A 47,678-nucleotide genomic window follows, 5' to 3' on the forward strand; every position below is an offset into this window, starting at 1 on the left:
AGGGTGGTGATAGCGCTCGTATTCAAGTGCGCTAATGTCGGCTTCGCTGAACTCTAGTTGAATCATGACCGCGGTGTCTTTTGGGTGGGCTAACTCAATTTCACCATGACTATAGAATTAGTTCAAGCCCGAACCGGCTAGAGTATAAGCAAACTTGATAGCGCGTTTGACCTCAGCAAACGTCTTGAGCTTGATTTTCGAAGCAAATATCCTTTCAAACCTTGGATTTGGCCAGAGATGCCAGAACTTTCCACTTCTCATGTGGAAGAAGGGTTTAGAAATGTCAGGATTGTGGGTAGGAGAGCCAAAGTAGACCCAGTACTTCAGGAAGGTCTGAATCAGCGCGGGTGTTAGAAAAATTCGGTTTTCGCTGATAATCCCTTTCTGAATATGCTCAATGACCGATAGCAGCAGAATTGGCTTATGCGGAGCTACGCCATGCGCTCGGTCAACTCTGATCTTTTGAAACTTCTGGCCGTAATAGCATAGAAGCTCAGCCTTTGCTAGTTCCATTGACTGCCGCGCCTTAACCTGAATCTTTCATCAGCCAGAATGCTAGCATCGGAAATCCACCTATAATCCTCAATCTTACTGAGCCAACCAGCCGCATTCGGCCCCCCTAGCGAATAAACGCCGTCAGCCCCCTGGCCACCGCCGCCATGGACGTGCTGGAGAAAAAGCCGACAGCTCGGTCATACCGGATGGCTCGCTCCAGGCAGGGGAGGTAGAAATCCTGGATGAGGTGAGCGCGATCGCTCCGATATTCCGCCCGCAGCGGCAGCTCTGCTAAACCCAACGCCCTGACCCCCAGCTAGCTGTCTTGACTGATCCAATTGACTACCGTTATCCCATCAATGAAGTTGAAGTGCCTATCGAAAGTAGCCAGAGTCCAATGATTTTCGATGGTTTGTGCCCCAATCCACAAATCATTCTCGGGGATTGGCTTCCCCTTGCGCTTCAAACTCAGCCGCATCTGCGAATAGTGCCGGGCCGTCTCTAGCCCCATCGGCACAACCTTACAGGTATCGATAAACTTCAGGTACTGAGACAGATTATGCAGGGTTCGACCTGAGTTCTCAGCCCCAAAGAGCAATTCCCCCACTACTGGCAGGGGTAAAATCACCATCGATAGCGCTTTCACCCGTTCTGCAATCGCTTCATTGCCATTTAGAAACTGAATCGCGACTGAAGTGTCTAGCGCTACTTCACCAGGCATTCAGGTCAACCTGCTCAAACTCTTCAGCGACCATGGCCTGAATGTCTTCAGCCTCCTCGTCGCTCAAAATTCCTGAAAACTGAGCAAAGGGACTTTCCGCTCTAGATTCAGTGCGTCCTTGCTTTAGAGAGCGCAGAAAATCGAGCACCGTCCTCAAAGTTGCTTCCGGCACCTGCTCCAGCTCCTGCAAAATCAGCTCTTTTGTCGTCATCGTTTAGTCCTCCCAGCTCTGCTTATACCCTTACGATAGCGCCTAACCCCCTTTACTTCATATTGAAGAGCCTGCTTTGGGCAGGGAATGTATAAGTCCTGAATTTAGAGGGTCGCGATCGCGCCGATATTCCGCCCGCAGCGGCAGCTCCGCTAAACCCAACGCTCTGACCCCTAGCTCGCTTGGTCTTCAAATTGGTGCAGAGTGCTCAGAACCGCTGGCAGCGGATTCGAGGCTTCAAACATCTCGGCAATGTGATGGAAGGCGTTCAGTTCAAAAATCATGTCGGCTTGCTAAGGATTGAACTATTTTCGGGTTGGCTGTCAATTACTGATTTCACAGTATTTTCAAGCAGCTCAATGCGCTTAAGTAAGTCGTCACGATTCACCTTTAGGTCATCCGTTTCAATCAGGTCATAACGCATTTGTACAGCAAATGGATTAAGCTCCAGTAATTCCCAAAATTCAGTCACCTCACACTCATAGTTTTCCAACCTTTGCAATAAGACACCCAAATCATGGGTCTGAGGATACACATCTCCTAATGTCGCAAGCCATGCTTTCAGCGCTTTTTCTGCAGACTGCTGGGCATGAAATCCAAAAACCTCATCTGCAAAAACGCTAGCATCTATCATTCCTCTGAGCGCTCTCAGGTCGCGCTGAGCAACCAATAGTAGCATTCTAGCCTGCTTTAGGTCGCTCATATAGCAACTGCCCTTCCTTTAACGCCTTTGAAATCACATGATTCGGGCTTTTACTCCATTCTCTTACTTCCTCAGTGCTATATACCAGCACATCAGTAGGCACACCAAATTTTGCCAAAGTCCGCCAAACCCTTATAGCTTCTTGGCGTCGGCTGTGCTGAGGGCCAAACCCCTCAGCTTTTATCACTAAAAAATCAACATCTGAATCTGAGCGAGCGCTACCTTTTGCCCGTGAACCAAACAAAATGATCTGTGTGGGATCTACAGCCTTTACCACGGACTGAACCATCTCATTCAGCAGCTCACTATCTACTATTGGAATCTCAAACCTTGAAGAACTCATGTCAGTATTCTAATTCGAACTCAGCGAACTGCAACTACTTCAGTCCACTCAAACTCATCTACACTGTGCCCCACCAGCGCATAGACCTCACCGCTCAGCCGAATATTGTCCTGCTCGCAATCTCATCTCCACGCTGCCCGTCTGATTCTGCTAGAGCCTTTCAAAATGCGCCGCCTTCTGCGCTCAGCGCCAAAGCCAGACTCCGGCTCAGCGCTTCGCCGACGATCGCGTCTCGCCTGCTCAGGCCCTGCTCAATCGTGGTTACGTCCTCTGCTGACAGGCAGGGCGAGGCCACCAGCCGCATTCGACCGCCTGAGCGAATAAAGACTTCCAGCCCCCGGACCACGGCGGCCATCGAAGTGCTAGCGAAAAAGCCCACGGCTCGGTCATACCGGGTGGCCCGATCCAGGCAGGGAAGGTAGAAATCCTGGATTGAGTGAGCGCGATCTCGCCGATATTTCGCCCGCAGCGGCAGCTCCGCTAAACCCAACGCTCTGACCTCACAGCTCGCTCTTTTCTTTCAGTTAGACGGGTTCTATCAATCCTGTCTGTGATGACATTGGCCTACTCGACACTGATTTACTCATTCTAAAAAGACTGACCGCAGGTCTCGGTATCCACTAAGAACGCGAAGAATCGTAATAGCTTCATCTGTAACCTGGTAAAAAATAATATAGCCTTGTAACGGCATCCCTCTAAGCTCTGGCATAATCTCCGTATAGCTACGGCCTGTATGCGGAAACTGTGCTAATTGTTGGCACTTTCGATTGAAGCTCTGGATAAATCGATCGCCAGCATCAACGTTACGACTTAGAAAATAGTCGATGATATCATCTAGATCTTGGCTTGCTGCACGAGCGATCGTGCAGCGTCTCATCCTTCCGTATCCTGTGCTTTTATCACTCTTGCCCGCAGGCGTTCCGTCACGGCTTCTAGATCAAGCACCTCCCCCGCTTGCGCTTGTGCTGCGCCGACCTCGACCTTTTGACGAGTTTCTGCTAGCCATTGCTCATATTCCTGTTCCCATTCTTGCAGCAGCTTCAGAGCACGACTAACGACCTCATTAGGGTTAGCATAGCGACCGCGAGTAACCTGCGTCTGAATAAACTTAGCTTGCTCAGGTTTTAGCGTGATTTCCATAATTCTGGACGGTAATGGTCTGATTCTATTTTAGATAGAATAGCAGTGGTTGAGAAGAAGCCTACGGCCCGGTCGTATTGGGTAGCCTGCTCCAGACAGGGGAGGTAGAAATCCTGGAGCAGGTGAGCGCGATCGCGCCGATGTTCCGCCCACAGCGGCAGCTCTGCTAAACTTATAGCTTACCCGATAGCTGCTGCTTGCTTTGCAACGCTCTCTAAGCATAGGAACTTGCCATAATAGAAATGAGTCTAGCTGCGGAGCAGTACTAACAATGGAAAATCTTCAGCAAGCGACTATTGATACTGTCAAGAAGCTTACTCCTGAGCAAATGCAGGCGCTATTACTCTTGATAGAGTCGTGGCAAAATCATAGAGCGCAGGCGGCGATAGGGTCATCTGAGGCAGAAGCTATCGTCAACGGGTGGCTGCTTGATAACTTGCCCGATCGCTTCACAGCAGGTACGGCTCAACCGATTACGTCGCGTCACATTTGGTACGTGCCTATTGAGCTTACGTATCCCACTACAGGCAGCATAGGAAAAGTTGGCGAAGCGCTAGTCAGCGCATTCTCCGGCGTTCTGCTATCAGTATCACAGGTCGAAGATTTGCAACGGACTGCTGCTGAGCTGTATAACACCCGGCCGAATGAGCTCCAAGCCCCAGTTTTATAAGCAGGCCACGTCCTATTCCTGTGTGCCCGCCTGCTTGCGAATGGTGTTGGCTGGTTTGGGTCTCAGCTTAAGCGAGGCAGAGCTTAGAGACCGTTGCGACTGTACGGTTTTTGGTACAGAAGCCCTGAAGGCTGTCGATGCAGTGCGGCAGCTTGGCTTTGAACGCTCTCAGAAAGTCAATTTATCGTTGAGCGAGCTGACGACTTTGGTCAGATCTGATGTCTACCCTATCGTCTACGTGAACTTAAAACCGATTGACAACATTCAATGTAGCCATGCGGTTGTGGTCGTCAGCATAGCGGATGAGAGCTGTGGCGTATATGATCCAATGCAAGGAGAAAGATGTTTGCCTCTAGCCCTATTTGAAGCAAGCTGGCGGTTAATGAATGGCTTGGCCATCGTAGTGCATTAGCGTTTCATGCTTCCATTGCCTGAATGCCCTCGGCCTCCTCGTCACTCAAAATTCCTGCAAACTGAGCAAAGGGACTTTCCGCGCTAGACTCCTTGTGTCCTCGCTTAAGCGATCGCAAAAAATCAAGCACCGCCTTTAAAGTAGCTTCGGGCATCTGCTCCAGCTCTTGCAAAATCAGCTCTTTTGTCGTCATCGCTCAGACCTTCCCAACTCAGCTTATACCCTTTTATACCCTTACAATAGCGCCCAAACTCCCTTTACGTCATATTGAAGAGCCTGTTCCAGGCAGGGAAGGTAGAAATCCTGGATGAGGTGAGCGCGATCGCGCCGATATTCCGCCCGCAGCGGCAGCTCCGCAAGAGCAAGCTCTACAGTCCCCTAATTCTGGGGGCAGCCGGACTCAAAGCCCCCAAAAACGCTGGGTCTTTCTTTCCTCAGTCCAAAACGTTAGCTTAAAAAATTGTCGGGAAGGGGGTTCTTTCCGGAATGTAGCTAAAGCTACGGTAATCCTCATTTTGAATGTATACATTATTCATGAAAGCCAATATTCCGTAGAGTCATACCTATGGTTAAACGCACGCTCTTGGGGATGCTTACCCCCTCATCAAACACGGTTCTAGAGCCGGTCACGAGCGCCATGGTTGCCGGGCTGCCCGATGTCTCAGCCCACTTTGGACGCTTTCGGGTGACTGAAATTTCGCTGCGGCAGCAGGCGCTGGAGCAGTTTGACCTGTCTCCGCTGCTCCAAGCAGCAGAGCTGCTAGCCGACGCCCAGGTGGATGTGATTGCCTGGAACGGCACCTCCTCTGGATGGTTGGGATTTGAGGCCGATATTCAGCTTTGTGAGGCAATTACTCAGGCGACGGGAATTCCGGCAACGACTTCAGTGCTGGCCCTGCTGGAGATTTTTCGCGATCGCAATCTCTCCCAAATAGGTCTAGTGACTCCTTATCTCACTGCTGTTCAAGAACGGATTATCAATAATTTTGCCAACGCGGGTATCCGCTGCATTGCGGAGCAGCATCTCGGCCTATCGGTCAACTTTGACTTTTCTGAAGTGGGACCTGACCAGCTGGCTGAGATGGTTCATACGGTGGCAGCTAGCGAACCTGAAGCGATCATGACCTTCTGCACCAACTTACGCACGGCGCCGCTGGTCAATCAGCTGGAGCAGCAGACCCAAATACCGATTTTTGACACGATATCGGTGGTCGTCTGGAAATCGCTCATGCTAGCCGGGGCCGATCCCTCTCGCGTTCAAGGCTGGGGCAGGCTGTTCTCGGAACCCCAGATGGCCGTTCAGCTAAGCGGGTGAAATGGGCTGAATGGGGATATCTCCCCGCTGCATCCGCTGCTGCCAGTGCCGGGCAATCTGATCGCGCCGAGCCACCCAAACCGGGTCATGCTGCTGAACGTGGTCAAGAAAATCTCTGAGCGCCGGTATTCGCCCCGGTCGGCCAATGATGCGGGGATGCAGACCTACCGTCATCATCCGAGGACAAGCCGCGCCCTCTTCCCAAAGCCAGTCGAAGCTGTTGATCAAGTAAGTCGAAAAGTCTGAGGCTAGGCGAAAGGTCTCCGCGCCTGTAAACCGCATATCGTTGGTGTCAAAGCTATAGGGTAAAACAATGTGAGACTGACCTAGAACTTCCACGGTGTAAGGCAATTCGTCGTTATAGGCATCGGAATCGTAAAGAAAATTTTGCGCTACTAAGATACTGCGGGTTCTGGGACTGCTCGGTGCGCGAGTATGCCAGCCCACTGGCCTCACCCCAGTCGTTTTTTCAATAATCTCTACCGTTCGTGTAATCGTTTGTCTTTCTTCCGCTTCTGTCATATTTGCCAGATGCTCCCACCGATAGCCATGACAGCCTACCTCATGCCCGCGCTGAATAATTTCAGTTCCAATCCAAGGAGACAGCTCAAGCACCCTGGCGCAAATGCTGACGGTGATTTTGAGGTTATACCACTCAAACAGGTCCAAGATGCGCCATAGTCCCACCCGGCTTTCGTACTCAAAATGAGACTCCATCGACAGGTCGGGAACGCCCTTAATCTCTTGAACAATCTCATAGACGCTCTCATTTCGCTCATCCGCCATGGAAACTGACAGCTCGGCCCCAGCCTCAATATTCAGCACAAAGGAGACGGCTAGCCGCGCCTGGTCTGGCCAGTCTGGATCGGGGGGAGTCGAACCATAGCCATAGAAGTCCCGATGATATTGCAACGCCATAAATTCTCCAAGAATATGGACCGCGACCATCTTACCGTTTTGGCCTAGCCCTGATCGCAATGCTTTCTAGCCCAGCGCTTACCGCCACCCAGGCCCTCCATAAAATAGACCAGGGATTTGCTATTCAGTCCCTGCTGCAAGACTGTTTGGCCCAAATTTCCGCCCGTGAACCGGTGGTTAAAGCCTGGCAATGTTTGAATTCAGCGGCGGCTCAGCAGAAAGCAGAGCGTTTAGACTGTCAGGAAAATTACCGGGGTGTGCTGGGCGGAATTCCGGTGAGCGTGAAGGATATTATTGCCACCGCAGACCTGCCAACCGAGTGGGGTACGCCGATCTATCGCGATCGCAATCTGGGCTACGATGCCGCAGTCGTCGAGCGGCTGCGGCAGGCGGGCGCAATCATTTTGGGTAAGACAACGACAACCGAATATGCGTCTGGGCAACCGACGCAGACGACCAATCCCCATAATCCCAACCATACCCCTGGCGCTAGCTCAAGCGGCTCCGCTGCGGCAGTGGCGGCAGGGATGGTGCCGCTCGCTATCGGTACGCAGTCCGTCGGGTCAGTGCTGCGCCCGGCAGCCTACTGCGGCGTTTTGGGCTTTAAGCCGAGCTTTGGCACCATTTCCCGGTTTGGCGTTATGCCGGTCAGTCGCGAGATCGATCAGGTGGGCTGCTTTGCTCGCAGCGTTGACGATCTAGCCCTGCTTTGCTCGGTGCTCATGGGTTCCGACCGGCGCGACCCGGACTGTTGGACACAGCCGTTTTCCTTTGAGGTACAGCGGCTGATACAACCGCCGACCATTGGGCTGCTGCGGGGGCCGTTTTGGGCACAGGTTGAGAATGAGGGTCAGGCGGCTCTGATGGGTCAGGCAGAGAGCCTTGCCGCCGCTGGCGCAGAGCTGACTGAGGTAGCGCTATCGGCTGACTTTACAGCCTATTTTTCCCATATTGAAACCCTGATGATGAGCGGGCTGGCTGTTAACCATGGGAAAGATTTGGCCCAGCATCCTGACCAGGTTTCGCCTAAGCTGCGGGGGCTGATTGAGCAGGCGCGATCTCTGCCCCCGCTTGCCTATGGCCGGGCTCGCCAGGCCGTCGTTCACTATCACCGCTATCTGAACTCGCTATTCGGTCGAGTAGACGCCATCCTCACGCCGGTGACAACAGGTCCCGCTCCTATAGGGCTAGAAAATACCGGTTCTCCCCTATTCTGTGCGCTATGGACACTGTGCGGTCTACCGGCAATCAGTATCCCCGCCGGGACTGCTGCAAATGGATTGCCTTTAGCGGTTCAATTAGTCGCGCCACCCAGAGCGGATGCCCGGCTCCTAGGCATTGCCGACTGGCTCATCCAGTCTTCTAAGTTTGCTATGAACTGATTTTTATCACTGTTTCATCTAATTTCTAATCAACTGAGATGCCACTATGGGCGAGCCTACAGTTTTTCACATGTCATGCTGGGCTTTCGCTGTTCAACTTTTATTAACGCAAACAATGGCTGCAATTTCTACAGGACTGATTGTGCTGACTGGCGCCGTCTCGATTTTAGGTGATCGGCTAGTAGGACTTCGACGGTTAGCCTCGATGTAAAAAGGCAGGAAACCAAAAAGCTAACAGAGTAAGCATTATGCAAAATCATTCCCGACGGCTTTTTATCGCTCAAATGGCCACGCTAAGTCTGGGTAGCGCTGCTCTTTCCGTACTGGGAGGGCAAAAGGCGGGTTCGGCAAAGTCCTTAAAGGTCGGGATGCTGATTCCCGGCCAGATTGACGACGGCGGCTTTATGGAGGCGGGCTATCAGGGCTTGCTCAAGATTGAGCAGGAGCTAGACGCAGAGACGCTCTACATCGACCAGATTGCGCCTGAAATGGACCCGCTTACCAACGCCTTAAGAGAGCTTTCAGCAGCCGAGCCGGACCTGATTTTTGCCCATGGGGGACAGAACGCCCAGGCAGTAGAGCAGGTTGCGCCCGAATATCCCGACCAGACCTTTGTGATTGTTCAAGGCAACATCACTGGCCCCAATTTCACCAGCTATGAGGTGCTTCAGGAACAGTCCGCCTGGCTAGCTGGGGCGGCAGCGGGTCTGCTGACTCAAACACAGACTGTCGGCCATATTTCCGGTATCCGCGTGCGACCGGGGCTGAAGGGACGAGCAGCCTTTGCCGACGGTCTCCGCCACACCAATCCTGAGGCTGAATTTCTGACGATCTTCTGTGGCGATCAGGACGATGCTGAACTGGCTAAGGCCGTTGCTCTAGCTGAAATTGAAGCCGGAGCCGATATTATCTTTACCATGCTGAACGCGGGTCGCGTCGGCGCCATCGAAGCCTGCCAAGAAACGGGAACCTACCAGATCGGCAATGTGCGAGACTGGTACCCGGTGGCGCCAGAAGTGTTTATTGCCTCCGCGATCGCGGATGTCAGCCTGGCCAGCTTCCTAGCCACGCAGGACTATCTCAGCGGCTCCTTTGATCTGTCTACTCAGCATAAGATTGGGCTAGAAGTGCCGGAGGCCGTGCGCCTGGCCATGGCCCCGACGGTGCCGCTCTTCGTCCAGGCGGCGGTTAGGGGGCTATCGGCTAAGATTGTCTCTGGCGAGATCGAGGTCGCAGACGAATATGACGGTGAAGAGTTTGAACTGGAAGGGCTGGTGTGATTCACCAACTTTCCGCGGTTGAGCTGGTAGCAGCGATTCGAACCGGGCAGGTCAAGGCCGTCGATGCGGTGGCGGCCTGTTTTGAGCAGATTGAGCGGCATAATCAGAAGCTCAAGGCTTTGATTACGGTCTGTCGCGATCGCGCCGTCGCTGAAGCCCAGCAGGCGGATATCGCGATCGCGGAAAATTCGCCCGTCGGTCCCCTCCACGGCGTTCCCTTTACGGCCAAGGATTTAACGGCGACAGCGGGGGTTCGCACTACTTATGGTTCTCTGATTTACCAAGATCATGTCCCTACTCAGGATGAGCTATGCTTGGCTCGCCTGCACGCTGCGGGCGGCATCCTGATTGGCAAGAGCAATACGCCCGAGTTTGGCCTGGGCGCACACTGTAACAACGCGCTCTATGGGCCTACTGCCAATCCGTATGACCCGCTCAAAACCTCGGGCGGATCTAGCGGTGGGGCCGCCGCTGCCGTTGCTACTGGGATGTGCTTTCTAGCCCAGGGCACCGATATGGGCGGCTCAGTCCGCACGCCCGCTAGCTTTTGCGGCGTGGTTGGCCTACGTCCCTCGGCGGGCCGGATTCCGCGCCGACGCAAGCCGCTGCTGCGAGACTGGCTAGATACTGATGGCGCGATCGCGCGTACGGTCGAAGATGCCGCCCTGATGCTCTCGGTGATGGCAGGCGAAGACTGGCGCGACCCGCTCTCGGTTGGGCGAAGCTGGGAGCTGCCAGAATTTTCTGAGGCGCAGCGGCTGCGAGGCCAGGTTCGGGTCGGCTTCAGCCCGGACCTGGGGATTGCCACGGTCGCGGCGGAAACGGTTCAGGCCTTTGAGCAGGCCATTGAGCGAATAGCGCCCCTCTGTCAAACGATGACAGCCGACCATCCAGACTGCTCCCTGGCCCAGTCTGCCTTTGAAACCCTGCGCGCGGCTACCCTACGGCATAAGCAGGCCGGGCATTTGAAGAAATATCCTGAGCTGCTGTCGGAGAGCGTTCGCTGGAATATTCAGCGAGGTGAGGGGATTTCAGCAGCGGAGTTATTGCAGGCCGAGGCAGATTGCGATCGCGTTTACCTCAATTTCCTAACGTTCTTCGAGCGCTACGACATTTTGATCACGCCAAGCGCTAGCCTGCCTTCATTTCCCCATACCCAGTCCGAGGTTCTAACAATAGACGGTGTTAAGTTGCGGAATATCATCGATTACCTCACTATCACCTACACGATTTCTCTAACTGGGCTGCCCGCAATCTCCCTTCCCTATGGTTTATCGTCTTCAAAACTACCGATGGGGATACAGCTAGTTGGAAAGCCGGGCGGTGAAAAAGCACTGCTACTATTTGCCTATCTGCTGCAAGAGAACTTGGAAAAATGATCAAATGTTGGAAGGAAATGCCGTGACCTGGCGAGTTTGGTCACCGGCTCCATGAGGAAGGCAGCATGGTTGGCAGTCGCGCGATCGCGGGCAGCGTTGGCCCCGAGCTGGCAGACTATCGCACCGCCATCGACCTTCCTCTGTCCGCAGCTCTAGCGCGGACAGGCGGAGACTGGTCGGCTCATTACCCAAGTCTGTGACGACCTCGCCCTGAGCCATCACAGTATGCCGAGCCGGGCCATCCACGATGCCCAAGAAATTGGCCGAATCACCGACATGGGCATGATTTTTGTCCCCAGTCGGGGCGGTGTCAGTCATGCAGAGATTGAATACACCAGCCCTGAGCAATGCGCCCAGGGGGCAGCAGTCCTATTGCAGACGCTGATATGTTTAGATGAGCAATTATAGCTGAACCATTTGGCTTAATCGGATGCGCTGGGCTTCGACCCATCTTTAACTGGCAGCGGGCTGATGAACTTCTTTGACAAACTGAGCAAAGCAATCTCCCAAAATCAGAGTCTGCTCTATGTCGGGCTGGATCCGAGTCCCGAAGTTTGGCCAGAGTGCTATGCCGCGCTAGCCAAACCTCAGGCGGAGTATTCTCTGGAAAGGGCACTGCATGACCACCCGCAGCTAGGCAAACTCAGGGCCTGGCTCCAGAGCTTAATTGCTGACACAGCGGATTCGGTCTGCGCGTTCAAACTCAACCCGGAATTTTACCGGCTCCTGGGGGTGGCAGGGATAGAGCTGATGCATGAGACGCTCAGCTGCATCCCTGACGCTATCCCGATTATCCTGGATGCGAATCACAGCGACCTCAATAGCAATACGATTTTTGCCCAAACTATTTTTCGAGCCTGGCAGGTCGATGCGGTTACGCTCAATGCCTATTCAGGGCAGGACCTGGCCGCTCCATTTCTGCTTTACCCTGACCTGGGAATCTTTGTGCTTTGCACCACGAGCAATCCGACCGCTCAAACCCTACAAGCCTATCCCTCCGCAGATACCCCGTTCTATCTCCATTTGGGCAACGAAGCTAGAACCTGGGGGCTGCCCAAACAGGTTGGGCTGGAAGTCGGTGCGCCTAGCCCTGATGTCCTGGCCCGCATCCGCGCCACTGCGCCAGAACGTTGCATTCTGGCTCGGAGCGTTTGGACGGAGGGCAGCGATCTGCAAAAGCTCTTAGAAGCGGGGCTCAATGCTGACGGAGACGGGCTGTTGATTCCTGTTCCGACGGAGGTCTTGATACCTGCCGCTGGCGAGAAGACTTATCTTGAAACTGTGAAAGCCTTGAAAGCTCAGGTCAATCAGGTCCGAGAAGCCGTCGCCCAGCAGCATCCTTCCTGCTCAGTTTGGGTTTCCGATATCTGTCTATTAAAGCCGCTACCCCATGAAGATCTAATCTTGCAGCTGTACGACATTGGCTGCCTTCAGTTTGGTAACTTTGTTCAGGCTTCAGGTGAGACATTCTCCTACTATGTTGACCTGCGAACGATTATTTCCAATCCGCAGGTGTTCGACAAGGTGATTGGGGCCTATGCCACCATCCTCAAAACGCTGAGGTTTGAGCGGATTGCGGGCATTCCCTACGGTGCCCTACCCACCGCGACTGGTTTAGCCCTGCGCCTCGATCGCCCTATGATTTTTCCGCGTAAAGAAGTTAAAGCCCACGGTGCCCGGCGACTGGTTGAAGGCCAATATCACGAGGGAGAAACGGCTGTGGTGGTCGATGACATTCTGATTTCAGGACGGAGCGCCATGGCGGGGGCTGCTAAACTCCAGTCGGTTGGCTTGAATGTGAAAGACATCGTGGTGTTTATTGACCACGAAAAAGGGGTGATGGATCGGCTGAAACAGAACGGCTATCAGGGCCATGCTGTGATGACGATTTCTGAAATTGCTGAAACTTTACTGGAAGCCGGTCGCCTCACTGAGACCCAATTTCAAACCCTGACCGAGTAAGCGCAGTCCTAGTGCGGCGGGAGCCCTCGCAGCGAAGAACACCTTTCCCATGGGTCCCTCGCTGCCAATTTCGGCCTGCTGTCGCCTAGAGCGCTCTAGCTTATGGGGCGGACAGTCGCTCAGGTCGGGGCGATGACCTTCGCGGGTATGGATAATGGTCACGGGTGTTCGACGCAGCCCGGCCAGCAGGGTTTGCAATGGCCCGATCGGCTGCTGGGTGTAGCGAACGCCTAAGCCCATGCGATCGGCCCAGCCGCCCTCGGTACAAAAGTCATTTTGCATATCGATCACCAGCAGCGCCGTGCGCTCCAGGGTCAGCGTCAGCAGGTATGGCTGAGCCGGAACAGAGATTTGGGGAGTCATGGGTTCTATCCTTATTCAATGCGGGTAAAGCGCTCAATCGGCAGCGGCTGGGCCATTGCCTTTTGGTAGGTGGCCTCGATGGCGGGCATCAGCCGTTCGGCATGATGATACATTTCTGCTCGCTCTGTCTCATACTCGCCGTAGGTCGCCCACGGGCAATGGTGCAGGGGTTTATTGACGGAGTCAGCCACAGCTTCAATTCGAGCGGCGACCTCCATAATTCGATCATCCTCGACTAAGACGTCCGCTTTCTGAACAGTCAGATCTAACTCCCCGCTGGGCTGATGGGTGAAGGGCAGAACTGTCGCATTTCGAATGAGCTGTCGAGGCATATACGTTTAGCTAGCAGCATTGACTGAATGACGCTCCTTGACGCCGATTTGTAGGAGGTTAGCAGTCAATCGACTGACAGCGCTGAATCTCAGGTTTGAGACGCTACCGGTTAGCAGACATCCTGTATTCTCCAGTCTTCATCATATCTCCATTTTGTTTTGTTCTAATGGCTTTGTCCATTTAGACAACTACATCTTGTAAATTCATGACTACCGTTCTCCAACGTCCAGATTTATCCCCGTGGGATAGATTCTGTAATTGGGTCACAAGTACTGAAAATCGGCTCTATGTGGGCTGGTTTGGCGTCTTGATGATTCCCCTGCTCGGCGTCTCCATAACCGTTTTTGTCACTGCCTTTATCGGAGCGCCGCCCGTCGATATTGACGGCATTCGCGAACCGCTTTCGGGTTCGTTGCTCTACGGCAATAACATTATCACGGCGGCTGTCGTTCCCACATCCAACGCCGTTGGCCTCCATTTTTATCCAATTTGGGAGGCTGCTACCCTAGATGAATGGCTTTACAACGGCGGTCCCTACCAGATGATCGCTTTCCACTATATTCCCGCTTTGCTCTGCTATATGGGGCGAGAGTGGGAGCTGAGCTATCGTTTGGGCATGCGTCCCTGGATTTGTGTGGCCTACTCTGCCCCTGTCGCAGCGACGACTTCCGTATTTCTGATTTATCCCATCGGTCAGGGCAGCTTTTCTGATGGCTTGCCCATGGGGATTAGCGGCACCTTCAACTTTATGTTCGTCTTCCAGGCAGAGCATAATATTTTGATGCATCCGTTTCACATGTTAGGGGTTGCAGGGGTGCTAGGTGGCTCGCTGTTCTCGGCGATGCACGGATCTTTGGTGACCTCCAGCCTGGTGCGTGAAACTACCGATGCCGAATCTCAAAACTATGGTTACAAGTTCGGTCAGGAAGCAGAAACCTACAACATCCTCGCTGCCCACGGTTATTTTGGCCGCCTGATCTTTCAATATGCCAGCTTCAATAACTCGCGCTGGCTGCACTTTTTCCTAGCGGCCTGGCCGGTGGTGTGCATCTGGCTAGTTGCCTTGGGCATCAGCACGATGGCGTTTAACCTCAACGGCTTTAACTTCAATCACTCCGTTCTAGATTCGCAAGGTCGGGTGTTGCCAAGCTGGGCTGACGTCCTCAACCGAGCTAGCCTAGGTTTTGAAGTGCTGCATGAGCGCAATGCCCACAATTTTCCCCTGGATTTAGCCAGCGGTGAGCCAACGCCAGTGGCGCTACGGGCTCCTGAAATCCAGGCTTAATGCTTAGCTGAAGCATCTAAGGCTAAGAGCGCCTTCCAAAGAAGGCGCTTTTCTGATCAGCTGATTAAGCTAGCCAAGTCCCCGCTCACAGAATAAGTACCTGAGCATTGAAATTTACATAGGATCGAGAATTAAATAACTTGACCATTTGTGCATGTCTCGCGGCCCTCACCCCGGCCCTCTCCCCGGGGGAGAGGGAGCTAGATCCGGCCCCCTTCTCCCCCGGGAGAAGGGTTGGGGATGAGGGCTCGGGAGTTGTGCATCTTATTAAATCCTTGATCCATAAAAGGATTTGTCATTCCGAGCAAGCGAGGAATCTCTCGAATGCTGATGCTTCAGGGTGAGATGCCTCGACCAGCTCGGCATGACATCAGACTTCGCTCTGCAAAAAGCATGTAATTAATTTTGGCTGACTACTTAGGCTGCCGCATATACACAGCTTCTGAAAGGTTAGCCGTGCGTAGCCCTCATCCTAAATCCTTCTCCCAAATCTGGGAGAAGGGGCTGGGGGATGTAGAGCTTGCTCTTCCCGAAGGGTGGGCCATCTGCAATACTCTGCCATGCTCCGATTTGTGTATACACAGTAGCCCAGAACGGGAGAAGGATTAAGGCTTGTACAGCCTCAATTCTTCTTGCAGTAGAGCCAAAATATCGGGATGTCAGAAAAAAAGGCCCTCTCTCAAAGAGGGCCTGACTGTCACAGCATGACAACTTCATGACAACGTTATGAGCTCCAGCGCTGCACCACGACCCGGATGGAGCCGTCCTTTTGCTGCTGCTGCGCCGTGACTTCAAAGCCCTGCCGAGCCGTCTCATTGACGATTTTCTGATAGGCATAGCGCTGGACGACCTGACTCAAGAATCCCTCTACCGATAGGGGCTGTTTCCAGAACTGGAGGTCGGCCACCAGGGCATATTCTTCACCGTTCCAAGCAAAGCCGATATCGTGGCCGTTGGGCTGCTCAATCACGACATTGGCGGTGCAGGTTTGGCCCTGATAGCCCTTGACCTGTCTAGGACCGGGTTTCCATTCAATCTCCAGGTCGGTGAGAGCCGCCTGAAGTTCTTCTAAATCGCGAATGCGAGTTTTGATATAGCTAAAATGTGACATGGCGGTACAGCTCTTCTAGTGGGATTGACTGCGATGTGGGATCGGAGGCATTATTCCTGATCGGCGGGGTAAGCCTTGTAAGAAAGCAGGACAAAGGCGACGCAGCCAATCACTAATCCCGCTATTCCCAAAAAAACTCCGCTGGCGGTAGCGCCAAACTGGCCTTCGCCGTAGGCTAAATAAAACAGGTAGGGCATGGTTCAACTTCCTCGCATGGTGATCTTAAAGGATAAAAGAGAGCGGCGAGAGCCAGCAGTCTAGCCGATGTCGGGAGGGTCAAAAAGAGGTAAAAACCGGATTTTCTCGATTTACATTGACGCCTTCTAGCATGATCGAGCCGTTGTAGATCTGCAAGATGATCAGCATAAAGATCAGCAGCAAAACCAGCAGCACAGCCATGATTGGGGTGGTGCCCCAGCCCGGCGAAACGCGACCGGCTTCCGAATTTAGCTTTCTCAGCGCGTACTGAATCGGCGCTTTATTTTTTGAGACATATTTTTGCTGCATGGGTGACCTTTTGTTTGGTAGAGGACAAGAACTGAAAAACATTCATGTAGAGATACTCGGTTGTGTACCTCTACATGAATGCAGCGATCGTTAAGAGGTAGATCAGTCTATGAAATGGTCGTCGTTTGCCGGGTGGTGGGGTCGCCTACTTTTTGGAAATAGCCCCACTCTACCTGTTCGATATTCAGCGCCGGATCGACCCCCGAGAAGACATCTTGGAAGAGGGCCCGCAGACCGTGCCAGATATGGCCAAAGAACCAGACCAGGGCAAAGCAGGCGTGGAAGAAAGCAAAGAAGCCGCGATTGCTGGTTCTAAAGGCCCCGTCGGAGTCGTAGACCGTACGGTCAAACTCAAAGGGCTGGCCCAGCTGGGCTTTGCGGGCATACTTTTTCACCTCCTGAGGGTCAGTGAAGGTCTGGCCGTCGAGGGCGCCGCCGTAGAAGCTGACGCTCAGGCCCGTCTGCTCGAAGCTATATTGTGAATCGGCCTGGCGGAAGGGGATATCTGCCCGAACAATGCCCTGCCGGTCGGTCAGCACAACGGGAAAGTTTTCAAAGAAGTTGGGCATGCGGCGGACGGTCAGCTCTCGATCGGCTTGGTCTTTGAAGACGGGGTGACCGAGCCAGCCGGTCGGCAGGCCGTCGCCGTCTACCATCCGACCGACGCGGAAGAGGCCGCCCTTGGCGGGACTGTTGCCGACATAGTCGTAGAAGGCCAGCTTAGCGGGAATCGCCGACCAGGCTTCGGATGGGCTCTTGCCCTGCTCCAGTCCATTCTGAACCCGGCGGCTGATCTCTTTTTGAAAATAGGCCTGGTCCCACTGGTAGCGGGTCGGCCCCCAGAGCTCAATCGGGTTGGTTGCCGTACCGTACCACATGGTACCGGAGGCAATGAAACCAGCCGCGAAGAAGACGGCTAGGCTGCTGGCGAGGGCACCCTCAATGTTGCCCATCCTCAGCGCCTGGTAGAGGTACTGGGGAGGCCGCACAAAGATATGGAACAGTCCCCCAATGATCACCACGATGCCCAGGGCAATGTGATGGGCGACGACCCCGCCAGGATTCTGCGGGTCAAAGCCAGCGGCTCCCCATTCGGGAGCGACGCCCTGGATGTGGCCGGTCAGTCCATAGGGGTCGGAAACCCACATCCCTGGCCCGAAGACGCCGGTGAGGTGGAAGGCCCCAAAGCCAAAACACAGCAGCCCCGCCAAGAGTAAATGAATGCCAAAGACCTTGGGCAGGTCGATTACCGGCTCGTCGGTTTTGGGATCGAAGAAGGTGGCAACATCCCAGTAAACCCAGTGCCAGCAGGCGGCAAGGAATTCTAGACCGGAGAAGACGATGTGCGCGATCGCAACCGCTTCAAAAGTCCAAAGCCCCGGGTCGGCAAAGGTTTCTCCGGTGACGCTCCAGCCCTGCCAGGAGTTGGTTACCCCCAGGCGAGACACGAACGGCATTAAAAAGCAGCCCTGCCGCCACATCGGATTCAAGACCGGGTCGCTGGGGTCATAGCGGGATAGCTCAAACAGCAGCATTGAACCGGCAAATCCAGCGCAGAGCGCATTGTGCATTAAATGCACCGCAATCAGTCGTCCCGGATCGTTTAAGACAGAGGTGTGAACGCGATACCAAGGCAGTCCCATTGAGTTCTTCTCCTGGTTTTTGTCGTTGTTTTGATGAGCCTTGCTCGGCGGCGGATCAGTCCGACCGCAGGCTGGGATCGATTGGCGGCATTGAGAGCACGGGCTCATTTTCGCGGTCAATGCCGGTCTCAAAGCCAGCGGCGGTCGCCCTAGCCCGCCCGGCGTGCCAGAGGTGGCCCACCAGGAAAAAGAAGGCAAAAATGAAGTGAGCCGAGGCCAGCCAGGTGCGGGGCGAGACAAAGTTAAAGGCGTTGGTCTCTGTCGCTAACCCGGCGACGGAGTTGAGCGACCCCAGCGGCGCGTGGGTCATATATTCCGCTGCGCGCCGAATCTGCCAGGGCTGAATGTCTTTCTGAAGCTTCTCCAGGTCTAGGCCGTTGGTGCTGCGCAGGGGCTCAATCCAGGGCGCTCGGGCATCCCAAAAGCGCATGGTCTCGCCGCCAAAGATGATTTCTCCGGTGGGCGAACGCTGTAGGTACTTACCCAGACCGGTGGGTCCCTGAGCCGCCGCGACATCGGCCCCCAGGTTTTGGTCGCGGGCTAGAAATACCAGCGACTGGGCCTGAGACGCCTCTGGCACGGTGGGACCATAGAAGACGCTGGGGTAGACCGTATTGTTGAACCAGATAAAGGCGGTGGCGATGAACGCCTGCCCGGCTACATTGCCCAAGCTTTGGGACAGGTAGGTTTCGCCCGTCCAGGGAAAGAGGTTGTAGGTCCAGCGCAGAGGCGGTACCAAAATATGCCAGATGCCCCCGAGAATCAGAATTGAGCCAATCCAGATATGGCCGCCGATCACGTCTTCCAGATTGTTAACGCCGACAATCCAGCCGCTGCCACCAAAGGGGCTGCGGAACAGATAGCCAAAGATGATGCGCGGGTCGAGGGTGGGATTCGTAATCAGCCGGACGTCGCCGCCGCCGGGTGCCCAGGGGTCGTATAGGCCGCCCCAGAACATCGCCTTGGCGGCGAACAGCAGGGCAAATACTCCCAGAATCAGGATATGAAACCCGAGAATCTGCGCCACCTTGGCCTTATCGGTCCAGTCAAACTGGAAAAACCCAGAGAGTTTCTCCGGTCCTTGGATGGCATGGTACATGCCGCCCACGCCGAGAAAGGCCGAGCCGATCAGGTGAGCCACGCCGATGGCGAAAAAGGGAAAGATGTTGGCAATTTCGCCGCCGTGGCCCACGCCGATGCCGAGGCTGGCGATGTGGGGCATAAGAATGCATCCCTGCTCATACATCGGCTGGGACAGATTGTAGTGGGAGACTTCAAAGAGCAGCATACCGCCTGCCCAGAGCGCAATCAGCCCGGCGTGGGCCACGTGAGCCCCTAAAAATCGGCCAGACAGCTCGGTGGTTATGAAGCGGGCATTGCCCGCCCACCAGGCGAAGCCACTGGAGGTTTCATCATAGCCCGCGCGGGCCGGGGCGATCAGCGACCCCGCCTCAGTGGGCAGGGTAATGGCCGCATCTGGAATGGTTTCGATGGGTGTTTCCACAGGGGAACCCTCCTTAAAAATGGATTATCTTGTTGTTAAAACTGTCGGGTCTCTGAGGCCCAGCCTATTCGGAAAAACCGCGCGGCAGTACTTCTTCGGGAAAGACAAACTGCTTTGCAGGCTGATCCATCTCCGCCATCCAGGCTCGGACGCCTTCATTCAGCAAGATATTCTTGGTATAAAACGTCTCGAACTCGGGGTCTTCCGCCGCTCGGATTTCCTGGCTGACAAAGTCGTAGGCCCGCAGGTTAAAGGCCAGACCAATCATGCCAATAGCGCTCATCCATAGGCCCACAACCGGCACAAACAGCATGAAGAAATGCAGCCAGCGCTTGTTGGAAAAGGCAATCCCAAAAATCTGAGACCAGAAGCGATTGGCCGTCACCATCGAATAGGTTTCTTCGGCCTGGGTGGTGGCAAAGCCCTTGAAGGTGTTCTTCCCTTCGGTGTCTCTAAACAGCGTATTTTGCACCGTCGCCCCGTGAATCGCACAGAGCAGGGCCGCCCCCAGCACTCCCGTCACGCCCATCATGTGAAAGGGATTCAAGGTGTAGTTATGAAATCCCTGGAAAAATAGCAGGAACCGGAAAATTGCAGCGACCCCAAACCCCGGCCCAAAGAACCAGCTCGACTGGCCCAGCGGATAGATTAGAAACGTCGCGACAAAGACCGCAATCGGGGCCGAAAACGCGATCGCGTTATAGGGCCGAATCCCCACCAGCCGGGCAATCTCAATCTGCCGCAGCATGAAGCCCATCAGCGCCAGTACGCCGTGCAGCGCCGTAAAGGTCCACAGGCCGCCGATCTGGCACCAGCGAACAAAGTCCCAGTTGGCCTCTGGCCCCCACAGCAGCAGCAGCGAATGCCCCATGCTCTCTGCCGGGGTGGATACGGCCACGGTGAGAAAGTTGCAGCCTTCTAAATAAGAGCTCACCAGCCCGTGGGTATACCAGGAGGTGACAAAGGTGGTACCGGTAAACCAGGCCCCAATCGCCAGGTAGGAACAGGGGAACAGCAGCAGCCCCGACCAGCCGATAAACACAAAGCGATCGCGCTTCAGCCAGTCGTCCAATATCCCTGCCCAGCTTTTAGCGGGCCTGAGCGCGCCCATTGAAATTGTCATAGCTCTGTCCTTTTGTTCAATACATCCAATTCAAAGTGTTTCCTGAAGCGGCTTAAACGGGCTCACTTTCGCCAGGGCCGTCGTTCATGTAATAGGGTGGTCCCGGCAGGGCCAGCTCTTGAATAATTTCGTCAAAGTAGGGAATAATCGCCGCCGCTTCGGCCTCATCGAGCAGCGCGATCGCTTCGGCCTTGAGGCAGCGCAGGTACTGCAAAATGTTGGCGAGGGGAATGCCGATATTGGTGTATAGCTCCTTCATCCCCACCAGGCCGATCTCGCGCAGTGGCCGATCGTCTCCGGCCAGCAGGCAGTAGCTAATCAGGCGAATATACCAGCCCATATCTCGCTTTGCTGCCCCAGTTTTACGGCGGTCGCCGCTGTTGCTGGGAGTTTTGGGGCAGACCTGCCAAAACTTTTGAGTGCCGCGATCGACGATGGCTTGAGCCTTTTCTTCTAACGTTCTAGCCAAGCGAATCCGCTCTTCCCCCGTTTTGCAGAAGCTGCGAATCGTCCGCAGCTCCCCCGGCGTCGGATAGCGCAGCTCTTCGTCGGCGTTGAGAATGACCTGTTTAACGATACTCATGGCTTTCAACTTTGGGATAGATTTGCACGCCCCCGAACCAGCCGATATGGATGCGATAGCTAAAGGGATGGGTCAAACGATGGACCAGACGGTAGCGGGGCCTTTGGGCCAAGAGAGCATCTAAGTCCGGCGGCACCCAGCAGTCTTGCTTTCTAGAGCATTCATCGGGGGAATTCGGTTGATTTTGAATCATTTTGAACTTTTAATCGGGTGACAGGAGTATGGGGTTGAGTTAGTCCTCATTGGTTTCAGGCGGCGCGATGGCGGGCGGCGCGGCGACGGCAACAGATTTATCGGCGTCCTGTGAAACCTCGGGTAGGTTCTCAGCTAGAAGCCGATTGGACGGTTGTTCTCCATCTGGTGCTGTAGAAGCGGCTGCGGGCTGCTCGTCAGCTTTAGCGGGCTGCTCGTTGTCGTCAGGCTGAGCGGGCGGGGCCATCGTCGCCGTCACCGAGCCAGCGCCATCGGCCCGGTGGCCCATCATCACCCGCCCTGCCGTAGGCGGATTGACCCGGGGTTTGGACCAGGCAACCGGCCCCTGGGGCGATCGCATGGCCAGCCCGCGCGGCGTCACATAGCGCTCGTAGGGCACCGTATCTTCGCCAAAGACCTCGGCGTATTCGGCGCTATCTACGATGGCATCGATCAGCGCATAGAAGCCCTGACGACCGCAGATGTCGTAGTACCGATTCAGCTCTCGCCGTCCGTAGGTGGGGCGTCCCAACAGCCGCCGATGGATGTATTCGACTGCCTTGGTCACGTAGAGCTGCTCCCAGTAGAGGCGACGAAATGCTGCCGACTGAGCCAGCTGGCGCACAAACTCCCGCAGGGTGATCAGTCCCCCTTTGAGCTGGGACTCGGCAATGGAATGACGCTGGCTCTCGAAGACCTCACGCCCAAACACCTGCCGGTAGGTAGCTAAAATCACTTCTTCAGGAGAATGGCGGGCGCTGTTGAAGCTGACCGGGGCAGAGTCGTCTTTCCGGCGGTAGACGGGTTCCAGGCTGTGGCCGTTGTTCAGGGAAGGGGGCGACAGCGACCAGACCTGTTCGGCTGAGCCGGGAACTCGTCCCAGGTCGGTGTGGCCGTGGGTGCCGTTGCCAGCGTCATGGGAACGGCCTTTGCGATCGCCACTGCTGATTAAAATTCGGCGGCTGTCTTCGCTGAAGTGAGCAGGCTGGGCCTTGGGATCTCGGTTTTCTTGAGGGAAGATAGCGCCAAACTGGATCTCCAGCGGGTCATTGCCCTGGCCATAGGGGTGCTGATTGGGCAGCGGCTGTTGATATCCGGCGAAAGTCGTGACAAACTGGGGCACCTTGCGCATCGGCGCGCTGTATTTGAATAGATCTAGCTGCGGTCCCCAGTTGCGGCATTCTTGCGCCTCCATCCCCAGGCCCCGGAGGTAGGGAACGGTCTCTTCGCCAAAGTAGTCGGCATATTCCTGAGAGTCGATGAAGGCATCTACCAGGGCCGGGAAGCCCCGTTCAGAGATCACGTCGAAGTAGGTTTGAAATTCCTCCAGGCAGCTCAGTCCCCGTCCCAGGAAGTGGCGACAGCCCAGCTCAATGCTGCGGCTAATCGTAAAGGGCTCGTAGTAGAGCTGCCGGTAGAGCCGCGACTTTCCCAGCTGGCGAATGAACTCTTTCATCGACCCCTGTCCGCTTTTGACCTGCGAGGCCAGCTCTGTGACCGCCGCTCCGTAGGGATGGGTAATATCGCGCTCAAAGACCTGCCGATAGGCAGCCCGCACCGCCTCGTTTTTTTCAATATCGGGCAGGTCTGGCTTCATCACCCAGCGCGGCCTGGGGCTGTCACTGTCGCCATAGCTCTGGGGCAGCTCCAGCCCCTGGTGATGTTTTGAAACCCCGGCCCGCAGCCGATGGGCGGGCTTTTCCACCCAGTAGTCGGTAATCAGCACGTCGAAATATCGCCGCACCAGGGCCGCTGCGGTTTCAGAGGGAAAATAGGTTAGGGCCTTCCACTGCATTTCGCGCAGAGCGACGACGGTGGCGAGGGTGACGTCTTCGGGAATGACGCCCCGCAGCCCGCGGGTGTTGACGCTGATGATGCTGGTGTCCCCAGCGACGATCGCGTAGGTGACATAGCGCAAAAACCAGCTCAGGTCGCGCATGGAGCGCTTCATCCGGACGTTGCCGTAGCGGGAGATATCGATGGTGCGAAAGCTGCTGGGAACATTGGGTTTGCCCCCGGCGAGCAGTCCCTTAAACCATTCCACGATACCGTTGACAGAATCGATCTGGTAGCCGCCCTGATAGCCGCTGGAACTCTGCCGTTTAGCTCTGGCAGCGGCAGAGAGATAGTCTTCCCCCACGTAGTAGCCCGAACCCGGCATCCCTAGCGGCTCTTCGGGCCGCTCTAGATAGGCCATGGCGTTGCCGCCAACAAAGATCCGATTGGCCCCGGCGGCCACGATCTTTTCAGCCTGCTGAGTCAGAACCTGGGCGATCTCCAGCCGCCTCAGCCCGGTGCTAAAGAAGGCCGAAAGCTGCCGGGTCTCACTGTGGTTCAGATAGCGATCGCGCTGGCAGGCCTCAACAATCACAGCCGTGGGCACGGTGTGATAGGGCTGCGGATGGACGGCTGGGCTGCCTCCGTTGATCCGATCGGTCATGGCGTTTCTAAAGCTCCAAATCTAAAAATTTCACTAGGTCTTGCCTAGGGCTTGCCTGGGGCTGTGCTAGGGCACCAGCCCCTGAATCAGGTAGTCAAAATAGGGACCCACCTCAGCTGCGTCCTCCAGGGTCAGCATGTCCAGGGTGACCTCCTTGAGACAGCGCATACATTCCGCGACGTTGCGGAGGGGAATTTCTAAAGAGAGATACATCGCTTTGCCCCCCCTAACGCCGCTGGCCTCAATCGGGTCGATATCGCCTACCACCACGGCATAGGTAATCAGGCGCATAAACCAGGCCTGGTCGCGCAGGCAGGACGCCTGGAACCGCTCGCTGCCGCTGTTGCTAGGGGTAATCGCGCAGCGTTGCCAAAACCGCTGGCTGCCTTTTTCAACAATCGCCTGCACGTTGTTCGTCAAAATGGAGGCAATCCGCAAACGCTGCTGCCCGTCGTGGAAGAAATGGTCAATGGTTTCCAATTCTCCGCGACTGAGATAGCGCGCCTCTCGATCGGCATTGGCAATCGCCTGAGTAATAATGCTCATGATCATGGTTCCTAAAATGAGGTGGGGGAATGGGGCGCGATCGCTAGCTCAGGCCCGAACAAATGTGATCAAAGAAGGTGCCGATCTCTCGGCCCGCCTCTGCTCCCACCATCTCGGTGGTCACTTCTTTCATCGCCTGTACCGCCCGCACCGTCGCACCTACCGGCACGCCCAGGGAGTTATAGGTCTCCTTCAGACCGTTGAGCACGCGTTCGTCTAAAATGGACGGATCGCCCGCTAGCATGGCGTAGGTGCCATAGCGGAGGAAATAGTCCATATCGCGGACGCAGGCGGCATAGCGGCGGCAGGTATACATGTTGCCGCCGGGGGCGGTGATGTCGGTGTAGAGCAGCGCTTTGGCCACTGTTTTGGTCACAATCATTGAGGCATTGGCGCTGATGGTCATGGCCGCCCGCGCCCGCAGGTCGCCGCTGCGAAAATAGGATTGCAGATTCTCTAGGGAAGCATCGTCTAAATACTTACCCTGTACGTCAGAGGAATTGATCAGGGTGGTGATAGCGTCTTGCATGGTTGTCTCCTTTTAGATTAATTTCCGCCTACAGCAGCGAATGGATGATCAAATCAAAGTACGGTGCAACTTCCTGCGCATCTTCTTCACTCAGGACGGCCAGGGCTTCTTCCTTCAAACAGCGCATACATTCGGCAATATTCCGAATTGGAATTTCTAAATTGTTGTACATCTCCTTAATGCCGACCGTACCAATCTCTTCCAGGGGGCGCTCACTCCCGGCCAGAATAGAATAGGCGATCAGGCGCACATACCAGCCCTGATCGCGCTGACAGGAGGCCGTCTTGCGATCGTTGCCGCTGTTACTCGGCGTGTTAGGGCAGCGCTCCCAAAATTTTTGACTACCATTTTGAACAATACGCTGTTCGTTTTCGGCCAGCGCTTTGGCAATCCGAATTCGCTGTTCTCCGGTTTTGACAAAATCTTGAAAAATTCGAAGTTCTTTTGGCGCGGGATAGCGGGCCTCGCTATCGGCGTCAAGAATTAGCTCTGTGACCAGACTCATTGAGATTTCTCCCTTATGAACGACGCGATTGATGAACTCGGGCTTGATAGCTTCTGTAAGTTTCAGAGCCAAGATCTCTAGAAAGGTTTAAATCCAAAGGGTTATCTCAGCTCAGGCTTGAAAGTAGAATAGGCAACAAAAATGGAGAACCTATGAAAACCTGAAAACGGCTTAACTAAAGTTAACAGTCGGAAAACAACAGACCAGTTCTTCATCAGTTCTTCAGCTTTTTCTGATTCAATTAATATCGCCAGTTGGCATCTATCTTTAGAGGCTATTTTACCCAGCTTGAAACAGCCCAACGGCCCGAGCAACGTGACAGCTGCCGAACCCACAAATTTGGATGGAAAGATGAAATATCGCAGTTTAATGACATTTTTTTTAGTCTTATGTTTAGGCATCCTTACCGCCTGCAGCAGCAGTCCAAAGCTGGAAGGCTCGCTGAGCTATGACGATATTAAAGGAAGCGGGCTGGCGAACAGCTGCCCCCAGCTCCCAGAAACCAGCATGGACTCGATCAATATCGGGGCCGATCGGTCCTATCAGCTCAAAGCGCTGTGCCTACAGCCCCAGACATTTGCGGTCAGGCGATCGGCCCTGATGAAGCGGCAGGAGAGTAAATTTGTCCCGAGCAAGCTGCTCACCCGGGAAAGCTCTACCCTCGATCAGATCAGCGGTTCGCTTAAAATTGGCCCCGACGGAAATTTGACCTTCGTCGAGCAGGGTGGATTTGACTTCCAGCCGATCACGGTGCAGCTTCCCGACGGCGAGCGGGTACCGCTGCTGTTTACGGTCAAGGGTCTGGTGGCGAAAAACCAGGACGCAGCGGCCAGCCTCTCCCCCTCGACTCGCCTGGTGGGAACCTTTGAAGTGCCGCCCTACCGCACCTCTAGCTTCATTGATCCGAAAGGTCGGGGGCTGACGATGGGCTACGACTCAGCCGTGGGGCTGCCCGTTCAGGCAGACCGGGAAGACTTTTCTCGCCAGAACAACAAGGCTTTTGACATTGGTCAGGGCCACATCTCGCTACAGGTCAACCGGGTCAACCGCGCTACTGGTGAGATTGCCGGCTGGTTTGAGAGCGAACAGCCTTCTGATTCCGACTTCGGGTCTAAAGAACCGATGGCCGTCGAAATTCGCGGCCAGTTCTACGGGCGGATTGAGTCAGAAATTGCCTAGTGCGATCGCGGTTACGCCATCGGCTCAATCCTAAAATGACGCTAACTTGAGAGCACCCATCGCTATGAAACCAGAACAGCTAACGTTGGAACAAGAGCTAGAGCTGCAAATCATCAGAACGCAGGCCCGAGGACTCTCGCTCGATCAGGCCCAGGACTACATCATTGCGGTTACCCGGCAGATCATGGTCAAAGAGAATCTACTTAGACACCTGCTCAAGTAGAGCCGCCGCCTCAATTTAGGTCAATAAAACGTCCTCCCATGCTGAGTCCCCAAGGTTTTAACCCTGGGGACTTTTCTTGTGAGCGTTTACAGGTTGGCCTCTATCTGTTCGGTTTGCCGCCGCTCCACTGGTCACCGACAATTTTGGGCTGAACCAGGATGTAACCCGCGATCGCGGTTAAATCGTCCTCGGTTAAATCCCGCATCTTCGGAAAGTATTCCGCCCGCGCAGTAGACGGATGCAGCTCGGCAAGCGATTGCAGCCCATCGTAGGTGGTAGGATGCTCCAGATAATCGACGATGCTTTCGACGCTGACGCGCGGCGGGGTAGCTAAGGCCAGCGTACGAGGTCCCAGATCGATGTCAGGATTAGTTTTGGTGCCTCCATCCACGTGGCACTGGGCGCAGCTGCTGTTGAACTGGCGCTGTCCCTTCGCCAGCTGTTCTGTACTCAGGGTAATTTGCTCGCCGGTATCGTTCAGTGGAACGGTCAGCGTCGCCGGGTCAATTTCGACCGCCATGGCCGGGGTTATCCAAGCAGCGGCCGAAATTAGCATCGCCATAATAGAGCAGGATAAATATCTGATCAAAGTCTTTTTGAAACAGAGCGTCATCTTGATTAATCTCCGAAAAACTGTTGGTTTAATGACTTGAAAATGTCACACCTTCCCATCTGTAAATAAACAATATAGCAATTCTTGAGCTGACAGATAACAGATTACATTTAGTTAGGTTTGGGGGATAGTTTAGGCCGTGTTTGTATCTTTTGTTTAAGGGCTGTGCCGTCTTCATCAGTTCTCCATTTTTCTTTCCTAACGTTGCCCTAATAACCGAGATAGGTCGTTTCTGAAAGCGCCCCTTGCCTCTCCTGTCAGCCAGCCTGGCGCTGACGGATAGGATTCCAGCCGCTGCATCGCTTGGCTGTAACGGAGCAGGGGGCTGCTAGTTTTAGAAAAACCGCTGATGTTTCCTTGGGGTCATAAGGATTCTGTGTATGCGCTAGCCCGCTTCTGGCCTAGCGAACAGTTTCCTATTGCCGCAAGCTATTCAGTCATACAGGAGCTTAAGATGACACAGTTTAGGTTTGGTAGAGCGCTCGACTTCGATCGTTCTGACCAGCTAAAAACGCCCGATATTCAAAGACATAGCGGCGTCACAATTTCCCTGCCGGCGCTGTGGGAGCGCTTTTGTCGATGGGTCACCAGCACTGAAAACCGCATCTACGTCGGCTGGTTTGGGGTGATTATGTTCCCGACCCTATCTACCGCTGCTGTCGTGTTTGTGCTGGCCTTTATTGCGGCTCCGGCCGTCAATATGGATGGCACTGGCAACATGATTTCCGGTTCCTTGCTCGACGGCAACAACCTGATTACAGCTGCTGTTGTACCTTCTTCGGCGGCGCTAGGGCTACACTTTTATCCCATCTGGGAAGCCGCTTCAATGCAGGAGTGGCTCGTCAACGGCGGCCCCTACCAGCTGATTGTGCTACATTTTCTGATTGGCATCATCGCCTATCAGGACCGGGAATGGGAGCTGAGCTATCGCCTGGGGATGCGGCCCTGGATTTCGCTCACCTTTACGGCTCCTGTGGCCGCGGCGGTTTCGGTGCTGTTGATCTATCCGATAGGCCAGGGCAGCTTTGCCTCGGGGATGCCCCTGGGGATCTCGGGCACCTTCACCTTTATGATGCAGTTTCAGGCCGATCACAACATTCTCGCCAATCCGCTCCACCAGGTCGGCGTAATCGGCGTTTTGGGCGGCTCTCTGCTCTGCGCCGCCCACGGCTCACTGGTGACGTCAGCGGTGTTTCGTCAGCCCCAGCAGTCTGATCATCCAAAGCGGTTTCAGTCAGACCGGGGTGAAAAGGTCTACAGCTTTGACCACATCCAGAACTACCAGCAGAAACTGCTCTGGCCGGGAGCAACCTTTAGATCCTCGCGATCTCTGCACTTTTTCCTGGCAGCCTTTCCCGTCGCGGGCATCTGGTCGGCGGCGCTCGGGGTCGATATGACCGCCTTTGGATTTGACCAGTTTTCTCTCAATCGAACGGTGGGCGGCTCTATTCAGAAAACGGTCGTGCCGACCTGGGTGGATGTGGTGAATCGAGCTAATCATGGCCTGCAGTCGGTCGAAGAATCGGATGAGGCGATGTTTCCCGTCTTTTTAGGAGACGCCGGCTTTGACAGCGAACGGCGTATCTCCTGGAACGCGATCGCGCAGCGCAATCCTCCCTAGGGCCGCGATCGCGCCGTTTAACACGAGGCTCTTTAACCACCTAGTTTTCTCAGCAAGTTCAGCAAAAAAAGGAGAGTTTAATGACAACCAGTCCTCCAGAACAGAGGCAACGGGTTAGAGTTACTGTCGATAATGATCCCGTACCCACCTCTTTTGAGAAATGGTCTAAACCAGGCCATTTCGACCGTGCCCTGGCGCGGGGACCCAAGACCACCACTTGGATTTGGAACCTGCACGCCGATGCCCATGATTTTGATTCTCACACCAGTGACTTAGAAGAGACGTCTCGAAAAATCTTTTCGGCCCACTTCGGCCATCTGGCCGTTGTGTTCATCTGGCTGAGCGGTATGTATTTTCACGGCGCTCGCTTTTCTAACTTTTCCGCCTGGATGGCCGATCCCATTAATCTGAAGCCCAGCGCTCAGGTGGTCTGGCCGATCTTTGGCCAGGAAATTCTCAATGCCGATGTCGGCGGCGGCTTCCATGGCATTCAGATTACCTCAGGGCTGTTTCAAATGTGGCGGGGCGAGGGCTTCACCAACGAATTTCAGCTCTACTGCACGGCTATCGGCGCTTTGGTGATGGCCGCGGTGATGCTGTTTGCGGGCTGGTTTCACTACCACGTGCGAGCGCCCAAGCTAGAGTGGTTCCGCAATTGGGAATCGATGATGAATCACCACCTGGCGGGACTGCTCGGCCTGGGCAGTTTGGGCTGGGCTGGGCACCTGATTCACGTCGCGCTGCCCACCAATAAGCTGCTGGATGCCGGGGTGCCGCCGGGAGAGATTCCGCTGCCCCATGAGTTCATTCTCAATCCGCAGCTGATGACCGACCTGTATCCCGGCTTTGCCCAGGGGTTGAGGCCCTTTTTCACCCTGGACTGGGCAGCCTATGCCGACTTTCTCACCTTTAAAGGCGGCCTCAATCCGGTTACCGGCAGCCTGTGGATGACGGACATTGCCCACCACCATGTCGCGATCGCCGTTCTCTTTATCATTGCCGGTCATTTCTACCGCACCAACTGGGGCATTGGTCATAGCTTTAGGGAGCTGCTAGATGACGCCAGAACGCCCAAAATGCTGCCGATTTTTAACTTTATTGGGCCAGTCGGTCACCGGGGCCTCGACAAAATTTTTGAGACCTCTTGGCATGCCAATCTTTCCATTCACCTGGTCCAGTTCGGCACGGCTAGCCTGCTGGTGGCCCACCACATGTACGCAATGCCGCCCTATCCCTACCTGGCCACCGACTATGCTACGGTGACCTCGCTGTTTACCCACCATGTGTGGATTGCCGGATTCTGTATCGTGGGCGGAGCGGCCCATGCGGCCATTTTTATGGTGCGAGACTACAATCCGGCTGACCATGTCAACAACATTCTTGACCGGGTGATTCGCCATCGGGATGCGATCGTGTCTCACTTAGCCTGGGTCTGTCAGTTCTTAGGCTTCCACAGCTTTGCGATGTACTGTCACAACGACACGATGCGCGCTTTTGGTCGGCCTCAGGATATGTTCTCCGATACGGGGATTCAGCTCCAGCCGATTTTCGCCCAGTGGATTCAGCAGATTCATACGATGGCGGTGGGCAACTCTGCCCTGCAGGCAGCTGAGCCCTTAGGCAACGTGTTTGGCGGCCTCCGCAATATCGACGTCGCTGGAATCGGCACCACGGTACCCGGGATCGGGCAACCGGTGAGCTACGCCTTTGGCGGCGGAGTCGTCGCCGTGGGCGGCAAGATTGCGATGATGCCGATTCCGCTGGGCACAGCCGATTTCCTGATTCACCATATCCATGCGTTCACGATTCACGTGACGGTGCTGGTGCTGCTCAAAGGGGTGCTGTTTGCCCGCAGCTCTCGGCTGATTCCCGACAAGGGCGAACTGGGCTTCCGCTTCCCCTGCGACGGGCCGGGCCGAGGCGGCACCTGCCAGGTTTCAGCTTGGGACCACGTGTTTCTGGGCCTGTTCTGGATGTACAACTGCCTGTCCATGGTGATTTTCCACTTCTTCTGGAAAATGCAGTCGGACGTCTGGGGTACGGTCAACGCCGATGGCAGTATCCTGCATATCACTGGCGGCAACTTCGCCCAGTCGTCGATTACCAACAATGGCTGGCTGCGAGACTTCCTCTGGGCGCAGGCTTCCCAGGTGATTAGCTCCTACGGTTCAGCCCTCTCAGCCTACGGTCTGATGTTCCTGGCTGGGCACTTTGTCTTTGGCTTCAGCCTGATGTTCCTGTTTAGCGGTCGCGGCTACTGGCAGGAGCTGATCGAGTCGATTGTCTGGGCCCATAACAAGCTGAGGATTACGACGGCGATTCAGCCCCGGGCCTTGAGCATTGTTCAGGGCCGGGCGGTGGGGGTTGCCCACTACCTGCTAGGCGGTATTGTCACGACCTGGGCCTTTTTCCTGGCCCGCATGGTCGCACTTGGATGATCAACAGTCACAAATTCATCATTGCATACGTAACTTAGAACCATGGCGACAAAATTTCCCAAATTTAGTCAGGACTTACAGCAAGATCCGACCACCCGTCGAATCTTCTATTCGATCGCCACGGCCCATGATTTTGAAAGCCACGATGGGATGACCGAGGAGAATCTCTATCAGAAGATCTTCGCCTCCCATTTTGGTCACATTGCCATTATCTTTCTCTGGATTTCTGGCATTTTGTTTCATGTGGCCTGGCAAGGCAATTTCGAACTCTGGATTAAAGACCCGCTGACCGTATCGCCGATCGCCCACGCGATCTGGGATGCTCAGCTGGGGCCACCCGCGATCGAAGCCTTTACCCGGGCCGGGGCCGGTAATCCGGTAGACCTCTGCTACTCCGGCGTCTACCACTGGTGGTACACGATCGGCATGCGCACCAATAACGACCTGTTTGTCGGGTCTTTGTTCCTGCTGCTGCTGGCGGCGGTGATGCTCTACGCCGGCTGGCTGCACTTGCAGCCCCGCTACCGCCCCGGGCTAGCCTGGTTTAAGAATGCGGAATCTCGGCTGAACCACCATCTAGCCGGTTTGTTTGGAGTCAGCGCCCTGGCCTGGACCGGACACCTGGTGCATGTGGCGGTTCCCGAATCTCGGGGCCAGCATGTCGGCTGGGATAACTTTCTGGCCGTGCCGCCCCACCCCCAGGGCCTGGGACCGTTCTTCAGCGGCAACTGGGGAGCCTATGCCCAGAATCCCGATACGGCGGAGCATATCTTCAATACCTCGCAGGGGGCCGGTACCGCCATTCTCACCTTTTTAGGCGGCTTCCATCCCCAGACCGAGTCGCTATGGCTGACCGATATGGCCCATCACCACCTGGCGATCGCGGTTATCTTCATCATCGCCGGGCACATGTACCGTACCAACTTCGGCATCGGCCATGACATCAAAAACATGACCGAGTCCCTCCAGGGGCCGGGGTTGGATGGCTTCTTCATCGCCCCCCGCACCGGGCGCGGTCACCAGGGCATCTACGATACCTACAACAACTCGCTGCACTTTCAGCTGGGCTGGCACCTGGCCTGCCTGGGGGTAATTACCTCGCTGGTGGCGCAGCACATGTATTCAATGCCGCCCTATGCCTTCATCGCCCGCGACTACACCACCATGTCCGCCCTCTACACCCATCACCAGTACATCGCTGGGTTCATTATGCTGGGGGCGTTTGCCCACGGGGCCATCTTCCTGGTGCGGGACTATGACCCGGTAGCCAACGAAAACAACGTGCTGGCCCGGGTGCTCGACCATAAGGAAGCGATCATCTCTCACCTGAGCTGGGTATCACTGTTCCTGGGCTTCCACACCCTGGGGCTCTATGTTCACAACGACTGCGAGATGGCCCTGGGCAGCCCGGATAAGCAAATCCTGGCGGAACCAGTGTTTGCCCAGTGGATTCAGGCGGTTCATGGCAAGGTGCTCTATGGCGTCAACGCGCTGCTGTCGAACCCGGACAGCGTAGCGACGACCGCCTGGCCGAATCATGCCAATGTCTGGCTGCCCAACTGGCTAGAGGCGATTAATAGCGGCACCAACTCGCTGTTTCTGACGATTGGGCCGGGAGACTTCCTGGTGCATCACGCGATCGCGCTGGGGCTCCACGTCACCACCCTGATCCTGGTCAAAGGGGCCCTGGATGCTCGCGGCTCCAAGCTAATGCCGGATAAAAAAGACTTCGGCTACAGCTTCCCCTGCGACGGCCCTGGCCGTGGCGGCACCTGCGACATTTCCGCCTGGGATTCCTTCTACCTGGCCACCTTCTGGATGCTCAATACCCTGGGCTGGGTGACCTTCTACTGGCACTGGAAGCACCTGGCGATCTGGAGCGGCAACGTGGCCCAGTTCAACGAAAGCTCCACCTACCTGATGGGCTGGTTCCGCGACTACCTGTGGCTCAATTCAGCCCAGCTGATCAACGGCTACAATCCGGCAGGCACGAATAATCTAGCCGTCTGGGCCTGGATGTTCCTGTTCGGCCACCTGGCCTGGGCCGTGAGCTTTATGTTCCTGATTACCTGGCGGGGCTACTGGCAGGAGCTGATTGAGACGCTGCTGTGGGCGCACGAAAATACGCCCCTGTCCTTTGGCTATCCCAAAGACAAGCCCGTGGCCCTGTCGATCGTGCAGGCCCGGCTGGTCGGGCTCACCCATTTCACCGTCGGCTACATCGCCACCTACGGCGCTTTCCTGATCGCGTCAACCGCCAGCCGATTTCCGTGATTCAACCTTGGCCAGGGTGAGCGATCGCACGCTGGCCCCAAGTCTGGGCTCTCCTTAACCCAGATCGGTCCTGGTCGCAAGGTTCAGCGGCCAGGACTTTTTTCCCACCCCCTCAAATTCAACTGCAAGAGGCAATACTATGACGCCTACTCAATCCCCCGCTTGGGCCGATGCCTATGGCAAAGACGATCCCATCCAGCCTTATAAGGGCAATCCCCAGCTGGGCAATCTAGCGACTCCGCTGAATAGCTCGAACTGGGTAAAGGTCTACATCAACAATCTGCCCGCCTACCGACCCGGACTCTCGCCTTTTCTACGAGGTTTGGAAATTGGCATGGCCCACGGCTACTTTCTAGTCGGTCCAGAAATTGTCGTGGGTCCCCTACGAGAAACCGCTCACGGAGCCAACCTCAGTGGGTTAATCACCGCCATTTTTATCACCGTATCCGCCTGTCTGGGAATTTCCATCTTTGCCCTGTCTACCTTTCAGGGCAACCCCAAAGGAGCCTATAACTCTCACTCCCAAGACCGCCTGCGCCCCTTACGCAAAAAAGAAGACTGGTTCCAACTCTGTGGCGGCATTTTGCTAGGGTCCATGGGCGGGGCCATTTTTGCCTATGTCCTGTTAGAAAACTTTGACGAACTCGATGCCATGCTTCGGGGTGCCGTCAACGTTAGTCAAATGGTCCTATCAGGTGGTGTTGGCTAGCTATTCAGCTCAAACCCGTCCCGCAAACGCATTTCTAAAGGAGAACCCCCATGGCCGATATGACTCAGCTGACCGGTGACTACGCCGCCGCCTGGCTACCCTGGATTATGATTCCGATGATTTTCTACATTCTGCCGTTTCCCGTTTTTGCGATTGTCTTTCTCTGGATCGAACGAGAAGGCCGTGACGAAGGAGAAATGGGGGCCGATCGCACCGGCCAGGCAGCGGGAATGCTGACTCAAACCCAGGCTGACCCGATGGGAGCTGACCCGATGGGAGGCACCTCTACCTCGTAGATTGCCTTTCAATCGGCTTGACTCATCAGACCTCAACATTTCCAGGTCGTTCACAAGAAACCTACTTTAGTTTGCTAGGAGACATCTCGATGAGAAAACTTTTTGCCATTTTGCTGATGGGGCTGCTCTGGTTTACCCTTGCGCCTGCCGATGCGGCTGCAGCTGGCGCACCAGATACTCATCTGGTGCCCTGTCAGGCGTCGGAGGCTTTTCAGGAGCGGATGCAGAACGCCCCCGAGAGCTACTATTTTGATCAGCCCTATCAGGCCTATGAATCCAATCTGCTCTGTGGTGCCGATGGGCTGCCCCACCTACAGCTGCGGTTCGACCGAGCGATTGACGTGGTCATTCCCTTCGCCATTTTCTTTTACTTCGCGGGGTTTGTCGGCTGGTCGGGTCGAGCCTATCTGATCGGCAGCAAGCGAGCGTCTAAACCCGAAGAAACGGAAATCTTTATCGATCTGCCGCTGGCGATTCGCGCCTTTAGTCAGGGACTGTTATGGCCTCTACTGGCGATCAAAGAACTGACTGCCGGCGAGCTAACCGTTCAAAAAAACGAACTTTCGGTATCGCCTCGATAGTCAATAGCGTCATCAAAACCAGATTTAGGAGAATTTCATGCAGTACCTGATGAAGTATCTGACCAGCGCCCCGATTATGGCCACGTTAGCCCTGGTGATTCTATCGATAGTGATGATAGAATTGAACCATGTATTCCCCGGCCTACAGTACGGCACCTATTTCCACCGGGCACTTTAGCCTTGTTGAATAGAAAGCTGTTGGCAATCACTTGTCTTTTCAATAGAAGAAATATGGAGAGAAGTAGGGTTTCGATCTCTCCGTATTTCTTTTTGCAGTGAATTGACCGCTCCCAAAGGATTAGCGCAATGCCAGCGCTAATTAATATCCTAATGCCAGCAATAGCGGCCGTCTCAGAGGGCCTATGCCTGAATAAGGGATAAGCTTTAACTTTCATAAATTTCGATGAGATATAAACCGTTTTGATTAAGATTATTTATATTATTCATAAATCAGAAATTGTTTTTCCATCATCTGATGGGAATAGTTTCTCAGAATGGTCGGCTTTGATAACGTTCTTTTTGCGTGAGCGAATAGACGTTTCACTTTGCTCAAGCGAACAGCTTTCTTCGCTCAAGCGAACGACGTTTCACTAGGCAGGCAATAAACCATGAAGATTCTACTCATTGAGGATGATGAATCCGTTGCCAAAGTGCTTGAGAAAGGGCTGGCTGACGAATACTATGCCGTAGATGTTGCCCATGATGGACAGACTGGCTGGCAGTTGGTCAGTGCCTTTGACTATGACATGGTGATATTAGACGTGATGCTGCCTCAGCTGAGCGGGCTAGATCTGTGTCGGCGGCTGCGGGAACAGTCCTACAGTATGCCGGTGCTGCTGGTGACGGCGCTGGACTCCAGCCATAAGAAAATTGCGGGACTGAACGCCGGGGCTGACGACTACATCACCAAGCCCTTTGAGCTCGAAGAACTGCTGACCCGGGTGCGGGTGCTGATGCGGCGGGTGCAAACGCCCGTTTCTTCAGCCCTTGAGCTAGGCGAGCTGTGTTTAGACCTGAGCAGCCGGGAGGTCACCTACGGGGGCACCTATCTGAATCTGACCCCCAAGGAATACGGCATGCTGGAGCTGTTTTTAAGAAATCCGTCTCAGGTGTTTAGCCGCAGCGCCATTTTAGATAAGCTATGGAGCTTTAGTGAGGCCCCCGGCGAAGATACCGTTACTTCTCATATAAAAGGGCTCCGCCGCAAGCTCTCAGCCGCTGGCGCGCCAGCGGATTTAGTCAAAACGGTCTATGGGGTGGGCTACCGAATCAAGTCGGAGCCCCCTGTGATGCATACTCAAACCCATGCTCGCCGCGATCGCGATCCTTCCCCAGCCCTCGCATCCATAGCAAATCCTCGCTCCACCGAACTGAGGGAGCAGCAGACCCATGCTGCCCTCCAGACCCTTTGGCAGTCGGTCAAGTTCCAGCACTTCGATCGGCTGGAGCTGCTGAAGCAGGCGGTGCGTGACCTGCAAGCCCAGCAGCTCTCTGACCAGACCCGGCAATCTGCCTATCGAGCCGCCCATAGTCTGACTGGGGCGCTCGGCATATTTGGCCTGGCGTCAGGTTCCAAGCTGGCCCATCAAATTGAGCAAATTCTGCGGGGGAATGCGCCCCTTACCGCCGATCGGGAACGGCTGATAGACCTAGTTGAAGCGTTAGACCAGGTGCTGAATCAGGCGCTCCATCAGCTAGAGCCGCCGCCGCTGCAGCTGGCGGATCTGCCCCTGCTGGTGTTCGTTGACGATCGCTCAGCACTGCCGACCGAGATGGTTGGCGTTCTCAAAGCGGCCGGCCTGACCGTCAAGGTCTCACCCCATGCAGCGGCCCTCCGAGACCTGATGACCGCCTTAGCCCAGCTGCCCGATGCCAAGATTCCGACCTCGTTTGCGGTCAATGGGGATCTGCCCGATGTGGTATTGGTGGATTTTTCTCTAGAAGCGAGCGATCCGAGCGATCTGGCTGAACTGTCCGTGCTGATCGATCAGGTGCCGTCTCTGATGGTGCTGGTCTGTAGCGCCGATGGCAGCCTAGCCGCTCGGGTGAAAGCGGCTCATCTCGGGCAGCATCCCTTTTTTCATAACCTCAGTGCAAAGCAGGTATTCAAAACCATACAGCTGCTGCGATCGCGCTTTCAGCAAATCCCTCACAAGGTGCTGGTCGTCGATGATGATCCGGAGGTTTTAGCCGCCCTGCGGACCCTGCTGGAGCCTCGGGGCTTTCAAATTGTGACCCTGAATCAGCCCCTTGATTTCTGGCAAACTCTCAAGGATTCTGCGCCAGACCTGCTGCTGCTCGATATCACCATGCCCAAGTTTAGCGGCATTGAGCTGTGTCAGGCGGTGCGTCAGGCCCCGGTTTGGAGCCACCTGCCGATTGTTTTCTTGACTGCCCATGCCGATACTCAGGTGCAGCAGGCCGCCTATAGAGCGGGCGCTAACGACCTGGTGGAAAAATCTCTATCCAGCTCGGAGCTGCTCGCCCGCCTGTTCGATCAGCTCCGGCGAACCCAGCTGCGGCGGGCAATGGACGCCATTGCTGAGGGCTGTCCTCAAGTCGAGGCGGGGGGGTGATGATCGGCTAACTGGCAGCTTCCGTCCTATCTTTTAGCGAACCGCCCCGCCCAAACCCTACTGAGGTCGCGCCTTCTCCTATGACTCAGCTCTCCCATCGACCGATTAAACACCTAGAAGAACTGCTGCATCGGATGACTGACCGCATCCGTCAGTCGCTGGAGCTGCCTGAGATTCTGGATGCTACCGTGGATGAAATGCGCCGGTTTTTGGGCACCGACCGGGTTAAGGTCTATCGCTTTCACGAAGATAACAGCGGCGAAGTCGTCGCCGAGGCCGTTCAGCATCAGCGGCTGCCCTCGCTGCTGGGACATCGATTTCCCGCTGAAGATATTCCAGAACATGCCCGCGAGATGTTCTTAACGGCTCGCCAGCGCACGATTGTCAACGTCGCTAAGGGGAAAATCGGCATCAGCCCGTTCTGTCGTACGGCCCTGTCCTCCCCACCCAGCGATCTCTGGTTTCGGCCGATTGATGCCTGCCACGTCGAATATCTGACCGCGATGGGTGTGCAGTCATCCCTGGTCGTCCCGATTTTGCATCGCCATCAGCTTTGGGGTCTGCTGGTCGCCCACCACAGTACGCCTCGCCAGTTTGGCCCAAAAGAGCTGAAAATCGTACAGCAGATTGCCGACCAGGTGACCGTCGCAATCTCCCATGCCAGCCTGCTACATCTCACCCGCTTACGCGGGCAGCATGAAGCGATTACCAATCAGGTCGTCTCGCTGCTCCATTCCAGTACACCAGATCCGCTCCAGAAAGCCCTAGACAAAACCGTCTCGGCGCTGCAATGCGTCGGCGGTAGGCTCTATCTGTCAGCCGAAAGTTCGAAACCTGCGCAGCTGGTGACCAGCGGCATCCAGCCCGAACTCTCCAGGACGGGGGGCCAACCGGCTCGTCGCCGGTCTGCAACCGCCGTATTGGAACAGCTGCCTGACTGGCAAAGCTGGCTCGAAGCCGAAGCGCCTAACCAGTGGATGACTCAGCTTTGGGCGATTGCCGACGTCAGTCAGATTGAAATGTCCTGGTCCATTGCGTCTGCCCTGATAGAACAAGAGATTCGCGGTCTGCTAGTCGTCAGACTCATCCATCGCAATCGCTTTTTAGGATATCTCAGCCTGTTTCGTCAGTCCATCGATATTGAGACGGTTTGGGCGGGTCGGCTGGATGCCGCCGACCCTCGCCAAAACCGGCCCCGCCGGTCGTTTGAAACCTGGCGAGAGCTCAAGCGGAGTCAGCCCCAGCCCTGGACGGCCCGGGAAATTGGGCTAATGCAGGATTTGGCCGACCGATATGCTTCGGTAATTTACCAAACCCAGCTTTTGCAAACCGTGCAGGCTCTCAACGCCGATTTGGAAAAGCGCGTTATCGAGCGCACGGCGGAACTCCAGCAGCTTAATCAGAGCCTGATTCAGGAGAATATAGAGCGGGAACGCGCGTTAAAGGAACTCCAGCAGGCCCGAGATTCTCTCAAGCGCCTCAGCCATCAAAACGAGCTGATTCTCAGCTCTGCTGGAGAAGGCATCTGCGGCATTGACCCTGAGGGCAACACCGTCTTTGTCAATCCGGCGGCGGCCAGAATGCTAGGGTACGACAAGAAAGACCTGATTAACCAGTTTATGCACGACTGGCTCCAGCACACCAAGCCCGGCGGCGAGCGCTATGACTGGCCGCATAGCCCCATCTTTAAAACGCTGAAATATAGCCAGACTCATCATGTCACAGGCGATCTGTTTACGCGGCAAGACGGCCAGAGTTTCCCGACAGAATATGTCAGCACCCCCATCCATGAAAGCGGCAAAATTGTCGGAGCAGTTGTTATCTTCAAAGACATTACCGAACGGCAGCTGATTGAGCGGATGCGAGATGAATTTATCGCCGTTGTCAGCCATGAGCTGAGAACCCCGCTCACGTCCATTCGAGCGGCCCTGGGGTTGCTGGCTCAGGAAAAGATTGACCTTCAGCCTGAAAAACGCCAGCGCATGGTCGAAATTGCCTTCTCCAACACCAATCGGCTGGTGCGATTGGTCAACGACATTTTGGATGTTGAACGGATTAAGCTGGGTAAAGTGACGCTGGACAAGAAACCGTGCAATCTGGCCAACATTATGGCTCAAGCTGCGGATGAGATGCGGGCGATGGCCGATAACCACGGCATACAGCTTTTGGTTGACCCGCTTACGACGCAGATATGGGCAGATCCCGATCGGATTATTCAGACGCTGACCAACTTGCTCAGTAACGCGATTAAGTTTTCACCCAACGGCTCAACGGTAGAGATGCGAGCCCAGCAGGTTGATTCCAAGAGCGTATCGAGAGTGGCTCAGGGTCTGAATGTGACTGGTACGGACGCGCTTCAGGCCGGCATTGACGCTTCAGGGTCGGTCATCCTGCTCCAGGTAACCGATCGGGGGCAGGGCATTCCTGAGAATAAGCTAGAAACGGTTTTTGCTCGGTTTGAACAGCTCGATGCCTCAGATAACGGCCACAAAGGAGGTACCGGCCTGGGGCTGGCTATCTGTCGTAGTATTGCGCAAGAACATGACGGCGAGATCTGGGCTCAGAGCCAGGTGGGTTGCGGCAGCACGTTTTTTCTGACGCTGCCGGAATATGCCGAAGCTGGTCCAGAAGACGGTTCTTAATAATGCAAATTCTGTTAGGAAAGCAGCGATGTCTACTAAGCGTATTTTAATCATTGATGATGAGGACGACATTCGAGAAGCGACTCAGCTTTGTCTAGAGATCACCGGCCAGTGGGATGTTTTGAAGGCTAGCAACGGTAAAGAAGGAATCGCGATCGCGGATTCACAACAGCCCGATGTCATCCTGCTAGACATGATGCTGCCTGAGATGGACGGGCTGACCATTTTGCAAAAGCTGCGAGAAAATGCAAAAACCCAGCAGATTCCAATTATCATCCTAACGGCAAAGGCGCAGTCCCACGAAAAGCAATACTTTGACCAGCTAAAAGTGGCCTCGGTCATCACCAAACCCTACGATCCGCTAACCATATCAGACCAGATCTTTTTAGCGATCGCTTAGTCCGATTCAAACAGCGCAAACTCATCTGTAGCGTTTTTACAGCTTAAGCTTTTCCAATTGGCCGGACAAAGCTAGCCGCACAAGCAGCCTGTGCGTTATGATATTTAGCCTGGCGTTTAAGAAGGCCGCCGAGGATATGCAAGGTAGCTTATCGCTTTTCCCTGAAGAATATAGGGTCACTGAGCAGGACGGACGGAAGTATACGCGGTACTGTTTGCTCAGCGCTGGAATATTGGTCGGGGTATATGGGCTCGCAATCCTACCTATCCTCCCGCTAGCCGCATTGCCTATCGCTGTGCTATTGCTGCTGCCCCGCTGGATGATTAACTTCCACGAGCTGCTCCATATCTATGATCAGCAGCAGATCAATCCTGTGATCCGACTGATGGGGGTAAGTCCGCTACCGCTATCGGTCATTTCCCTGAGCTATAGCCAGGTTCGGACATTGCATTTTGCCCATCATGCAGCGCCCGCAACCGATGCCGACCCGGATGCCTATCATATTCGAGGCAGCTGGCCACAGTCGATTTTTAACGCCTTTGTATCCCCCGAGCAAAGTGCTATCCGCTGGATCGCTAAGCATGGACTAACGCTGCAGCTCAGCTTAGACCTGGCAACCAAACTGATTATCCTGGGCGGCTTGACCTGGGTAGGAGGACGCGCTTTTCTGTGGCTGTGGCTGTCTCTGCGACTGGTCTATGGGCTGGGTGATATCGCCTTCTTTCGCATGATCCATCATCGAGAGGGCGAATATGGCACCTTTGCGCTGCCTTTACCCAGCTGGCTGCTCGCCTCAGGTGAGCTAATCTTTGGTCAGACGGTCATTCAGGCCACCATCCACCATGATATTCATCACCAGAATCCTCGAATTGCTGCCCGCGCTCTGGCGGCAGCCCGAGACGATGCAATTGCCGCTGGAACAGCATAATGCAATGCGAAAGCGATCGCTGAAAAGCCCCGACTAAAAGCCGGGGCTTTCCCATAAACAGCATTCAGTGGGCCAACAAGCTGACCTCCATCAGCCTGCTGGCATCCAGCTCGAGAACGCTACTTCGGATTGCGCTGGTTTCGGTTGTATATGTTGAGCTCCGTCAATGAGACATCCCCATCGCCGTTCAGGTCGGCAGCTAAGTCGTTCAGGTGGGTTTGACCGGCATAGGCAACCGATGAAATTGTCAAGCTAGAGAGCAGAACAGTCAAACCAGTTAATAAAAAGCGTTTCATAATAGGCCTCCTTAAAAGCGAGATTGCTTAACTCATTTCCTACAGTTCCATCGTCAGCTGCAAGGCTGAGAGGTGGGTTAATGTATTCTGTGATACATTTTAATTTTGACTTAGAAACCTATGAGAAATCGGGTAGCGTTCTAGAGGCAATGATGGGGTCGTTTGCCTCACAACAGGGTTTTGCGATTGTGTAGTGTTAAGTACAGTAATCCTACGGATTCTACAGATATTATTGATTCGTCTTCAGAAACCAAGTACCAATTAGGCTATTTGTTACTCAATCGCCGGGCCTGTTCCCGGCTTTATCCGGTGAAGCGATTGAGCATGATAAAGCGCCAGCCTGCAATGCTGGCGCTCGGTGCGTTAGGAATGCGATTTGTGAAACGCTGTTGTTGAGTCCTGCTTGGCTGAGGAGACAATTACGCCTTTAGCCCATAGCCGTTCTGGTTCATCTTTATTCTGGGGGTATCCGAGTTCATGATGAGTTTTGCCAAACGAGCCGCGATCGCGATCGCAACGCCGGTTGCCGTCTATGCCACTATCCCTAACGCTGCTAGGGCAGCCGTATTTCGGCTTCAGGAAGCGACGGTGTCAGACATCAACAAAGCCTTCGATGCTGGAGCCCTATCATCGGAATCGCTAATTCAGCTGTATCTGAACCGGATTGAGACCTATGACGACGAACTGAACTCGATTATTAGGGTCAATCCAAACGCGCTTGAAACTGCCCGGGCGCTGGACCTAGAGCGCCAGATTAAAGGCCCCAGGAGCCCGCTGCATGGGATTCCTGTCATTCTCAAGGATAACTATGACACGTTTGACTTGCCGACGACGGCAGGGTCGGTTGTGCTCAAAGGGTCGATTCCGCCCGATGATGCTTTTACCGTCAAGCAGTTTCGCGACGCGGGGGCGATCATTTTAGCGAAGGCAAATATGAGCGAGTTTGCCTCTGGGGTTCCCGGGGGCTCGCTACAGGGGCTGACCCGCAACCCCTATGAGCTAGACCGCAGCCCGTCTGGCTCTAGCGGTGGTACGGGCGCGTCGATTGCCGCTAATTTCGGCGTGATTGGGACAGGGAGCGATACCGGCGGCTCGATTCGCGGTCCCGCTGCCGCCAACGGCCTAGTCGGCGTTAAGCCAACCCTGGGACTCACTAGCCGGGATGGCATTATTCCCCTCGCCCTCTCCTTTGACGTTGGTGGGCCGCTCGCCCGTACGGTGGAAGACGCCGCGATCGCGCTGGGTACCATGGCTGGGATCGACCCCAGCGATCCGGCAACTCTAGACAGCGCCAGTAAAACCTTCGACGATTACACCCCGTTTTTAGACAAGGATGCGCTCAACGGGGCTCGGATTGGCGTTGCGCGGGACTTTTTTGGTCGCAATCCCGAAGTAGACCAGATTATTACAGACGCGATCGCAACGTTGGAACAGTCGGGTGCAGAAATCGTAGACGCCCTGTTCTTCCCAGAGGAAGTGATTGAAGATAAAGGCACTATCTATACGCGCATCCGCTGGCCTGAATTTAAAGCGCAGATTCCTGACTATCTGGCCACGATTGGCGACGAATATCCTAAGACACTGGCTGAAATCATTGAGGTGGCGGAGCAGGATGACTTTTTTGAGACCTATTCGACCCGTCTAGATCTGTTCAGGGTAGAACAGGATAGCGTACCGCTCACCGATCCAGATTATATCGATGCGCTCACCAATGGCCGTGCCCTGGTCCGCAATTCTGCGCTCAATCTGCTGGAGCGTAACAATCTCGATGCGCTGATCTATCCCACGTCGGGCTGTCCAGCTAGCCCACTCCCGGGTTTAGAAGATCCCACCTATATCTGTGAGCCTGGCCCATCGCCGACTAATATTGCCAACATTTCTGGATTTCCGGATGTTCAGGTGCCCGCTGGATTTACGTCAGATGAACTGCCCGTCTCGCTTTCTTTCTTCGGAAAAGCCTATAGCGAACCAACCTTACTGGGGCTGGCCTATGCCTTTGAGCAGGCAACTCAGGTTCGAATGCCGCCCTTACTCTTCCCAGCACTAGCAGGTGAGGTCATTGAGTACGAGCCAGTCCCCGAACCGGGAGCGGCAGCCGCTCTGATCGGATTGGGTACTGTGCTGGTTGGTTTCAAGTTCACTAAGCGTCGGCAATGGCTCAATAGAAGAAGCGGGTAGGGCCGAGTAAATCAGCTTGGCTCAGCTTTTGGAGGCAGTTGTTTCAGATTGGAATGTGGCTCCGTTGCTAAGAATTGTTCAAAAGCTGATGCATCTCTTGAACAAAGCCTGCTGCATCTTGGAGCAGCTGTTCGACTTGCTCAGGCTCGAAAGTAAATAAAACTAGATAGTCTGCTGTTTGGCGACTTTCAAAGGCACGATCAAACACCTTGCCCCATATGGAGGCTAAATGTCCTGGTTTGACCAGCTCCCGGTGAACTGCGCCTCTCAACCCAGAATGTTTGGCAACTGTTTTCCTCGTTGAAGCATGACTGCGCTAGCTGCATAGAAGCAAGCATAATAGGCACGATTGACGGCAAAGTCTAACCGGTCTGCCTGAAGTTCTGACCGAGCCGAATCTAACGCCTGAGATGCTTTCTGCAGCAGATAGTCGATGATGGCTTCAGATTGGGAATCTTTCCTCATTAAGCCGCTACACCATGTCTGTCAATCTCATCGTGTATGGGAAGCAGACTGTAGGGGCCAGTCATCCATTCGGTACGAGTCACAATCAGGGTGCTGATGACGACATCGTAGACTAGCTCTTGGTCAAAAAGCGTATCAGTAATCGTATTGCGCTCTTGCCAAGTCAGCGGTCGCCGAGTAAGCACGAGTAGGTCTATGTCGGACTCTTCGGTATCTTGCCCAGAGACTTTGGAACCGTAGAGAATGACCTGCTCTACTGGGAACTGATTGAGTAGTAAATCAACGGCTGCCTCAATGGCAAGCCGGTCATTCTCCTTTAACGGTAAATCAGCAATGATTTGCATAATGTAGGGAGATACTGGTTTACGCCTAGTTCCGATCATAGCGGAATTTGCAATACGCTTGAGGTCTAAGTTAGCAATATATCTACAGGTGAGCCTGAAAAAACGAGATCAGCTCTTGCCAGGCGTCTTTGGCGGCTGCCGGATGGTAGGATGAACGCTCGTGGCAGAAGAATCCGTGATCGGCCTCTGGGTAGACCTTCAGCCGATATTCTTTGCCCAGTTCATCAAACCTAGCGTCGATTTGCCGAACGCGATCGCGCGAAATAAACGGGTCGGCTCCGCCAAAGAAGAGATAAACGGGCACCGTAATCTCTTTCACAGCCTCAATCCACTCATCCAACACCATTCCATAGAAGGGGGCCGCAGCGGCAATGCGATCTGAGAATCGGCAAGCCGTCAAAAAGGTCAGCCCGCCGCCCAGGCAAAATCCTGTGACCCCAATTCGCTCAGGGTCTACGTCTGCACTCGATGCGAGGTAAGCCAGTGCGGCCTCAAGGTCTGCTTCAACAGGCTGACCAAAATCCAGCCGCCACATCATCGCCGTCGCTGGCTCAACCTCGTCATAGCCAAAGGTATTGGGCGGTCGCTCTCGGTAGTACAGGTTTGGAGACAGCACCGTATATCCTTCATTGGCAATGCGGACAGTGACTTCGCGGATATGGGAGGTCAGGCCAAAGGCTTCCATCAGCAACAAGATGGCAGGCTGGCGGCCAGTTTTAGCTGGTTTGCACAGAAAGGCAGGCATCTGACCGTCAGGCGTGGCAATCATCACTTCAGCAGTTTCAATCTGCATGACTTTCTCCTAGAGAATCTGCTGACAGCTTAGAAACTGGGCGGTTTGGTCTCTAGAAGAAAATTGCGGCCTTTTAGAACATTCCTGCGCTCAGCCCTGATGGAATTGGGCAGGCGTCATCCCCACGATGCGTTTGAAGCAGCGAGTTAGATGGCTCTGGTCACAAAAGCCAACCCTAAGCGCAATTTCAGCCAGGCTCTGGTCGCTATGACGCAGCAGATACTGGGCCTGCTCGACCCGACGCTGCAAAATGTATTGGTGGGGCGTAGTTCCTACGCTGCGCTTAAACAGGCGGACAAAGTGGTAGGGGCTGATTTGCGCGATCGCGGCCAGCTTATTCAGCTTCAGGTCTTGAGCCAGGTGAGCGCTGATGTAGTCTTTAACCTGGGCCAGCTTCGCGTCAGACAGGCCGCCACCATAGCTGAATAGCCTGGGCTGGGTGGCACAATAGTGCCGCAGCAGGTGAATGACCAAGGCGGTCTTGAGGCTGTCCACCATCAGCGGACTCCCGAGACCAGGGGCCTCTACCTCTGCGCTCAGGGCGGAGAAGATGTTGCAAATCAGCGGATCGCGGTCAGTCATGAACCGAGGGATCAGCTCAATCTGGTCGGGGTTGACCCAGTCTTGACCCATCTGCTCAAGTAGCTGGGGCTCAATGGCTAGTACCATAAACCCAGCCGCACTATCCCAGCTACAGCGATGGGTAATCCCGGCTGGAATCATCGCAATCGCTTCGGCCTGGCGCTGTTCTAGGCATCGTTTGCCGTCCAGCCACCGGTCGCCGGCAGCGCAGCGGCCCGATGCGTCAGGGAGCCCTAGCGCGATCGCGTGCAGGGTATGCCGATGCTCAGCCGTCGCAAATTTGGGCTGCTGATAAAGCTCTAAATGCAGGTCGTCCCAGCCTGAGCTGGAGAAAACAGCAGGGTTCGGCAGCAGCTGCTGGGTCGCATTGGCCTGGCGGTGATCGAGGACCTGAATGTGCGGTTTCGCGTTCTCCATAGGCTTATTTTACAAAGTAGCTCAGTCAAAGCGGCTCAGGAACCCGGCGGCTCAGCTACAGGATAGCTCAAAGCGGTCTGTGCTGAGTTTCCTCACCGGGGGTGATGAACAACATCGAGCAAGGTGCATGTACTTTGGCGGTGTGCCATGCCCCGCGCGGCACGAGCACATATGACCCGGTCGTACGCAGCGGTACAACCTGCTCCGCTCCATCCTGCTCCAGAATCAAATCGGCCTGACCTGAGAGCAGGCATACCAGCTCTTCTCCGGCGGGGTGCATTTCCCAACAGTCCCAGTCTTGGTCAAAGCTAAAGTGTGAAACGAGCCGTTTACCCCTGAAGTTGCCGAATTTGGATGCGAGATCTTCGAAAACGCGATCGCTCACCGCAATGGGGATGGCCGGGAGTGCGTCATCATTTAGCGAGAGAAAAACCACTATAGAGGAGTAGGACGCAGAGAATAGATGCCATGACCCCCGAGCAAAACCAGCAGCTGCAAGCTCATGTCAGCGAAATTGCCAAGCTCCTG

At 54.9% G+C, this 47,678-nt stretch carries 56 protein-coding genes and 1 pseudogene; 25 read left to right on the forward strand and 32 right to left on the reverse strand.

The features are described 5' to 3' along the window. Window positions 1–619: 619 nt before the first annotated feature. From IQ241_RS16665 to IQ241_RS16700, 8 genes are all read right to left on the reverse strand, one after another. Entirely contained in the window at window positions 620–796 is a 177-nt protein-coding gene (locus IQ241_RS16665; RefSeq protein ID WP_193909226.1) for a phospholipase D-like domain-containing protein, read from the reverse strand. Between the two features lie 15 nt (window positions 797–811). Continuing rightward, complete coding sequence (locus tag IQ241_RS16670; protein WP_193909228.1) at window positions 812–1,216, reverse strand: type II toxin-antitoxin system VapC family toxin; 405 nt, start codon at window positions 1,214–1,216, stop codon at window positions 812–814. Further along, window positions 1,206–1,427 carry a hypothetical protein gene (locus IQ241_RS16675; RefSeq protein ID WP_193909231.1) on the reverse strand — a complete coding sequence of 74 codons (222 nt, stop codon included), beginning with the start codon at window positions 1,425–1,427 and terminating at the stop codon, window positions 1,206–1,208. Before IQ241_RS16675 ends, IQ241_RS16670 begins: the two co-directional genes overlap by 11 nt. Before the next feature lie 280 nt (window positions 1,428–1,707). Beyond that, complete coding sequence (locus tag IQ241_RS16680) at window positions 1,708–2,130, reverse strand: HEPN domain-containing protein (protein WP_193909233.1); 423 nt, start codon at window positions 2,128–2,130, stop codon at window positions 1,708–1,710. Continuing rightward, entirely contained in the window at window positions 2,108–2,473 is a 366-nt protein-coding gene (locus IQ241_RS16685; RefSeq protein ID WP_193909235.1) for a nucleotidyltransferase domain-containing protein, read from the reverse strand. Before IQ241_RS16685 ends, IQ241_RS16680 begins: the two co-directional genes overlap by 23 nt. A 160-nt stretch (window positions 2,474–2,633) precedes the next feature. Next, on the reverse strand, window positions 2,634–2,963 hold the full coding sequence (locus IQ241_RS16690; protein WP_193909237.1) for a phospholipase D-like domain-containing protein: 330 nt from the start codon (window positions 2,961–2,963) through the stop codon (window positions 2,634–2,636). A gap of 93 nt (window positions 2,964–3,056) precedes the next feature. After that, on the reverse strand, window positions 3,057–3,350 hold the full coding sequence (locus IQ241_RS26620) for a type II toxin-antitoxin system RelE/ParE family toxin (protein ID WP_193909240.1): 294 nt from the start codon (window positions 3,348–3,350) through the stop codon (window positions 3,057–3,059). Then, on the reverse strand, window positions 3,347–3,613 hold the full coding sequence (locus tag IQ241_RS16700) for a type II toxin-antitoxin system ParD family antitoxin (protein ID WP_193909242.1): 267 nt from the start codon (window positions 3,611–3,613) through the stop codon (window positions 3,347–3,349). The genes IQ241_RS26620 and IQ241_RS16700 overlap by 4 nt, the downstream gene beginning before the upstream one ends. A gap of 271 nt (window positions 3,614–3,884) precedes the next feature. Between IQ241_RS16700 and IQ241_RS16705 the strand changes: the two genes are divergently transcribed. Both IQ241_RS16705 and IQ241_RS16710 read left to right on the forward strand, forming a co-directional pair. After that, the gene (locus tag IQ241_RS16705) at window positions 3,885–4,283 is read left to right on the forward strand and encodes a hypothetical protein (RefSeq protein ID WP_193909244.1); all 399 of its coding nucleotides are present in this window, start codon (window positions 3,885–3,887) and stop codon (window positions 4,281–4,283) included. A 40-nt stretch (window positions 4,284–4,323) separates the two neighbouring features. Beyond that, the gene (locus IQ241_RS16710; protein WP_265579906.1) at window positions 4,324–4,695 is read left to right on the forward strand and encodes a cysteine peptidase family C39 domain-containing protein; all 372 of its coding nucleotides are present in this window, start codon (window positions 4,324–4,326) and stop codon (window positions 4,693–4,695) included. Window positions 4,696–4,699: 4 nt separating this feature from the next. Here IQ241_RS16710 and IQ241_RS16715 read toward each other — a convergent pair whose 3' ends face one another. Then, window positions 4,700–4,888, reverse strand: a complete 189-nt coding sequence (locus IQ241_RS16715; RefSeq protein ID WP_193909248.1) for a hypothetical protein — start codon at window positions 4,886–4,888, stop codon at window positions 4,700–4,702. A 74-nt stretch (window positions 4,889–4,962) separates the two neighbouring features. Between IQ241_RS16715 and IQ241_RS16720 the strand changes: the two genes are divergently transcribed. Continuing rightward, a complete protein-coding gene (locus IQ241_RS16720) occupies window positions 4,963–5,151 on the forward strand; it encodes a hypothetical protein (RefSeq protein ID WP_193909250.1) in 189 nt (62 codons plus the stop codon). A 109-nt stretch (window positions 5,152–5,260) separates the two neighbouring features. Next, window positions 5,261–6,010 carry a maleate cis-trans isomerase family protein gene (locus IQ241_RS16725; RefSeq protein ID WP_193909252.1) on the forward strand — a complete coding sequence of 250 codons (750 nt, stop codon included), beginning with the start codon at window positions 5,261–5,263 and terminating at the stop codon, window positions 6,008–6,010. On the opposite strand, the gene IQ241_RS16730 is transcribed toward IQ241_RS16725, so the two are convergent. Continuing rightward, the gene (locus tag IQ241_RS16730) at window positions 5,999–6,928 is read right to left on the reverse strand and encodes a polysaccharide deacetylase family protein (protein WP_193909254.1); all 930 of its coding nucleotides are present in this window, start codon (window positions 6,926–6,928) and stop codon (window positions 5,999–6,001) included. The two genes, IQ241_RS16725 and IQ241_RS16730, sit on opposite strands and share 12 nt — an antisense overlap. A gap of 59 nt (window positions 6,929–6,987) precedes the next feature. Between IQ241_RS16730 and IQ241_RS16735 the strand changes: the two genes are divergently transcribed. The 6 genes and pseudogenes from IQ241_RS16735 (at window position 6,988) to IQ241_RS16755 (ending at window position 12,931) form a co-directional block, all read left to right on the forward strand. Next, window positions 6,988–8,310: an amidase gene (locus tag IQ241_RS16735; protein ID WP_193909257.1), complete on the forward strand. Its 1,323-nt coding sequence runs from the start codon at window positions 6,988–6,990 to the stop codon at window positions 8,308–8,310. Window positions 8,311–8,558: 248 nt separating this feature from the next. Then, a complete protein-coding gene (locus IQ241_RS16740) occupies window positions 8,559–9,590 on the forward strand; it encodes a BMP family protein (protein ID WP_228021791.1) in 1,032 nt (343 codons plus the stop codon). Then, window positions 9,587–10,969, forward strand: coding sequence for an amidase (locus IQ241_RS16745; protein WP_193909260.1), 1,383 nt, complete (start codon window positions 9,587–9,589; stop codon window positions 10,967–10,969). Before IQ241_RS16740 ends, IQ241_RS16745 begins: the two co-directional genes overlap by 4 nt. Before the next feature lie 65 nt (window positions 10,970–11,034). Continuing rightward, the gene (locus IQ241_RS26015) at window positions 11,035–11,169 is read left to right on the forward strand and encodes a hypothetical protein (RefSeq protein ID WP_265579907.1); all 135 of its coding nucleotides are present in this window, start codon (window positions 11,035–11,037) and stop codon (window positions 11,167–11,169) included. After that, window positions 11,153–11,377 (forward strand): annotated as a pseudogene (locus IQ241_RS16750) (M20/M25/M40 family metallo-hydrolase); the annotation flags it as partial. The gene IQ241_RS26015 and the pseudogene IQ241_RS16750, both read left to right, overlap by 17 nt. Window positions 11,378–11,440: 63 nt before the next feature. Then, a complete protein-coding gene (locus IQ241_RS16755; RefSeq protein WP_193909265.1) occupies window positions 11,441–12,931 on the forward strand; it encodes a bifunctional orotidine-5'-phosphate decarboxylase/orotate phosphoribosyltransferase in 1,491 nt (496 codons plus the stop codon). Here IQ241_RS16755 and IQ241_RS16760 read toward each other — a convergent pair. Together IQ241_RS16760 and IQ241_RS16765 are read right to left on the reverse strand one after the other, a co-directional pair. Then, on the reverse strand, window positions 12,878–13,294 hold the full coding sequence (locus tag IQ241_RS16760) for a cysteine hydrolase family protein (RefSeq protein ID WP_193909267.1): 417 nt from the start codon (window positions 13,292–13,294) through the stop codon (window positions 12,878–12,880). The two genes, IQ241_RS16755 and IQ241_RS16760, sit on opposite strands and share 54 nt — an antisense overlap. A gap of 11 nt (window positions 13,295–13,305) precedes the next feature. After that, on the reverse strand, window positions 13,306–13,626 hold the full coding sequence (locus IQ241_RS16765) for a hypothetical protein (RefSeq protein WP_193909270.1): 321 nt from the start codon (window positions 13,624–13,626) through the stop codon (window positions 13,306–13,308). A gap of 206 nt (window positions 13,627–13,832) precedes the next feature. Here IQ241_RS16765 and psbA point away from each other — a divergent pair, with 206 nt between their 5' ends. Continuing rightward, window positions 13,833–14,912: a photosystem II q(b) protein gene (psbA, locus tag IQ241_RS16770; RefSeq protein WP_193909273.1), complete on the forward strand. Its 1,080-nt coding sequence runs from the start codon at window positions 13,833–13,835 to the stop codon at window positions 14,910–14,912. A 724-nt stretch (window positions 14,913–15,636) separates the two neighbouring features. Here the strand turns inward: psbA and IQ241_RS16775 are convergent. From IQ241_RS16775 to IQ241_RS16835, 13 genes are all read right to left on the reverse strand, one after another. Further along, window positions 15,637–16,023, reverse strand: coding sequence for a DUF1257 domain-containing protein (locus IQ241_RS16775; protein ID WP_193909275.1), 387 nt, complete (start codon window positions 16,021–16,023; stop codon window positions 15,637–15,639). A gap of 50 nt (window positions 16,024–16,073) precedes the next feature. Then, window positions 16,074–16,220 carry a hypothetical protein gene (locus tag IQ241_RS16780; RefSeq protein WP_193909278.1) on the reverse strand — a complete coding sequence of 49 codons (147 nt, stop codon included), beginning with the start codon at window positions 16,218–16,220 and terminating at the stop codon, window positions 16,074–16,076. 79 nt (window positions 16,221–16,299) lie between these two features. Next, window positions 16,300–16,530, reverse strand: coding sequence for a photosystem II reaction center phosphoprotein PsbH (gene psbH, locus IQ241_RS16785; RefSeq protein WP_193909279.1), 231 nt, complete (start codon window positions 16,528–16,530; stop codon window positions 16,300–16,302). A 107-nt stretch (window positions 16,531–16,637) separates the two neighbouring features. Further along, window positions 16,638–18,173 carry a photosystem II chlorophyll-binding protein CP47 gene (gene psbB / locus IQ241_RS16790; RefSeq protein WP_193909281.1) on the reverse strand — a complete coding sequence of 512 codons (1,536 nt, stop codon included), beginning with the start codon at window positions 18,171–18,173 and terminating at the stop codon, window positions 16,638–16,640. Between the two features lie 55 nt (window positions 18,174–18,228). Then, window positions 18,229–19,656: a photosystem II reaction center protein CP43 gene (gene psbC / locus IQ241_RS16795; RefSeq protein ID WP_390622467.1), complete on the reverse strand. Its 1,428-nt coding sequence runs from the start codon at window positions 19,654–19,656 to the stop codon at window positions 18,229–18,231. An 85-nt stretch (window positions 19,657–19,741) separates the two neighbouring features. Continuing rightward, the gene (gene psbD, locus IQ241_RS16800) at window positions 19,742–20,788 is read right to left on the reverse strand and encodes a photosystem II D2 protein (photosystem q(a) protein) (protein WP_390622468.1); all 1,047 of its coding nucleotides are present in this window, start codon (window positions 20,786–20,788) and stop codon (window positions 19,742–19,744) included. A gap of 64 nt (window positions 20,789–20,852) precedes the next feature. Beyond that, window positions 20,853–21,383, reverse strand: a complete 531-nt coding sequence (locus IQ241_RS16805) for a globin family protein (protein ID WP_193909288.1) — start codon at window positions 21,381–21,383, stop codon at window positions 20,853–20,855. After that, window positions 21,370–21,576: a hypothetical protein gene (locus IQ241_RS16810; protein ID WP_193909289.1), complete on the reverse strand. Its 207-nt coding sequence runs from the start codon at window positions 21,574–21,576 to the stop codon at window positions 21,370–21,372. The genes IQ241_RS16805 and IQ241_RS16810 overlap by 14 nt, the downstream gene beginning before the upstream one ends. Before the next feature lie 39 nt (window positions 21,577–21,615). Further along, window positions 21,616–24,015, reverse strand: a complete 2,400-nt coding sequence (locus IQ241_RS16815; protein WP_193909291.1) for a phycobilisome rod-core linker polypeptide — start codon at window positions 24,013–24,015, stop codon at window positions 21,616–21,618. Window positions 24,016–24,081: 66 nt separating this feature from the next. Beyond that, window positions 24,082–24,561: an allophycocyanin subunit alpha-B gene (apcD, locus tag IQ241_RS16820; RefSeq protein ID WP_193909293.1), complete on the reverse strand. Its 480-nt coding sequence runs from the start codon at window positions 24,559–24,561 to the stop codon at window positions 24,082–24,084. Between the two features lie 43 nt (window positions 24,562–24,604). Beyond that, complete coding sequence (locus IQ241_RS16825; protein WP_193909295.1) at window positions 24,605–25,090, reverse strand: globin family protein; 486 nt, start codon at window positions 25,088–25,090, stop codon at window positions 24,605–24,607. A gap of 28 nt (window positions 25,091–25,118) precedes the next feature. Next, window positions 25,119–25,595, reverse strand: a complete 477-nt coding sequence (apcD, locus tag IQ241_RS16830; RefSeq protein ID WP_193909296.1) for an allophycocyanin subunit alpha-B — start codon at window positions 25,593–25,595, stop codon at window positions 25,119–25,121. 101 nt (window positions 25,596–25,696) lie between these two features. Then, complete coding sequence (locus tag IQ241_RS16835) at window positions 25,697–25,996, reverse strand: hypothetical protein (RefSeq protein WP_193909362.1); 300 nt, start codon at window positions 25,994–25,996, stop codon at window positions 25,697–25,699. Here IQ241_RS16835 and psbO point away from each other — a divergent pair. After that, window positions 25,947–26,774, forward strand: a complete 828-nt coding sequence (psbO, locus tag IQ241_RS16840; RefSeq protein ID WP_193909298.1) for a photosystem II manganese-stabilizing polypeptide — start codon at window positions 25,947–25,949, stop codon at window positions 26,772–26,774. The genes IQ241_RS16835 and psbO overlap by 50 nt on opposite strands. Before the next feature lie 64 nt (window positions 26,775–26,838). Beyond that, window positions 26,839–26,997 (forward strand): NblA/ycf18 family protein, encoded by a 159-nt coding sequence (locus tag IQ241_RS16845; RefSeq protein ID WP_193909301.1) that lies wholly within the window; start codon window positions 26,839–26,841, stop codon window positions 26,995–26,997. Window positions 26,998–27,097: 100 nt separating this feature from the next. Here the strand turns inward: IQ241_RS16845 and psbV are convergent, their stop codons facing one another. Continuing rightward, a complete protein-coding gene (gene psbV, locus IQ241_RS16850; RefSeq protein WP_265579908.1) occupies window positions 27,098–27,559 on the reverse strand; it encodes a photosystem II cytochrome c-550 in 462 nt (153 codons plus the stop codon). Window positions 27,560–28,064: 505 nt separating this feature from the next. Here psbV and IQ241_RS16855 point away from each other — a divergent pair. From IQ241_RS16855 to IQ241_RS16905, 11 genes are all read left to right on the forward strand, one after another. Further along, window positions 28,065–29,231, forward strand: a complete 1,167-nt coding sequence (locus IQ241_RS16855) for a photosynthetic reaction center family protein (protein ID WP_193909305.1) — start codon at window positions 28,065–28,067, stop codon at window positions 29,229–29,231. An 80-nt stretch (window positions 29,232–29,311) separates the two neighbouring features. Beyond that, window positions 29,312–31,669, forward strand: a complete 2,358-nt coding sequence (gene psaA, locus IQ241_RS16860) for a photosystem I core protein PsaA (protein ID WP_193909307.1) — start codon at window positions 29,312–29,314, stop codon at window positions 31,667–31,669. Window positions 31,670–31,711: 42 nt separating this feature from the next. Further along, entirely contained in the window at window positions 31,712–33,943 is a 2,232-nt protein-coding gene (gene psaB, locus IQ241_RS16865; RefSeq protein WP_193909310.1) for a photosystem I core protein PsaB, read from the forward strand. 139 nt (window positions 33,944–34,082) lie between these two features. Next, entirely contained in the window at window positions 34,083–34,652 is a 570-nt protein-coding gene (locus tag IQ241_RS16870) for a photosystem I reaction center subunit XI (RefSeq protein WP_193909313.1), read from the forward strand. Between the two features lie 50 nt (window positions 34,653–34,702). Continuing rightward, complete coding sequence (locus IQ241_RS16875) at window positions 34,703–34,948, forward strand: photosystem I reaction center subunit VIII (protein ID WP_193909364.1); 246 nt, start codon at window positions 34,703–34,705, stop codon at window positions 34,946–34,948. A gap of 89 nt (window positions 34,949–35,037) precedes the next feature. Beyond that, window positions 35,038–35,529, forward strand: coding sequence for a Photosystem I reaction center subunit III (locus IQ241_RS16880; RefSeq protein WP_193909316.1), 492 nt, complete (start codon window positions 35,038–35,040; stop codon window positions 35,527–35,529). A gap of 37 nt (window positions 35,530–35,566) precedes the next feature. After that, window positions 35,567–35,707: a photosystem I reaction center subunit IX gene (locus tag IQ241_RS16885; protein ID WP_193909319.1), complete on the forward strand. Its 141-nt coding sequence runs from the start codon at window positions 35,567–35,569 to the stop codon at window positions 35,705–35,707. A gap of 430 nt (window positions 35,708–36,137) precedes the next feature. After that, the gene (locus IQ241_RS16890; protein WP_193909330.1) at window positions 36,138–38,105 is read left to right on the forward strand and encodes a response regulator; all 1,968 of its coding nucleotides are present in this window, start codon (window positions 36,138–36,140) and stop codon (window positions 38,103–38,105) included. 80 nt (window positions 38,106–38,185) lie between these two features. Further along, the gene (locus tag IQ241_RS16895) at window positions 38,186–40,747 is read left to right on the forward strand and encodes a GAF domain-containing protein (protein WP_193909340.1); all 2,562 of its coding nucleotides are present in this window, start codon (window positions 38,186–38,188) and stop codon (window positions 40,745–40,747) included. Window positions 40,748–40,775: 28 nt separating this feature from the next. Then, a complete protein-coding gene (locus tag IQ241_RS16900) occupies window positions 40,776–41,147 on the forward strand; it encodes a response regulator (RefSeq protein ID WP_193909342.1) in 372 nt (123 codons plus the stop codon). A gap of 283 nt (window positions 41,148–41,430) precedes the next feature. Continuing rightward, window positions 41,431–42,075 carry a hypothetical protein gene (locus IQ241_RS16905; protein ID WP_228021792.1) on the forward strand — a complete coding sequence of 215 codons (645 nt, stop codon included), beginning with the start codon at window positions 41,431–41,433 and terminating at the stop codon, window positions 42,073–42,075. 119 nt (window positions 42,076–42,194) lie between these two features. Here IQ241_RS16905 and IQ241_RS16910 read toward each other — a convergent pair whose 3' ends face one another. After that, window positions 42,195–42,371, reverse strand: a complete 177-nt coding sequence (locus IQ241_RS16910; protein ID WP_193909346.1) for a hypothetical protein — start codon at window positions 42,369–42,371, stop codon at window positions 42,195–42,197. 480 nt (window positions 42,372–42,851) lie between these two features. Here IQ241_RS16910 and IQ241_RS16915 point away from each other — a divergent pair, with 480 nt between their 5' ends. Continuing rightward, the gene (locus IQ241_RS16915) at window positions 42,852–44,549 is read left to right on the forward strand and encodes an amidase family protein (RefSeq protein ID WP_193909347.1); all 1,698 of its coding nucleotides are present in this window, start codon (window positions 42,852–42,854) and stop codon (window positions 44,547–44,549) included. 67 nt (window positions 44,550–44,616) lie between these two features. Here IQ241_RS16915 and IQ241_RS26020 read toward each other — a convergent pair whose 3' ends face one another. The 5 genes from IQ241_RS26020 to IQ241_RS16940 form a co-directional block, all read right to left on the reverse strand. Next, window positions 44,617–44,757 (reverse strand): hypothetical protein, encoded by a 141-nt coding sequence (locus tag IQ241_RS26020; protein ID WP_193909349.1) that lies wholly within the window; start codon window positions 44,755–44,757, stop codon window positions 44,617–44,619. Between the two features lie 59 nt (window positions 44,758–44,816). Continuing rightward, window positions 44,817–45,014 (reverse strand): HEPN domain-containing protein, encoded by a 198-nt coding sequence (locus IQ241_RS26625; protein WP_193909351.1) that lies wholly within the window; start codon window positions 45,012–45,014, stop codon window positions 44,817–44,819. Beyond that, the gene (locus tag IQ241_RS16930) at window positions 45,014–45,358 is read right to left on the reverse strand and encodes a nucleotidyltransferase domain-containing protein (RefSeq protein WP_193909353.1); all 345 of its coding nucleotides are present in this window, start codon (window positions 45,356–45,358) and stop codon (window positions 45,014–45,016) included. Before IQ241_RS16930 ends, IQ241_RS26625 begins: the two co-directional genes overlap by 1 nt. Before the next feature lie 82 nt (window positions 45,359–45,440). After that, entirely contained in the window at window positions 45,441–46,151 is a 711-nt protein-coding gene (locus IQ241_RS16935) for a dienelactone hydrolase family protein (RefSeq protein ID WP_193909355.1), read from the reverse strand. 90 nt (window positions 46,152–46,241) lie between these two features. Beyond that, entirely contained in the window at window positions 46,242–47,150 is a 909-nt protein-coding gene (locus IQ241_RS16940; protein WP_193909357.1) for a helix-turn-helix domain-containing protein, read from the reverse strand. Window positions 47,151–47,678: the final 528 nt, after the last annotated feature.

It is taken from the genome of Vasconcelosia minhoensis LEGE 07310, from assembly GCF_015207255.1.
Lineage (GTDB): Bacteria > Cyanobacteriota > Cyanobacteriia > Phormidesmidales > Phormidesmidaceae > Vasconcelosia > Vasconcelosia minhoensis.

Bases quoted from the DNA above. Each gene is read 5' to 3' on its own strand.
- IQ241_RS16670 (WP_193909228.1), bottom strand. From the start codon at position 1,216: ATGCCTGGTGAAGTAGCGCTAGACACTTCAGTCGCGATTCAGTTTCTA.
- IQ241_RS16675 (WP_193909231.1), bottom strand. From the start codon at position 1,427: ATGACGACAAAAGAGCTGATTTTGCAGGAGCTGGAGCAGGTGCCGGAA.
- IQ241_RS16680 (WP_193909233.1), bottom strand. From the start codon at position 2,130: ATGAGCGACCTAAAGCAGGCTAGAATGCTACTATTGGTTGCTCAGCGC.
- IQ241_RS16685 (WP_193909235.1), bottom strand. From the start codon at position 2,473: ATGAGTTCTTCAAGGTTTGAGATTCCAATAGTAGATAGTGAGCTGCTG.
- IQ241_RS26620 (WP_193909240.1), bottom strand. From the start codon at position 3,350: ATGAGACGCTGCACGATCGCTCGTGCAGCAAGCCAAGATCTAGATGAT.
- IQ241_RS16700 (WP_193909242.1), bottom strand. From the start codon at position 3,613: ATGGAAATCACGCTAAAACCTGAGCAAGCTAAGTTTATTCAGACGCAG.
- IQ241_RS16705 (WP_193909244.1), top strand. From the start codon at position 3,885: ATGGAAAATCTTCAGCAAGCGACTATTGATACTGTCAAGAAGCTTACT.
- IQ241_RS16710 (WP_265579906.1), top strand. From the start codon at position 4,324: ATGGTGTTGGCTGGTTTGGGTCTCAGCTTAAGCGAGGCAGAGCTTAGA.
- IQ241_RS16715 (WP_193909248.1), bottom strand. From the start codon at position 4,888: ATGACGACAAAAGAGCTGATTTTGCAAGAGCTGGAGCAGATGCCCGAA.
- IQ241_RS16725 (WP_193909252.1), top strand. From the start codon at position 5,261: ATGGTTAAACGCACGCTCTTGGGGATGCTTACCCCCTCATCAAACACG.
- IQ241_RS16730 (WP_193909254.1), bottom strand. From the start codon at position 6,928: ATGGCGTTGCAATATCATCGGGACTTCTATGGCTATGGTTCGACTCCC.
- IQ241_RS16735 (WP_193909257.1), top strand. From the start codon at position 6,988: ATGCTTTCTAGCCCAGCGCTTACCGCCACCCAGGCCCTCCATAAAATA.
- IQ241_RS16740 (WP_228021791.1), top strand. From the start codon at position 8,559: ATGCAAAATCATTCCCGACGGCTTTTTATCGCTCAAATGGCCACGCTA.
- IQ241_RS26015 (WP_265579907.1), top strand. From the start codon at position 11,035: ATGGTTGGCAGTCGCGCGATCGCGGGCAGCGTTGGCCCCGAGCTGGCA.
- IQ241_RS16755 (WP_193909265.1), top strand. From the start codon at position 11,441: ATGAACTTCTTTGACAAACTGAGCAAAGCAATCTCCCAAAATCAGAGT.
- IQ241_RS16760 (WP_193909267.1), bottom strand. From the start codon at position 13,294: ATGACTCCCCAAATCTCTGTTCCGGCTCAGCCATACCTGCTGACGCTG.
- IQ241_RS16765 (WP_193909270.1), bottom strand. From the start codon at position 13,626: ATGCCTCGACAGCTCATTCGAAATGCGACAGTTCTGCCCTTCACCCAT.
- psbA (WP_193909273.1), top strand. From the start codon at position 13,833: ATGACTACCGTTCTCCAACGTCCAGATTTATCCCCGTGGGATAGATTC.
- IQ241_RS16775 (WP_193909275.1), bottom strand. From the start codon at position 16,023: ATGTCACATTTTAGCTATATCAAAACTCGCATTCGCGATTTAGAAGAA.
- IQ241_RS16780 (WP_193909278.1), bottom strand. From the start codon at position 16,220: ATGCCCTACCTGTTTTATTTAGCCTACGGCGAAGGCCAGTTTGGCGCT.
- psbH (WP_193909279.1), bottom strand. From the start codon at position 16,530: ATGCAGCAAAAATATGTCTCAAAAAATAAAGCGCCGATTCAGTACGCG.
- psbB (WP_193909281.1), bottom strand. From the start codon at position 18,173: ATGGGACTGCCTTGGTATCGCGTTCACACCTCTGTCTTAAACGATCCG.
- psbD (WP_390622468.1), bottom strand. From the start codon at position 20,788: ATGGGCGCGCTCAGGCCCGCTAAAAGCTGGGCAGGGATATTGGACGAC.
- IQ241_RS16805 (WP_193909288.1), bottom strand. From the start codon at position 21,383: ATGAGTATCGTTAAACAGGTCATTCTCAACGCCGACGAAGAGCTGCGC.
- IQ241_RS16810 (WP_193909289.1), bottom strand. From the start codon at position 21,576: ATGATTCAAAATCAACCGAATTCCCCCGATGAATGCTCTAGAAAGCAA.
- IQ241_RS16815 (WP_193909291.1), bottom strand. From the start codon at position 24,015: ATGACCGATCGGATCAACGGAGGCAGCCCAGCCGTCCATCCGCAGCCC.
- apcD (WP_193909293.1), bottom strand. From the start codon at position 24,561: ATGAGCATTATTACTCAGGCGATTGCCAATGCCGATCGAGAGGCGCGC.
- IQ241_RS16825 (WP_193909295.1), bottom strand. From the start codon at position 25,090: ATGCAAGACGCTATCACCACCCTGATCAATTCCTCTGACGTACAGGGT.
- apcD (WP_193909296.1), bottom strand. From the start codon at position 25,595: ATGAGTCTGGTCACAGAGCTAATTCTTGACGCCGATAGCGAGGCCCGC.
- psbO (WP_193909298.1), top strand. From the start codon at position 25,947: ATGAAATATCGCAGTTTAATGACATTTTTTTTAGTCTTATGTTTAGGC.
- IQ241_RS16835 (WP_193909362.1), bottom strand. From the start codon at position 25,996: ATGCCTAAACATAAGACTAAAAAAAATGTCATTAAACTGCGATATTTC.
- IQ241_RS16845 (WP_193909301.1), top strand. From the start codon at position 26,839: ATGAAACCAGAACAGCTAACGTTGGAACAAGAGCTAGAGCTGCAAATC.
- psbV (WP_265579908.1), bottom strand. From the start codon at position 27,559: ATGGCGATGCTAATTTCGGCCGCTGCTTGGATAACCCCGGCCATGGCG.
- IQ241_RS16855 (WP_193909305.1), top strand. From the start codon at position 28,065: ATGACACAGTTTAGGTTTGGTAGAGCGCTCGACTTCGATCGTTCTGAC.
- psaA (WP_193909307.1), top strand. From the start codon at position 29,312: ATGACAACCAGTCCTCCAGAACAGAGGCAACGGGTTAGAGTTACTGTC.
- psaB (WP_193909310.1), top strand. From the start codon at position 31,712: ATGGCGACAAAATTTCCCAAATTTAGTCAGGACTTACAGCAAGATCCG.
- IQ241_RS16870 (WP_193909313.1), top strand. From the start codon at position 34,083: ATGACGCCTACTCAATCCCCCGCTTGGGCCGATGCCTATGGCAAAGAC.
- IQ241_RS16875 (WP_193909364.1), top strand. From the start codon at position 34,703: ATGGCCGATATGACTCAGCTGACCGGTGACTACGCCGCCGCCTGGCTA.
- IQ241_RS16880 (WP_193909316.1), top strand. From the start codon at position 35,038: ATGAGAAAACTTTTTGCCATTTTGCTGATGGGGCTGCTCTGGTTTACC.
- IQ241_RS16885 (WP_193909319.1), top strand. From the start codon at position 35,567: ATGCAGTACCTGATGAAGTATCTGACCAGCGCCCCGATTATGGCCACG.
- IQ241_RS16890 (WP_193909330.1), top strand. From the start codon at position 36,138: ATGAAGATTCTACTCATTGAGGATGATGAATCCGTTGCCAAAGTGCTT.
- IQ241_RS16895 (WP_193909340.1), top strand. From the start codon at position 38,186: ATGACTCAGCTCTCCCATCGACCGATTAAACACCTAGAAGAACTGCTG.
- IQ241_RS16900 (WP_193909342.1), top strand. From the start codon at position 40,776: ATGTCTACTAAGCGTATTTTAATCATTGATGATGAGGACGACATTCGA.
- IQ241_RS16910 (WP_193909346.1), bottom strand. From the start codon at position 42,371: ATGAAACGCTTTTTATTAACTGGTTTGACTGTTCTGCTCTCTAGCTTG.
- IQ241_RS16915 (WP_193909347.1), top strand. From the start codon at position 42,852: ATGAGTTTTGCCAAACGAGCCGCGATCGCGATCGCAACGCCGGTTGCC.
- IQ241_RS26625 (WP_193909351.1), bottom strand. From the start codon at position 45,014: ATGAGGAAAGATTCCCAATCTGAAGCCATCATCGACTATCTGCTGCAG.
- IQ241_RS16930 (WP_193909353.1), bottom strand. From the start codon at position 45,358: ATGCAAATCATTGCTGATTTACCGTTAAAGGAGAATGACCGGCTTGCC.
- IQ241_RS16935 (WP_193909355.1), bottom strand. From the start codon at position 46,151: ATGCAGATTGAAACTGCTGAAGTGATGATTGCCACGCCTGACGGTCAG.
- IQ241_RS16940 (WP_193909357.1), bottom strand. From the start codon at position 47,150: ATGGAGAACGCGAAACCGCACATTCAGGTCCTCGATCACCGCCAGGCC.